This window comes from Mycobacterium sp., assembly GCF_035314665.1.
Classification (GTDB): Bacteria; Actinomycetota; Actinomycetes; order Mycobacteriales; family Mycobacteriaceae; genus Mycobacterium.
In genome coordinates, this window is the sequence record NZ_DATFZD010000282.1 from 1 (window position 1) to 41403 (window position 41403).

Below are 41403 nucleotides of genomic sequence, written 5' to 3' on the forward strand. Positions count from 1 at the left end.
GCCGGCGGTGAACTTCCCGCAAGCGCCTTTTCGGGCGCAATATCGACAATCGTTTCCGCGGGCCAGCTTGACTAGCCTCGCTCGCGGTGGAACCATTGCGAAAGCAAGCACCTCGCTAGGTGAGGCGTCTGCATGGATACAGGCCACTGACCTCGAACGTCGAAAGACGCCCAGGGTCAGGACAGCTCCTCCCGGGTTAAGGGTTGAGCCCAAGTGGCTTCCGGCTCAGCCGGATACGCCGTGTGGTGCCAAAGCTCTGTCGAGAGGGGTGCAGCGGCTGGTTTATGTGCCGGGTCCGCAACATCCCGTGTGCAACATATAGGCGCCCCTGTGCGCCCTGGCCGCGAGGAGGTGAGGCGAAATGAGTCCAAGTGACAGTCCGTATCCGAGACCGCTGACCATTTCGTTCGGATCCGGCCCCGGCACCATCTCCATTATCTGAATCGGCTTGCGCCGCTTCATTTAACACGCACGCGCCGTTTTTCCATGCGCGCGTGATCTTTTCGTGCTCCGACGCGACTAGTGCCGCGGCTTCACCGTGCCTTGCCAAAGGAGAATTCCGATGACTTTCGTGACCACACAGCCAGAAATGCTGACGTCAGCAGCCGGCCAGTTGCAGGGCGTCGGCTCAGCGATCACCGCCGGGAATGCGGCCGCCGCAGCCCCGACAACCGGAGTGGTCCCCGCCGCTGCTGACGAAGTATCTGCCTTGACGGCAACACAATTCGGCGCTCATGCAGCGATGTATCGGGCGGTGAGTGCCCAGGCCGCGGCCGTTCATGAGATGTTCGTCCACATCTTGGGCGTCAGCGCCGGTTCGTACGCGGCCACCGAGGCCGCTAACGCAATCGCAGCCATCTAGTTGGAGGCCACTTAATTAACGCCACTTAGTTGAGGCCAGTCTGTAAAGGGGTGCAGCATGCTGGATTTCGGAGCACTGCCACCAGAGATCAACTCCACTCGCATGTACACCGGCCCGGGCTCAGGGTCGATGATTACCGCCGCGGCGAGCTGGGAAGGTTTGGCAGCTGACCTGCGTTCGCAGGCGGCCGCCTACAGCTCGGTTATCGCGGGCCTGACGAGCGACGGATGGCGTGGTCCCGCGTCGACCTCGATGGCAACCGCCGCCGCGCCTTATGCGGCGTGGATGAACACGACCGCTGCACAGGCTGAGCAGACCGCGGACCAAGCCAAGGCCGCCGTGTCCGCGTATGAGGCTGCGTTTTCGGCCACGGTGCCGCCGCCGGTGGTCGCAGCCAACCGCACTCAGCTGGCATCGCTGGTCGCGACCAATTTCCTGGGGCAAAACACCTCGGCGATCGCGGCCACCGAGGCGGAGTACGGCGAAATGTGGGCCCAAGACGCCGCGGCGATGTACGGCTATGCGGGTTCGTCGGCGGCGGCCACCCAGCTCACGCCGTTCACCGGCCCGACGCAGAACACCAACGCGGGTGGGCTCGCCGGCCAGTCCGCCGCAGTAGCCCAGGCCACGGCCACCCAGGCAGGCACCAGCGGCCAGTCGCTGTCGCAGCTGGTCACCACCGTGCCAAACACGCTGCAGGGATTGGCTTCCCCCGCATCGTCGGCGTCGTCTTCGGTGACGTCATCGACCTCGGGGCTCAGTGGCATCTGGAATCTGCTGACTGGGGGATCATCCGGGAATCCCGCGCTGGACAACTTCTGGAGCGAGTGGGGACCCGACGCAAGCATCTGGAACACCATATTTTCTTCGGGGTTCTACACGCCGGGCAACACCTTGGGTGCCTTCATGAGCTTGGTCGGCGGCCAAGCAGCTGGCGCGGCCGGAGCGGCTGCGAACGACGGGCTCGGTGCCGCCTCCGGTGGGCTGGCCGGCTCGCTCGGAGGTCTGGGGAACCTCGGCGGGCTTGGGGGTCTCGGCAGCGGAGTGTCGGCCGGTTTGGGCAAGGCAGCCTCGCTCGGTCCATTGTCGGTACCGTCGAGTTGGACGGCGGTCGCTCCAACGGCGAGCCCTCTCGCTTCGGCATTGGGCGGGACTCCGCTGGCCAGCCCCCCGCCGGTCGCCGCGGGTGTGCCCGGCGTCCCACTGGCCGGTGTGACCGGGCGCGGAGCCGTCGGCGCCGTCAGTATGGACACCCGGTACTTGGAACGGCCCCCGATGGTGCCGCACTGGGCGGGGGTTGGGTGACGGAAAGAGAGGATCCGCAGGTCATTTCAGCCCGGACACTCGGATTGACCAGCACGATAACCATTTCGACTGAGGAGAGATTGATATGCCTACGCGTTTTATGACCGACCCGCACGAGATGCGGTCGATGGCGGGACGTTTCGATGTGCACGCTCAGACCGTGGAGGACGAGGCCCGCAAGATGTGGGCATCGAGCCAAAACATCGCCGGTGCGGGCTGGAGTGGGACGGCCCAGATGACGTCGTATGACACCATGGGCCAGATGAACCAGGCCTTCCGCAACATCGTCAACATGCTCCACGGTGTGCGCGACGGCTTGGTCCGCGACGCCAACAATTACGAAACCCAAGAGCAGGCCTCCCAGCAGATCCTGTCCAGCTAACCCCTACCCCCACAACATCTTTAGGTTTTAGGAGAACACTATGTCGATCAGCTACCAGTTCGGCGACGTGGATGCCCACGGCGCGCTGATCCGCGCCCAGGCCGCCTCCCTGGAAGCCGAGCACCAGTCCATCGTGCGCGATGTGCTGGCCGCCGGTGACTTCTGGGGCGGCTCGGGTTCGGTGGCCTGCCAGGAGTTCATCACCCAGTTGGGCCGCAACTTCCAGGTCATCTACGAACAAGCCAACCAACACGGCCAAAAGGTCCAGACCGCCGGCAACAACATGTCGTCCACCGACAGCGCCGTCGGCTCCAGCTGGGCCTAAAAGTCACCCAATGCAGCTCAATCCCGCCGGACTCGTCCAAACTGGTACTCAGCCCTGCGCAGAAGATAAGGAGAACTCGTCATGCAGACGCTGAGCATCGCTGAATTCCTGCTGCGCCTGGGCGTCGGGGTCGGCTGCGGTGCCCTGATCGGGATTGAGCGGCAGTGGCAGGCGCGGCGGGCCGGACTGCGCACCAATGCCCTCGTGGCTACGGGTGCGACGTTGTTCGTGCTCTATGCGGTCGTAACCAACGACTCCAGCCCCACCAGGGTGGCGTCGTACGTGGTGTCCGGGGTCGGCTTCCTCGGCGGTGGGGTGATCCTGCGCGAAGGGTTCAACGTGCACGGACTTAACACCGCCGCCACCCTGTGGTGCTCGGCCGCGGTCGGTGTGCTGGCGGCCGGCGGCCATTTGCTGTTCGCCCTGATCGCCACCGGCACCATTGTCGGAATTCACCTGCTGGGGCGACCATTGGGCCGCCTGATCGACCGCGGCGGCAACGTGGTGGAAGAGGACGACGATGACCAGCCGTACCAACTACAAGTGATCTGTCGACCCAAGCAGGAAAAATACGCGCGCGCCCAAATTGTCCAGCACACCAGCGGGGGCGACTTCGTGCTACGCGGCATCCACACCGGGCGCGCGGGGGAGGACAGTGTCGCGTTGACCGCGTATCTAATCAGCGATCGCCACGCGCCGACCCGACTGGAGGAGCTGGTGGCAGATCTGTCGCTGAAGGATGGCGTTCAGGCCGTGCATTGGTATGCCGGCGACCAGGACGAGCCAATGCCCCGCGCCCCGCACGCAGGCTAGCCCCCGGTCGGTCTCCAAGCACGGGTCATTGCCGTCGTAGGGTATGAGATGTGAACGCGATCGCGGATTTCTTATCCGTGCTGCCCGACCAGATGCGGGACCCGGTGCTATTCGCGATTCCGTTTTTCCTCGTCCTGTTGATCCTGGAGTGGACAGCCGCCCGCAAACTGGAACATCTCGAGCGGGAAGCCAACGCGAAAGCCGGCCCCGACGTTCAACATTCCGCCCGCCCGGGGTCGGGCGCTTACCTGACCGCCGATTCCTGGGCGAGCATCTGGATGGGGCTGGTCTCGGTGGCCACCACCGCGGGCTGGAAGTTCATCGCCCTGCTCGGCTATGCCGCGATCTACGCGTATCTGGCCCCATGGCATTTGTCCGCGACGCGTTGGTACACCTGGGTGATCGCGATCGTCGGCGTCGATCTGCTGTATTACTGCTATCACCGCATCGCGCATCGGGTTCGGCTGATCTGGGCGACCCACCAGGCCCACCACTCCAGCCAGTACTTCAATTTCGCCACCGCGTTGCGCCAGAAATGGAACAACAGCGGTGAGATTCTGATGTGGATCCCGTTGCCGCTGTTGGGAATTCCGCCCTGGATGGTTTTCGTCAGTTTCTCGATCAATCTGATCTACCAGTTCTGGGTGCACACCGAGCGGATCGACAGAATGTGGGCGCCGTTCGAGTTCGTCTTCAACACGCCGTCACATCACCGGGTGCACCACGGCATGGATCCGGAGTATCTCGACAAGAACTACGGCGGAATTTTCATCCTCTGGGACCGGCTCTTCGGCACCTTCCGGCAAGAGACATTCCGTCCGCACTACGGATTGACCAAACAGGTTGCCACGTTCAATATCTGGAGGCTGCAGACCCACGAATATTTGGCTATCGCGCGCGATTTCCGCTCAGCGGGACGCCTGCGCGACCGGTTGGGCTACGTCTTCGGTCCCCCGGGGTGGGAGCCTGCTGCGGCCGCCCGATCTGCGGTAGCCATCAGCGGTCGCCACGTCGGCGGTTAGAAGTCGTTCATCAAGCGTTTTTATTGCGGCGAGCCGAAAGCACCCATGGCAGAGCCAAGATCAGTAAGCTCCGCCTGGTCGTACAGTTGTATGCGACGCCCGGCATCGGCCCGAGGCGCGATGATGAGGAGGGAATGCAGTGGGAGACACGCTCACCGAAGGACAAAAACTTGTCAAGGGTGACTCGCTTACCTCAAGCAACGGGGCCTACACCCTGACGTTGCAAGACGACGGGAACCTGGTGCTGGCATCGCGCGGCCACGCGATCTGGGCGTCCGGGACCGGCGGCCAGGACGTGGTCCGCGCCGAGGTACAGAAGGACGGCAATTTCGTCGTCTACGCGGCCGACAAGCCGGTGTGGCACACCGACACCAAGGGCAAGAAGAATGTCCGCCTCGTCCTGCAGGACGACCGCAATCTAGTGCTCTACTCCGGCGACGGAACGGCGTGGTCAACGAAGACGGAAACCGACGCTCCGCCGCCACCGGAGCCGGAAGCCGAAGCCGCCCCGGCAGCCGAGGAAGCACACGCCGAGGAGGCCGGCGCATACGAGCCCGAGCCGGAACCGGCCGCGCGCACCTACACCGTCGAGTCCGGCGACACGTTGTGGGCCATCGCCGAGCGGTTCTACGGCGACGGCAGCAAGTACCAGATCATCGCCGATGCCAGCGGCATCGCCAACCCTGATCTGATCCACCCCGGAGAGGTTCTGACAATTCCCTGATCGCGATCGGGAGCGCGTCGGCCCAGGGCCGAATCCGGACCGGGCCGGCGCGCTCCCAACTGATCGGCTCTCCCGCGTTACCGAAGCGGCCTTCGGTCGGTAACGTGAAAGCCGGCCGGCGCCGCGCCGGCTCCTGAACGATCGGAGTCGACGGTGGGGCGTTCGGCATTCCGCGCATTCGCCGCGTTGGTTACCGCGGGGTTAGTGGCCGCCTGTTTTCCGGTGGCGGCCACCGCTGACCCAGTACTCGTCTTCCCTGGCATGGAAATCCACCAGGGCGGGCATCTGTGCACCTTGGGGTATGTCGATCCGGGACTGCGGGTGGCATTCGCCGCGGGGCATTGCCATGGCGATGGACCGGTCACCGACAAGGACAACCACGTCATCGGCAATCTGGCGACGTTCCGGGCCAACACCCCTAACGGCGCGATCGTAGGTACCGAGCAGGCGATCAACGACTACGAGTCGATCGTGCTGGCCGACGGCGTCACGGCGAACAACATCTTGCCCGGTGGACGTGTGCTGCAATCGGATCCCGGGCTTGTCGTAACGCAGGGTGAACCCGTCTGTCATTTCGGAGTCGTCACCGGCGAAACCTGCGGAACGGTCGAGGCGGTCAACAACGGCTGGTTCACGATGGGCAATGGCGCCGTCAGCCAGAAAGGCGATTCCGGCGGACCGGTGTACATCATCAACCCCGTCGGGCAGGCCGTGATCGTCGGGATACTCAACAGCGTCTGGGGCAATTCCCCGGCGGCGGTGTCGTGGCAGGCCACCTCGCAGCAGATCCGCGACGATGTGGGGGTGTCCAACCGCCCCGGCGGTCCGGCCACGTAGCAAATCAGCCGGAGCTTGCCAGCGCGAAAACGGGGATAGACGGCGCCGCAGCCCGTAACTCGTCGTCGCCGGAGTCGGGAGTCAGCCCCGCGATATGCCCTTTGACCTCCCAATACCACCTGTCCAGGTATCGCCGCAGCAGGTCCGCCTTCGCCGGATCGGCAATCTCGGTGGTGTGGATTGGGCGGCGATGCCAACGCGGCCCCACCTCGACGACGCCGGCTGCTCGAACATTGCGAACCCACTGGGTGGTGCCGCGCGGAGATACCAGATAGTCGACACCGTCCACGGTCAGCACGTTGACCACCACGCCGCGCAATTTGCCCGTTTTGCGGCCGCGCACCCGCAGCGACCTGCTGCCGGCGATGCTGATGCCCAGCTCAGCCAGCCAGCGGATCAGCGCATTGGCGGTCCGGGCCGCTCGATTGGGTTCGTCGTATCGCACTGACATCACACATCTCCTTGAGCCCTTGAATTGAGAGCGGCGCTCTCGTTAGGTATGACCGTGCCACACGCAGGGCAGAAATTCAAGAGCACCGATCTCTTTTGTGTCAGAATGGGCCGATGGGCAAGCGGCGCGACTCGCGCGAGCGCATCGAGGCGCAAATCGTCGAGCTCGGCCGGCGGCACTTGGTCGAACACGGCGCGGCCGGGCTGTCGCTGCGTGCCATCGCCCGCGACCTCGGCATGGTGTCGTCCGCCGTGTATCGGTATGTCTCCAGCCGCGACGAACTGCTGACGTTGTTGCTCATCGACGCCTATTCCGACCTTGCCGACGCAGTGGATCGCGCCCGCGAAGCGGTGCCCGACGTCTGGAGCGACGACGTCATCGCGATCGCGCACGCCGCCCGCAATTGGGCCACCGCCCACCCGGCCAGCTGGGCGCTGTTGTACGGCAGCCCGGTGCCCGGTTACCACGCACCGGCCGAGCGGACGGTCGGGCCGGGAACGCGGGTGGTCAGCGCGTTGTTCGACGCCGTCGCCGCCGGCATCGAGACCGGCGACATCATGTTGACCAATTCCCCTGCACCACAACCGATATCGTCGGACTTCGAACGGCTGCGCCAGGAGTTCGGTTTCCCTGGTGACGATCCGGTCATCGCGAAGTGTTTCGCGGTCTGGGCCGGCGTGGTGGGAGCGATCAGCCTGGAGGTGTTCGGGCAATATGGCACTGACATCCTGACCGACCCCGAAGCGGTGTTCGATACCCAGGTTCGGCTGTTGGTCGGTGTGCTGACCCAGCCCGACGTGGCTCCGATGCTATACCGGGCGTCGTCGCCGAATTAGAACGTGTTCGCCCGTTGGTTGCGGTGGGTGAAATGCCACGTGGTGGCAACGCCTTTTTGCCCCGGGGAGAGCTGGGCTATCCTGCGAGGCGATGAGCCTCTCCGTCGGATCACCGGTACAGATCGCCTGGGTGACGCACGACTTGGACGCCGCCGAAACGGCCCTCACCGGCCTGTTAGGCGTCAGAAAATGGGTGAGGTTGCCCGATGTGCACTTTGCGCCGGACACTTGCAGCTACCTCGGCAGACCGGCTGACTTCGTCGCCAGCATTTCGCTGAGCTATCTCGGCGACATGCAGCTGGAGCTGATTGCCCCGGTCCGCGGGCCTAATATCTATAGTGACTTTCTGCGCGACAGCGGGCCCGGTCTGCACCACATCTGCGTCGAGGCGGACAGCCTCGAGCAGTTCGCGCAAATCCTGGCCGCTGCCGGCGAGCATGGGGCGTCGGTGGTGCAGCAGGGCGTGATGCCCGGCGGCTTGAGCTTCGCCTATCTGTCTGCCCCGCAGGCCGGGGTGCCGTTCGTGGAAGTCGCGCATTTCTCTGCCGAGATGCGGCAGTTTTTCGACTACATCAAGCAGGAGCAGCGCCAGTGAGTCGCGCCGGCGACGATGCAGAGCGTAGCGATGAGGAGGAGCGGCGCCAATGAGTACTGAAATACCAGCAACTTTCAACGCTGACGACGTGTCGTCGTGGTCGGACGACGTCGACGTCGTGGTAATCGGCTTCGGTATCGGAGGCGGCTGTGCAGCCGTGAGTGCGGCCGCCGCCGGCGCACGGGTCCTGGTGCTGGAGCGGGCCGCTGCCGCCGGTGGCACCACCGCGCTCGCCGGAGGCCATTTTTACCTCGGCGGTGGCACCGCGGTCCAGCAGGCCACCGGGCATCCCGACTCACCCGACGAGATGTACAAGTATCTGGTCGCGGTGTCGCGCCAACCCGACCATGCGAAGATCCGCGCTTACTGCGACGGCAGCGTCGAGCACTTCAACTGGTTGGAGGACTTGGGCTTTCAGTTCGAACGTAGCTACTTCCCGGGAAAGGCGGTGATCCAGCCCAACACCGAGGGGCTGATGTACACCGGCAACGAGAAGGTCTGGCCGTTCCTCGAGCAGGCGGTGCCGGCCCCGCGCGGGCACAAGGTGCCGGTGCCGGGCGACACCGGCGGCGCCAGCATGGTCGTCGAGCTGCTGCTCAAGCGCGCGACCAGCCTGGGCGTGCAAATCCGCTACGAGACCGGCGCCACTGCGTTGATCACCGACGGGTCCGGGGCCGTCAGCGGCGTGATGTGGAAGCAGTTCTCCGACACCGGCGCGGTGCGAGCGAAGTCGGTGATCATCGCCGCCGGCGGGTTCGTGATGAATCCGGATATGGTCGCCGCCTACACCCCGAAGCTGGCCGAAAAGCCGTTCGTATTGGGGAACAGCTACGACGACGGGCTGGGCATCCGGATGGGCGTCTCGGCCGGCGGCGCGACCCAGCACATGGACCAGATCTTTATCACGGCACCGGCGTATCCGCCGTCGATTCTGCTGACCGGGATCATCGTCAACAAGCTCGGTCAGCGGTTCGTCGCCGAAGACTCCTACCATTCGCGCACTTCGGGTTTCGTGATGGACCAGCCCGACAGCGCCGCGTTTTTGATCGTCGACGAGGCGCACCTGAAGCCGCCGCAGGTACCACTGATCCCGCTGATCGACGGATGGGAGACGGTTGCCGAGATGGAGGCCGCGCTGGGTATCCCGACGGGCAATCTTGTTGCGACGCTAGACCGTTACAACACCAACGCCGCCCGCGGCGAGGATCCCGATTTCCATAAGCAACCGGATTACCTTGCGCCGCAAGATAAAGGACCGTGGGGGGCCTACGACCTGACCTTGGGTAAGGCGATGTATGCCGGGTTCACCGTCGGTGGGCTGGCCACCTCGGTCGAGGGCCAGGTGCTGCGCGAGGACGGCACGACCATCGCCGGCCTGTATGCGGTGGGTGCGTGCGCATCCAACATCGCTCAGGATGGCAAGGGATACGCCAGCGGCACGCAGCTCGGTGAGGGATCGTTCTTCGGCCGCCGCGCCGGAGCGCACGCGGCCGCTGCGGCCGGGGGCGCGCAGGCGCGCTAAGGCCCAGCCGGATTAGACTCCGGCAGGCTCCTTCTCGATGCGGCCGAGCTCCCATCGACCATTCCCCAACAGTTGGAGGCGTTGCTGGTGATACTGTTCGACGGTGCTGCGGTGACTGACGCTGACCAGGATGGTCTCCGGTAACTCGTTGCGCAGCAACTGATACATCGTCAACTCCAGCCCTTCGTCCATCGCCGAGGTGGCCTCGTCGGCGAAGACCGCTTTGGGTTTGGTCAACAGCACGCGGGCGAAGGCCACCCGCTGCTGCTCTCCGGGCGAGAGCACTTTGACCCAATCCCGTTCCTCGTCGAGCAGATCAACCAGATGCGGCAGCATGACTTTGACCAACATCTCACGGAGAGTGCTGTCGGGGATGTCACCTTCGGCCGACGGATAGCACACCACTGCTCGCAGATCGCCAAGCGGCACATAGGGCAACTGCGACAGGAACATGGTCTCGTTCGGCCCGTCGGGGCACCGCAACGTCCCCGATCCGTACGGCCACAACTGGGCAAGGCTGCGCAGCAGCGTCGTTTTGCCGCTGCCCGACGGACCGGTGATCACCATCGCGTCACCTTCGGACAGCTGCAGGTCGAGTGAGTCGATGAGCTGGTCGCCGTCCGGGGTGCGGACCTCGACGCCCTCGATCGCAACAGCGCCGTCGGCGCTCGGCATGACCAACAACTCGGGCAGCTCGCGGGCCTTCTCGTCGGCGACCACCAGGCCGTGCAGCCGGATGATCGCCGCGCGATAGCTGGCGAATTGGTCATAGGAGTTTCGGAAGAAGGACAGCCCGTCGAAGATACTGCTGAACGCTCTTTCGGTCTGCGTGACGGCACCGAACTTGATTTGACCGGCGAACAGCCGTGGCGCCTGCAGCACCCAGGGCAATGGGACAATTACCTGAGTCATCGAGATGTTGAACCCGAACCAGCCCACGGTCCGGTTCACGTATCGCAGATAGTTGTCGATGATCGGGCGGAACCGCCTGCTCAGCTGCACACGCTCGGCACGCTCGCCCCGATAGAAGCCCACTGCCTCGGCGGCATCACGCACCCGCACCAGTGCATAGCGGAAGGCAGCGTTGGTGAGCTCGTTGCGGAAGCTGAGTCCGATCAGCGGCCGTCCGAGCCAGAAGCCGACGATCGTCGCCACCAACACATAGACGAGCAGGATCCAGAACATTGCCTTGGGGATGCCGACTCCGAACAGCGTCAGAGTGCCCGACAGATTCCACAGAATGGCCGTAAACGAAACCACCGACAGCACCGATTGCACAGCACCGAATATCAGCACACTGCCGGTGCCGTTGGACGGCAGGTTGGGCGTGGATCCCACCCCGGCGGTCAAGACGTCGATGTCCTGCTGGATACGCTGGTCAGGGTTGTCGATGGTGCTGTCGATGAATCGGCCGCGATAGTAAGCCCGGCCTTCGAGCCAGTCGCCGGTCAGTCGGTCGGTGAGCCATACTCGCCAGGACACGATGAAGCGCTGGGTCAGGTAGATATCCAGCATGTAGCGGGCGATGAACAGCGCCGCCATGATGCTGAAGATCACGATAGACATCCAAAAGCCATGTACGCCAGACTGTTTCACGGCTTGATTGCCGGTGGCCAGGCCCTGCACGGCGGTCTGGACGGCCGAGCTCAGGTCGTTGGCTTGGAAGCTGAACAGCACAGTGAGGCGCACCGTGATGACGACGGACAACAGCAACACCCCGAGCATCAGCCAGACCCTGACGCTGTGCGCACCGGTGAAGTAGCCGCCGGTGATCCGCCAGAACTGGCGGCCCCACGGGGTGAGCAATCTCAGCAACGCGAGCACGCCGACCAGGCACACGGCGCTGATCACCCACGTCAGGGCTATCCAGGACAGGGAATCGGCCAGCGCGTGACTCCAGTTGATGGACGGTTCGAACAACTCCACGATGGGCCTACCTCCTTGGTCGCACTGACGTCGCTCGAACGCCCGCCTGACGTAAGACGCCGCAGTGATGCTTGTCTGCGCGCCGACAACCCACCGAAATCGAGGGCAGCGCGCAAAAGTTAGAGTGACCGTCCGGCTAGCGCAGATCTCGGCGCCGCTTAGATGGTCACCCCAGCAACCTGTGCAAGATTAAACCCTCGCCGGCTCCCGCTCGATCCGGCGCAGTTCCCATCTACCTTCGCCGAGCAGCTCGAGCAAATGATCATGGTGCTGTTCGACGGCGGGCCGATGACTGACGCTGACCACGACACACCCCGGCAATTCGGTGCGCAGCAGCTGGTAGAGCGCGAATTCCAACCCCTCGTCGAGCGCCGAAGTGGCCTCGTCAAGGAAGACCGCCTGCGGCTTGGTGAGCAGCACACGCGCGAAGGCGACCCGCTGTTGCTCGCCGGGCGACAACACCTTGGCCCAGTCACGCTCTTCATCGAGCCGGTCGCACAGCGGGGCCAACGCCACCTTGGTCAACGTGGCGCGCAGGGTGTCCTCCGGGACGTCGTCCGGCGATTTCGGATAACACACCACGCCACGCAGAGTTCCCAGCGGCACATACGGCAACTGCGACAAGAACATCGTCGCGTTATCGCCGGTCGGGCAGCAGAGAATTCCCGAGGCGTAGGGCCACAATTCGGCCAGGCTGCGCAACAACGTGGTCTTGCCGGACCCGGATCGGCCGGTAACCACCAGCGTGTCACCAGTTTCCAACTGCAGGTCCAACGAGTCGACCAGTTGGTCTCCGGCCGGCGTGCGCACCTCGATGTGGGCGAATTCGACGGCGCTGTCTTCACTGGGCTTGACCAGAACTGCCGGCAGCGCGCGGCCCCGAGCGTTGGCGTCGACCAGTCCATGCAGACGAATGATTGCCGCTCGGTAGGCGGCGAACGCGTGGTAGTGATTACGAAAGAACGACAGCGATTCATTGATGTTGCCAAAAGCTTGGGCCGTCTGGCTGACTCCGCCCAAGTGGATCTTGCCAGCGAACAATCGCGGAGCCTGGATCACCCAGGGCAGCGGCACGATCAGCTGGGTCATCGACCAGTTCCATCCGTTGAGCACGATGGTCCGGCGAACGAACCGGCGATAGTTGTCGATGATCGGCGTGAAGCGGTGCCATAGTTGTGCCCGTTCGATTCGCTCACCGCGGTAGAAGCCCACCGCCTCCGCGGCGTCGCGCAGCCGCACCAGCGCGTAACGAAAGGCGGCGTTGAGCTTTTCGTTCATGAAGCTGAGCCCGATCAGCGGACGGCCCAGCCAGAACGCGACCACCGTCGCCACAAAGACGTAGGCCAGCACGATCCAGAACATCGCACGCGGCAACTCGAAGCCGAGGATGTTGAGTCCACCGGACAGCTTCCACAGAATAGCGGTGAAGGAAATCACCGAGGCGATGGCGTGGACGGCCCCGAACAGCAGGGTGTTCTGCGTGCCGTGTTGTGGAACGTTCGGCGTGCCGTCGACGCCGGCGGTGAAGACGTCGACGTCTTGTTGGATCCGCTGGTCCGGGTTGTCGATGGTGTGGTCGATGAACAAGTCCCGGTAGTAGGCCTTATCGGCCAGCCAGTCATCGGTGAGGTGGCCGGTCAACCACACGCGCCAGGCGATGATGAATCGCTGCGTCAGGTAAATGTCCAGCAATATACGGGCGATGAAAATGGCGGCTAGCAACGCAAATATGGCCATTGACATCCAAAAGCCGTGGACCCCAGAGGATTTGACCTCGTCGCGATGTGACGCGATGCCCTCGAATGCCGTCTGCAGCGAGGTGAACAGGTCGTTGGTCTGATAGCTGAACAGCACGTTGAGCCGCACCGAGAAGAGGACCGACAGCAACAACAACCCGAGCATCACCCACACCCGGGCGGACTGTGCTCCGGCGAAGTAGGCGCCGGTGACGCGCCAGTACTGCCGGCCCCACGGCGTGAAAAACCTGAGCAGCGTCAGCACGATCAGCAGGGAGACCGCGCTGATCGCCCAAGCTTCGCCGAGCCAGCGCAAAGAATCCGTGGGTGCGGCCGCCCAGTCGATGGACGGCATAAATGGCTTGGGACCCAAGGTCGACGTCTCCTTGCTACCGAGCCATCCCGGAAGAGGCTCGTGGTGGACACTTCCCGGCGAAGTTACCCGAGGCCGGCGGATAGGCTGCCGTCATGAGCTCCAACGGCGCAGCTACTGAAGCCTTCCACGCCGGCCGGCTGGTCGCCCGGCGGCTTAAGGCGAGCGGGATCGACACCGTTTTCACGTTGTCCGGCGGGCACTTGTTCTCCATCTACGACGGGTGCCGCAGCGAGGGCATCCGGCTGATCGACACCCGTCATGAGCAGACCGCCGCGTTCGCCGCCGAAGGCTGGTCGAAGGTCACCCGCCAGCCGGGCGTCGCCGCGCTGACCGCCGGTCCGGGGGTGACCAACGGGATGAGCGCGATGGCCGCCGCGCAGCAGAACTCCTCGCCGTTGCTGGTTCTCGGCGGCCGGGCACCCGCGGCGCGCTGGGGCATGGGATCGCTGCAGGAGATCGACCACGTTCCGTTCGTGGCGCCGCTGACCCGATTCGCGGCCACCGCGCCGTCGGCCGAGGCCGTCAACGGGCTCGTCGACGAAGCGCTGCGGGCCACCGTCGGCGCGCCGTCGGGCGTCGCGTTCATCGACTTCCCCATGGACCACGTCTTTTCCGTCGCCGACGACGACGGACGCCCCGGCGCGCTGACCGACCTGGCGGCACTGCCACCGGCCGACGGCGACGCACTCGACCGGGCGGCCACTCTGTTGGCCGCCGCGCAACGTCCGGTGATCATGGCGGGCACCAACGTGTGGTGGGGTCACGCGGAGGCGGCGCTGCTGAGCTTGGCCGAGCAGCGTCGGATCCCGGTGCTGATGAACGGCATGGCCCGCGGCGCCGTGCCCGCCGACCACCCGCTCGCGTTCTCGCGGGCGCGCTCAAAAGCGTTGGGACAGGCTGATGTTGCCCTCGTCGTGGGAGTGCCGATGGACTTCCGGCTGGGCTTCGGCGGGGTGTTCGGCCCAGAAACTCAGCTGATCGTGGTCGATCGCGCCCAACCCGACCGTGACCATCCACGGCCGATCGCCGCCGGTCTCTACGGTGACCTGTCGGCGACGCTGACCGCGCTCGGCGAACCGACGGCGGCCGGTCACGACGACTGGGTCACTGATTTGCGGACGGCCGAGACCGCGGCCCGAGACCGCGAACATGTCGAACTGGCCGACGACCGCAGCCCGCTGCATCCGATGCGGGTCTACGCCGAACTGGCCCCGCTGCTGGACCGCGACGCGATCATCGTCGTCGACGCCGGCGATTTCGGCTCTTACGCGGGCCGGGTGATCGACAGCTACGTGCCAGGCGCATGGCTGGACAGCGGCCCGTTCGGTTGCCTCGGATCGGGTCCGGGCTACGCGCTGGCCGCCAAACTGGCCCGGCCCGACCGGCAGGTGGTCTTGCTGCAAGGCGACGGCGCGTTCGGATTCAGCGGCATGGAGTGGGACACGCTGGTCCGCCACAACGTGCCGGTGGTGTCGGTGATCGGCAACAACGGAATCTGGGCCCTGGAAAAACACCCCATGGAAGCGTTGTACGGCTATTCAGTGGTGGCCGAATTGCGGCCCGAGACCCGCTATGACGAGGTGGTGCGCGCGCTGGGTGGGCACGGCGAACTGGTGTCGACGCCCGCCGAGCTTCGGCCGGCGTTGAAACGCGCCCTCGGCAGCGGCCAACCCGCCGTCGTCAACGTGCTCACCGACCCCACGGTGGCCTATCCACGCCGGTCCAATCTGGCGTGACGCAGCTGACGTACCGTTGAGCTGTGCCAAAGACCACCAACGCCTCGTCGGGCCGCCTGAGTAGCCGATTCTGGCGACTGCTCGGCGCCAGCACCGAGATCAATCAAAGCCGCTCACTGGCCCAGGTGACCGCTTCGTCGGAGTATGACGAGAAAGCCGCGGGCCTCGACGACGAGCAATTGCGCAAAGCCGCCGGCCTCCTCGACCTCGACGACCTCGCCGAATCCGACGACATCCCGCAGTTCCTGGCCATCGCGCGGGAAGCGGCCGAACGCGCCACCGAGCTAAGGCCATTCGATGTGCAGCTCCTCGCCGCGCTACGCATGCTGGCCGGCGACGTGATCGAAATGGCAACCGGCGAGGGTAAAACCCTGGCCGGAGCCATCGCCGCCGCCGGGTACGCGTTGGGCGGCCGGCACGTTCACGTCGTCACCATCAACGACTACCTGGCCCGCCGTGACGCCGAGTGGATGGGCCCGCTGCTGGAGGCGCTGGGCCTGACGGTCGGCTGGGTCACCGCCGAGTCGACGGCTGACGAACGTCGTGAGGCCTACAAGTGCAATGTCACCTACGGCTCGGTCAACGAAATCGGCTTCGACGTGCTGCGTGATCAGCTGGTCACCGACGTCGCCGACCTGGTGTCGCCCAATCCGGACGTGGCCCTGATCGACGAGGCCGACTCGGTGCTGGTCGACGAGGCGTTGGTACCGCTGGTGCTGGCCGGAACCACCCATCGCGAGACGCCGCGGTTGGAGATCATCCGGCTGGTCGGCGCGCTGCAAGCCGGCGTGCATTACGACACCGACTCCGATAGCCGCAACGTCCACCTGACCGAGGCCGGGGCGGCCAGAGTCGAAAAGCAGCTCGGCGGAATCGATTTGTACTCCGAGGAGCATGTCGGCACCACGCTCACCGAGGTCAACGTCGCGCTGCACGCGCATGTCCTGCTGCACCGCGACGTCCACTACATCGTGCGCGACGACGCGGTTCACCTGATCAACGCCTCCCGCGGCCGCATCGCCCAGCTGCAACGCTGGCCGGACGGTCTTCAGGCGGCGGTCGAGGCCAAGGAAGGCATCGAGACCACCGAAACCGGTGAGGTGCTGGACACCATCACGGTGCAGGCACTGATCAACCGGTATCCGACGGTCTGCGGCATGACCGGCACCGCGCTGGCCGCCGGCGAACAGCTCCGCCAGTTCTACAAACTCGGCGTTTCGCCGATACCGCCGAACACCCCGAACATCCGCGAGGACGAGACCGACCGGGTCTACATCACCGCGGCGGCGAAGAGCGACGCGATCATCGCCCACATCATCGAGGTACACGAAACCGGACAGCCGGTGCTGGTCGGCACCCACGACGTGGCCGAATCCGAAGAGCTGCACGAACGGCTGCAGCGTCGCGGTGTGCCGGCGGTGGTGCTCAACGCCAAGAACGACGCCGAAGAGGCCGCGGTGATCGCCGAGGCCGGCAAGCTCGGTGCGGTCACCGTGTCGACGCAGATGGCCGGCCGCGGCACCGACATCCGGCTCGGCGGCTCCGACGAGGCCGACCACGAGAAGGTCGTCGAACTGGGTGGGCTGCACGTCATCGGCACCGGGCGGCACAACACCGAGCGGCTGGACAACCAGCTGCGCGGCCGCGCCGGCCGCCAGGGCGATCCGGGGTCATCGGTGTTCTTCTCCAGCTGGGAAGACGATGTGGCCGCGGCGAACCTGGAATCCAACAAGCTGCCGATGCAGACCGACGAGGACGGCCGCATCGTCAGCTCCAAGGTCGCCGGGCTGCTGGAGCACGCCCAGCGGGTCGCCGAGGGCCGGTTGCTCGACGTGCACGCCAACACCTGGCGTTACAACCAGTTGATCGCTCAGCAACGGGCGATCATCGTCGAGCGGCGCAACACGCTGCTGAGTACCGCCGCCGCCCGCGAGGAGCTCGCCGAGCTGGCGCCCGAGCGTTATGAGGAGCTCGCCGAGGATCTGTCGGAAGAGCGCCTGGAAACGATCTGCCGGCTGATCATGCTGTATCACCTCGACCGCGGCTGGGCCGACCATCTGGCCTACCTGGCCGACATCCGGGAAAGCATCCATCTGCGCGCCCTCGGTCGGCAGAACCCGCTGGACGAGTTCCACCGGATGGCCGTGGACGCGTTCGCGTCCCTGGCGGCTGATGCGATCGAAGCGTCCCAGCAGACGTTCGAAACCTCTCCGGCGATCGAGGAGGAGCCGGGTGTGGATCTGTCCAAGCTGGCCCGCCCGACGTCGACGTGGACCTACATGGTGCACGACAACCCGTTGTCCGACGACTCGCTTTCCGCACTGAGCCTGCCCGGGATCTTCCGCTGAGGCTGCCCGGCACCGTCCGATAAGGTCACGCCTCATGAACCGTCAGGAGCCCGCACCCAACCGGCTGCTGACGGTGCCCAATGTGCTGAGCGGGATCCGTCTGGTACTGATCCCGGTCTTCATCTACCTGCTGCTGGTTACCCATGCCGATGCGTGGGCGGTGGCCATCTTGATGTTCAGCGGCGCATCGGACTGGGCCGACGGGAAGATCGCCCGTCTGCTGAACCAGTCATCGAGACTGGGCGAATTGCTTGATCCAGCGGTCGACCGGCTGTACATGGTGACGACCCTGATCGCCTTCGGGGTGCGCGGCCTCGTGCCCTGGTGGATCATCGCCATCTTGCTGGTCCGCGACGTGCTGCTGGCCGCGGAGCTGCCGCTGCTGCGCACCCGCGGGTTCACCGCGTTGCCCGTGCTGTACATCGGCAAGGCCGCGACTTTCGCTTTGATGTCGGCCTTTCCGCTTATTTTGCTTGGCCACTACGACGCCACCTGGAGCCGCGTCGTGCTGGCCTGCGGTTGGGCCTTTTTGATCTGGGGCATGTACTTCTACTTGTGGTCGTTCGTGTTGTACGCGGTGCAGGTGGCGTTGGTGATGCGTCGGCTGCCCCCCGTACGCGTTCGGAGCCGAAAGCCGCTGGCGAGTAAGGCAGAGGCCGATGGGTAACCAAGCGCTCGGCGGCTACTACCCGTACGCGGGCCTCAGCGCTCACGAAGCGGGGCGACCGCAGCTGATTCCGGTGCCGTCGTTGCTACGTGCTCTGCTTTCCGACCACCTGGATCCCGGTTATGCCGCTGCGGCCGCCAAGCGGGACCACACCGGCGCGCCGCAGACCCGCCGGGCCCGTGTTGCGAACTGGGTCTGGCAAGCGTTGGCCGCATTGCTGGTGGCGACGGTGTTCGCCGCCGCCGTTGCCCAGGCTCGGCTGGTCGCGCCGGGGGTAAGCGCCGCCCAACGGGTGCTGGCAGGCAGCGTGCGTGCGGAGGAGACGACGACAACCGACTTGACCGCGCACCGGAATGCGCTTACGGCGCAACGTGATGACGTACAGCGGCGGGCGTTGGCCGAGGACGCCGAAGGTCGGCGGCTGCTCGCCAACCTCGACAGGCTCAGCCTGGCCGCCGGGAGCACCCCGGTCACCGGCCCGGGTCTGAGCGTGACGGTGACCGATCCCGGCCTGGGCCCGAATCTTTCCGACGTGTCCAAGCAGCGGGTGGCCGGCAGTCGGCAGATCATTCTCGACCGGGATCTGCAACTGGTGGTCAATTCGTTGTGGGCCAGCGGCGCCGAAGCGATCGCCGTCGGCGGGGTCCGGATCGGACCGAACGTGACGATCCGCCAGGCAGGCGGCGCGATTCTGGTCGACAATAACCCGATCAGCAGCCCATACACGGTGCTCGCGGTCGGGCCGCCGCATTCCATGCAGGATGTTTTCGACACCAGCCCCGGCCTGCGCCGGCTACGGCTTTTGGAGGCGTCCTACGGCGTCGGTGTCGACGTCAGCGCTCGCGACGGGCTCATGCTGCCCGCTGGCGCGGTCCGAGATGTCAAGTTCGCCAAAAAGATTGGGCCGTAGTGTTGAAATTCCTTGTGGCAAGACGTGCGACGTCGAAATCACCGGTGAGAGGAGCGGAGCACCGATGATCGGTATCGCGGCGCTGGTCGTCGGAATTGTGCTGGGCTTGGTGTTTCATCCCAGCGTGCCGGAAGTAATCCAGCCGTACTTGCCGATCGCCGTAGTCGCCGCGCTCGACGCGGTGTTCGGCGGGCTACGGGCCTACCTGGAGCGGATTTTCGACCCGAAAGTTTTTGTGGTGTCGTTCGTCTTCAACGTTTTGGTGGCCGCGCTGATCGTCTACGTCGGCGACCAGTTGGGCGTCGGCACACAATTGTCGACCGCGATCATCGTCGTGCTCGGCATCCGCATCTTCGGTAACGCCGCTGCCTTGCGGCGGCGGCTGTTCGGGGCTTAACGAGCGTGAGACCGAAATGAGCGACGCCAATCCCGAAGGGACACCGCAGGACAACGAGCCTGAGCCCAAGGCCGAGGAGACCCCGGCGCAGCAGCACGACGATGGCGCCGACGATGCTGCGCAGCGCGGCCGCCACGAATTACCGCCGCACCAGCCGCGTCCCGCGATCGGTGACCTGCGGCCACGCGGATTTCTCGGCATGCTGCGGCGCGGCCGCACGGCCTTCGGCACGCTGGCGGTGTTGCTGTGCCTGTTGCTCGGTGTCGCCATCGCGACCCAAGTCCGGCAGAACAATTCCGGTGACTCGCTGGATACCGCCCGTCCAGCGGATCTGCTGGTGCTGCTGGACTCGCTGCATCAACGTGAGGCGACGGTGAGCACCGAAGTGGCTGAGCTGCAGCGCACGTTGTCGGCGCTGCAGGCGTCGGGCAGCAGCGACCAGGCCGCCATCCAAAATGCCCAGGCTCGGCTCGCCGCGCTGTCGATCCTGATCGGCACCGTCGGGGCCACCGGCCCGGGCGTCACCGTGCGGATCGAGGACCCCGGACCAGGTGTGGCACCCGAGGCGATGCTCGACGTGATCAACGAGTTGAGGGCGGCCGGGGCCGAGGCCATCGAGATCGGCGACGATCATCAGGTGGTACGAGTAGGTGTCGACACCTGGATCGTCGGGACGCCCGGCGCGCTGACCGTCGACGGCAAAACGCTGATGCCACCGTATTCGGTTCTCGCCATTGGCGATCCACCGACGCTGGCGGCGGCGATGAACATTCCCGGCGGCGCGGTGGACAGCGTCAAACGGGTCGGTGGCGCCATGTCGGTCCAGCAGGGCGACAAAGTGGACATCACCGCCTTGCGACAACCAAAACCGCGCCAATACGCTCAGCCAGGAAAGTGATTACCCCTGATTGATCGAGTAGAACAGGAACACCGTGAGCGAAATTCCGCCCGATTTGCACTACACCGCCGAACACGAGTGGATTCGCCGTACCGGAGACAACACTGTTCGGGTGGGGATCACGGACTTCGCACAGTCGGCGCTTGGCGACGTCGTCTTTGTCCAGCTGCCCGATGTGGGTACCGAGGTCACCGCGGGCGAGTCCTTCGGCGAGGTGGAGTCGACCAAGTCGGTGTCGGATTTGTTCGCACCCGTTTCGGCGAAAGTCGTTGCCGTGAACAGCGATCTGGACGGCAACTCGCAGTTGGTCAACTCCGATCCTTACGGTGCCGGTTGGCTGATCGACCTCGAGGTCGACGCAGAGTCCTACGAGCAGGATTTCGCGGCGCTGCTCGACGCCGAGGCCTACCGCGCCACACTGGCCGAATGACCCTTGTTATCGTTGCCCGCGCGGCGACGATGCGCGCCGTGGAGGGTGACCGTCCGTTGCGGTGGGCAAATGCATCCGCCGATCCGGCGGGGGAGGGCACATCGGGGTCCCCTGCACGGTACGGTCGACACATCGACGGTCGAGGCGGGTGGGAAGCCGGTCGAGCGGGCCCAACCAGACAACGCAGCAGCGGCCAGTGAGGAGCAGCGGGTGACGGAGAAGGACAACGACCAGACCTCTGACGAAGTCACCGTGGAGACCACATCGGTCTTCCGCGCCGACTTCCTCAATGAACTGGACGCTCCCGCACAAGCGGGTACCGAGACCTCGGTTTCGGGCGTCGAGGGACTGCCGGTCGGTTCGGCGTTGCTGGTCGTCAAACGGGGACCCAACGCCGGGTCCCGCTTCCTACTCGACCAGCCGACCACCTCGGCCGGTCGCCATCCCGACAGCGACATCTTCCTCGACGACGTCACGGTCAGCCGGCGGCACGCGGAATTCCGGTTGGAATCCGACGAGTTTCAAGTCGTGGACGTCGGCAGCCTCAACGGCACCTACGTCAACCGGGAGCCGGTCGATTCGGCCGTCCTGGCAAACGGCGACGAAGTTCAGATCGGAAAATTCCGTCTGGTGTTCCTGACCGGCCCCAAGGGTGGCGACGACAACGGAGGGCCCGGAAGCTAGTGACCGCGCCCGAGACCCCCGGGCTGGCCGGGATGTCGATCGGAGCGGTCCTCGACCTGCTACGGCCAGACTTCCCGGACGTGACGATTTCCAAGATCCGTTTCTTGGAAGCCGAGGGTCTCGTCACGCCGCAGCGCGCGGCGTCGGGCTATCGTCGGTTCACCGCGTACGACTGTGCGCGACTGCGCTTCATCCTGACCGCCCAGCGCGACCAGTACCTGCCGCTGAAGGTGATCAAAGCGCAGCTAGACGCCCAGCCGGACGGTGAGTTGCCGCTCGCCGGATCGCCTTATGGTGTACCGCGATTGGTGTCGGTGCAGAACGGCGAACACGGTCAATCCGGCTCCGACCCGGCAGCGGTGGCGCCCACCCGCATCAGGCTGAGCCGTGAAGATCTGCTCGAGCGTTCAGGGGTGAACCCCGAGCTGTTGACGGCGCTGCTCAAGGCGGGGGTGATCACCACCGGCGTGGGGGGTTTCTTCGACGAGCACGCGGTGGTGATCTCGCAGTGCGCCCGGGCGCTCGCCGAGTACGGCGTCGAACCCCGTCACCTAAGGGCATTCCGCTCGGCGGCTGATCGGCAGTCCGATCTGATCGCCCAAATCGCCGGCCCGCTTGTCAAGGCCGGCAAGACCGGCGCCCGCGACCGCGCCGATGACCTGGCACGGGAAGTCGCCGCGCTGGCAATCACCTTGCACACGTCGTTGATCAAGTCGGCAGTGCGCGACGTTCTGCACCGTTGAAGGACTAGACTTCGGTCGACAGCTTGTGTTCGGCGGCTTGGTCTTCCACCGCGACGTCGGGCCAGGTCTGGTACGGACATGGCAGCACGTGCGGAGGGCAGACACAGATGGGTGAAGTTCGCGTCGTCGGCATTCGCGTCGAGCAGCCGCAGAACCAGCCGGTGCTGTTGCTGCGCGAGGCCAACGGTGACCGGTACCTGCCGATCTGGATCGGCCAATCCGAGGCTGCGGCGATCGCCCTGGAACAGCAAGGGGTCGAGCCGCCGCGCCCACTGACACATGACCTGATCCGGGATCTCATTGCCGCGCTTGGTCATTCGCTGAAAGAGGTGCGGATCGTCGACCTGCAGGAAGGCACGTTCTACGCCGACCTGGTCTTCGATCGCAACATCACCGTGTCGGCGCGGCCATCGGACTCGGTTGCCATCGCTTTGCGGGTCGGCGTGCCGATTTACGTCGAGGAGGCGGTTCTCGCGGAGGCGGGCCTGCTGATTCCCGACGAGAGCGACGACGAGCCCTCCACCGCCGTCCGAGAGGACGAGGTGGAGAAGTTCAAAGAATTTTTGGACAGCGTGTCGCCCGACGATTTCAAGGCCACCTGACGCCGGATAACGCGCGCCCGACGGGCGCCGTCGACGCACGTCAGCAACCTGATCGGGCTCATGTCAAGGGCCGTCGTGACGACCCCGGCAACATCACGGATCCGTCTCATCTGCGAGTTCGACCTCGACACGCCCTTTGGATAGCGTGGAGTCATTCGCTGCGACCGCCATAATTTGATCTCGACCTGGTTCTACGAACACCACAGCGTGTCGAAAAGCGTATGCTCACAAGCACTCGACTGAGCAATCGCGGCTACCGGCAGCCCGTAACGAGCGTGATCGGCGAGAGGAAGCATCGTGGGAGACCAACCACGTAACGACCAATTGGACCTCGAGTCCGTCACCGCGATCGATGACACTCCAGCAACGCGCCCCGAGCAGCCTGTGCAAGCCGGTTTGTTCCCCGACGACTCGGTGCCCGACGAACTGGTCGGCTATCGGGGCCCGAGTGCGTGCCAAATCGCCGGAATCACCTACCGCCAACTGGACTACTGGGCGCGCACGTCGCTGGTGGTGCCCTCGATTCGCAGCGCGGCGGGATCAGGCAGCCAGCGGCTGTATTCGTTCAAAGACATCCTGGTCCTCAAGATCGTCAAGCGGTTGCTCGACACCGGCATCTCGTTGCACAACATCCGTGTCGCAGTCGACCACCTGCGCCAGCGCGGTGTGCAGGACCTGGCCAACATCACGCTGTTCTCCGACGGCACCACGGTCTATGAGTGCACGTCAGCCGAAGAGGTCGTCGACCTGCTGCAGGGCGGGCAGGGCGTGTTCGGCATCGCCGTCTCCGGGGCGATGCGGGAGTTGACCGGCGCTATCGCGGACTTCCCGGGCGAACGTGCCGACGACGGCGAGTCGATCGCCGCGCCGGAAGACGAGCTGGCCTCGCGCCGCAAGCACCGCGACCGCAAGATCGGCTGACCCGGCGGTCGCCTCAGCCGGCGACGAACAGGTAAAATCGACACCGCATCGCACTTGCGCGGGAGAGTTCCGTGACTGCCAGCCACGGACGCCGAAGGAGCAACACCTCTCCGTCAACCTCTCAGGCACCCGGACCGCGCCGGACCCCGATGCCTCTGGAAAGCGGTGGCCCGTGAATTCGGGACACCCGCCCATGGGGAAAGACATCGCGTCGCCGCGGATGTCGAATCTCTCAGGCGCCCGGTTCGGGTGGACGACAGAGGGGGAGGAACGCACAGCACGTTCCGTCCCACGTCAGGAGTCCTGAGTGTCCGACTACACCAACCCTGTTTTCGCCGATCGGCACATCGGGCCGGACAGCGAGGCCATCGCGGCCATGCTGAAGGTCATCGGGGTCGACTCCCTGGAACAGTTGGCGCGCCACGCGGTGCCCACCGGCATTCTGGACAAGCTCACCGACACCGGCGTCGCGCCCGGCCTGGATCAGCTGCCCCCACCGGCCAGTGAGGCACAGGCGCTTGCCGAGCTACGGGCGCTGGCCGACGCCAACACCGTCGCGGTGTCGATGATCGGGCAGGGTTACTACGACACGCTCACCCCGCCGGTGCTGCTGCGCAACGTCATGGAGAACCCGGCCTGGTACACCGCTTACACGCCCTACCAGCCGGAGATCAGCCAGGGCCGGCTGGAAGCCCTGCTGAACTTCCAGACCATGGTGGCCGACCTGACCGGCCTCGAAGTGGCCAACGCATCGATGCTCGACGAGGGCACCGCGGCCGCCGAGGCGATGACGCTGATGCTTCGTGCGGTGCCACGGGCGGCAAAAGGCACTGCCAACCGGCTGGCCGTCGACGTCGACGTCTTCGCCCAGACAGCCGCGGTACTGGCCACCCGCGCCGAGCCGCTGGGCATCGAGATCGTCACCGCCGACCTGCGTGACGGCCTGCCGGAGGGCGAGTTCTTCGGTGTCATCGCGCAGCTGCCCGGTGCCAGCGGCCGGATCACCGACTGGTCAGCGTTGGTGTCGCAGGCGCACGACCGCGGGGCCTTGGTGGCCATCGGCGCCGACCTGTTGGCGCTGACGTTGCTCACCCCGCCCGGGGAGATCGGCGCCGACGCGGCGTTCGGCAACACCCAACGTTTCGGTGTGCCAATGGGATTCGGCGGCCCGCATGCCGGATACCTGGTGGTGCACACCAAGCACGCCCGCCAACTGCCCGGCCGACTGGTCGGTGTTTCGGTCGACGCCGACGGCTCACCCGCCTACCGGTTGGCGCTGCAGACCCGCGAACAGCACATCCGCCGCGACAAGGCGACCAGCAACATCTGCACCGCCCAGGTGCTGTTGGCGGTGATGGCCGCGATGTATGCCAGCTACCACGGCGCCGACGGGCTGGCCGGGATCGCCCGGCGGGTCCACGCTCATGCCGAGACGATCGCCGCGGCACTCGGCGACGCTGCGGTGCATGACAAGTACTTCGACACCGTGCTAGCCCGGGTGCCCGGACGCGCCGACGAGGTGATCGCCGCCGCCAAGGCCAACGGCGTCAACGTGTGGCGGGTGGACGACGACCACGTGTCGGTGGCGTGTGACGAGGCGACGACCGACGAGCACGTTGCCGCGGTCCTGGAGGCTTTCGGAGTATCGGCCGGCAAGCCGGTCACCGTCGACATCGCAACGCGCACATCGGAGTTCCTGACCCATCCGGCGTTCACCCGCTACCGCACCGAGACGTCGATGATGCGATACCTGCGTGGGCTGGCCGACAAGGATCTTGCCTTGGACCGCAGCATGATTCCGCTCGGCTCGTGCACGATGAAGCTCAACGCCGCCGCGGAGATGAAATCGGTCACCTGGCCGGAGTTCGTCCGCCAGCATCCGTTCGGCCCGCCATCCGACACCCCGGGTCTGCGGCGCCTGATCGCCGAGCTGGAGACCTGGCTGGTCGAGATGACCGGCTACGACGCGGTCTCGCTGCAGCCCAACGCGGGATCGCAGGGCGAGTACGCGGGCCTGCTGGCAATCCACGCCTATCACGCCAGCCGCGGCGAACCGCAGCGCGATGTCTGTCTGATCCCGTCGAGCGCACACGGCACCAACGCCGCGTCCGCGGCACTGGCCGGCATGCGGGTGGTCGTGGTGGCCTGCCGCGACAACGGCGACGTCGACCTCGACGATCTGCGCGCCAAGGTCAGCGAGCACGCCGAGAAGCTGTCGACGCTGATGATCACCTACCCGTCCACGCACGGCGTTTACGAGCAGGACATCGCCGAGATCTGCGCCGCCGTGCACGACGCCGGCGGCCAGGTCTACATCGACGGCGCCAACCTCAACGCTCTGGTGGGCCTGGCCCGGCCGGGCAACTTCGGCGGCGACGTCAGCCACCTGAACCTGCACAAGACGTTCTGCATCCCACACGGTGGCGGCGGCCCGGGCGTCGGTCCGGTGGCGGCGCGCTCCCATCTGGCGCCGTTCCTGCCCGGGCATCCGTATGCGCCCGAGCTGCCCGACGGTCACCCGGTGTCCGCCGCGCCGTACGGGTCGGCGTCGATCCTGCCGATCTCATGGGCCTACATCAGGATGATGGGCGCGGACGGCTTGCGAGCCGCGTCGCTGACGGCGATCGCGTCGGCCAACTACATCGCCCGCCGGCTCGACGAGTACTACCCGGTGCTCTACACCGGCAAGAACGGCATGGTCGCCCACGAGTGCATCCTGGATCTGCGGCCGATCACCAAGTCGACCGGCGTGACCGTCGACGACGTCGCAAAACGCTTGGCGGACTACGGCTTCCACGCACCGACGATGAGCTTCCCGGTGGCCGGCACGCTGATGGTGGAGCCCACCGAGAGCGAGAGCCTGGCCGAGATCGACGCGTTCTGCGAGGCCATGATCGCCATCCGCGCCGAGATCGACCGGGTCGGCGCCGGGGAGTGGCCGGTCGACGACAACCCGCTGCGCGGCGCGCCGCACACCGCCGAATGCCTGATGGTCGACAAGTGGGAGCACCCGTACACCCGCGAGGTCGCCGCCTACCCGCTCGGAAACGCGTTCCGGCCCAAGGTGTGGCCGCCGGTGCGCCGCATCGACGGCGCCTACGGCGACCGCAACCTGGTCTGCTCCTGCCCGCCCGTGGAGGCCTACGTCTGAGCCCTGCCCAAGCGGCGCCCGGCGATTACCTTGAAGTCTGCCGACGAAGCACAGGTTCTCACCGTGGTCGCAACATAATGCACCCGGCGATCTGAACCACCAACAGTCGACCGGTGGCTGATGGGGCCAAGCGGCCCCACCAGCCAGACGACCGCTTTATATGCCGGTGATAACGGGCAGGCCCAAAAACACACCGATATCGTTTACTGCGAGCCCCAGGAGCCCTATCTCGGTCGAAATATTCCCTAGATCGCCCGTGATAGTCCCTAGATCGCCCGTAATAATGGTAAGCGGATCACCCGTGCCGGTCAGGGCGCTGATCAAGTCAGTTGTGATCGTTGTGGGCAGGGTGGTCAGGTCGGTCTCACTCGTGGTAAGCGCACCATCCGTGCCGGTCAGGGCATTGACCACGTCATTTGCGATGTCGGTGGCTGTAGGAAGGTTACCCAGGTCGGTCAGCACGGTGCCCAGGTCGCTCAGCACGGTGCTCAGGTCGGGCAAGTTGCTCAGGTCGCTCAAAAGGCCGTCGAGGGTAGTGGTTACGCCGCTGAACAGGCTGGTTATGTCCAGCAACGGAAGAAGGTCGGTGGCGAGGGTGTCAGCCGTGGTGATATAGGGCGTCTCGCCTAGATCGATGACTTGATCAAGGGATACGGCGAGGTCACCAATGGAGTCGGTAGGCGCTGCGGTGATTCCGTTGCGAACGCGTCAGGGTCGAGAACATTCACCAACAACCGTAGGCGTCGGCCTCGGCAGCGGTGAGTTGGACCGCGGACGTCTGAATGTCCGGTAGCGCCGGCGGTGTTTATTACCGGGGTGGCAGCGATCACGCTGGCACCCAGCAGGGCGACTCCGGCGGTGGCATAGGGGCGAAGCGCTTTTTCCATGGCGGCGTCCTCCATATCGATTCCGTACTGTGGCGCATCTCACAGGTTTGGCCGGGACCTTTACCTGAGAATTGCCTAAAACAGCGAAAAATGGCCCATGCGCCCAATAAAACCGCTGATGTCCGGCTTACCGGACGATACTTCCGGGAAAGCGGATTAGGCCGGGGTTGCGGATCAACCCGACGTCTGGGCGAGGCACCGAATTGCACTTCGTCGACCTGCGGCGACTGGCATGGCGGAAACATGACACCGCCGAATGTGCGCGAGTGGCGCGACGGTGGCCGCTCGATAGGACGGCCGGCGGCAACCGACACATACTGTCGGCGCCGAGGCCGCTCAACTAAGGAAGTTGGTCACCGCGGTGGCGAGGTCCGGCGACGCCGACGTCGCCAGGTTCTGGTAGCTGCCACCCGACAGCTTGGCGACGGCTTCCCAGGTCTCCCGGTCGGAATCGGAGCCGAAGTCGATCACGTTGACAGCCACCGGCTTGGCCGGGTCGACGCTGTCCTTGATGAAGTCCTGCAACCCCTGGCCCCCGAGGCTCTGGTCGGTGTGCGGCCCAGCGGTGATCACTAACACCGAATTCGTTTGCCCGGGATGGTAATTGGCGAGCGCGTCCTTGTAGATCAGCCGCAGCGTGGTGAACGACACCGCGCCACCGGACGATGCATGTTGCTTGTCCAGTGCGGCGGTGAGCGCATCCGACCGGGGTTTGCCGTCGACATCGTCGCCCAGCGGGCCCGCCTTCACCTCCGACCGGCCCTCTTTGCCGTCGAACGTCCAGAGCCCGATCACGGAGTTGGGCGGTAGCGCCTTGATCCGGTTGTCAAGCGCCGCAACCACATTGGCCAGCCGGGTCTTGCCGCCTTCGTCGGTGGTCATCGACTGCTCGAGCATGATGATGGCCGCCGGGCCGCTCGACGGTGTGGTCACGGTATTCGCCAGTGTGGCACGCAGCGAGTCGTCACCTACCGACAGCGTGGACGGCAGGGCCGCGAAACTAGTGACGTCGCTGCTGGGCGGCTTGACCCCTTCGACGCGAAAACCGGCTTTGGCCAGCTCGGCGAGTTGGTCGGGCTTGTGCAAGAACTGGGCAAACCCGCTGGCCGCCGTCACCTGGTCCTGCGACAGCCACGACCCGCGCAGCTGCAGGGTCGGATAGTCGGCGACCGCCGCCGGCCCCGGCGGCAGCCAGGAACTCAGCGTGCTGCCGGCGTTGGGCAGCGATTCGCCACGCGCGAACAGTTGCTGCTCGGTGGTGACCACCGCGTGCACCGGCGCGCTCGCCGGATCACCGGGCCGCAGCAGCACATTCATCGCCTCGGCCAAGGTGTTGTCGGCCAGCTTGGGCTGGCCGGCAATCAGCGTGCGCACCGCGCCGCTGCCGTCGGTCGGCGGTGCGCCGGGCGGCGCGGAGTCCGCCGCCACCGCTTCGCCGGCGAGATAGGCGGCGTCGCTGTTGCCGCCAAGCGGCAGCGCCAGCCGCAGCGATCCCCACTTCGGCAGCTTCAACCCGGCCAACGCATCGGGTTTGGTCTGCAGGCCGGGCAGCGTCGCCCACTTCTGGGCACCGAGCTCACGCTGAAGTTCGGGCCGCACCGCGAGCACAACCGGCGAGGTGACCAGCGACCGGCTGTCGGTGATGGTCTCCTTGCCCGCAGCGGCCGTCAGCCGCGCCGCCGATACCGAGCTGCCCGGAATCCACAGCGCGGGTCGCTGGCCCAGGTCCGCGGGCCAGTTCCCGATGAAACCGTCGACCACGGCGTCAGAACCGGCAGATTTGACGCTGACAGCGACACAGTGGTCGCCGACTGGGGCGGCGAACCCGTTGTAACGCTCCGCGAACTGCTGGACGCGGTCAGCGATCGAAGGATCCGCGATGACCGCGACCGTTTCCTTGCTGCCGGAGCACGCGGCAGCGCTGTGCGATCGGTTGGACAAAGCGTCGCCGAAGAACCGCCACAGGATGACTCCGGCCACCAACACGACGACCGTGACCAGCGCCGCGATCACACCGATGCTGACACCGCGTCGTCCGCCGTCGCTGCGGTGACCACCCCGCCAGTCGCCGAGGCCGCGGTGGCCGCCGGTCGGCGGCGATGGCGGCGGAGCGGGCGGCTCCGGCCCGCGTCGCGGGAAGTCGGGGAAGTCGTCCGGCGTGTCGACGTCGGCGGGGTGCGGCTCGTGCTCGTGATGCTCGTCGTGATCGGAGGGATTGGTGTAGTCGAAATACCCTGAATCGCTGTGAAACTCGTCCGAATAGTCGTCGGCTGGATGATCCGTGTAGCTCGGACCGGGGAAGCCGCCCGGCTCCGGGGGTGCAGCGGGCGGAAAACCGTCGGGTTCCCGCTGGCCACCGGCATCGCCAAAATTCTGGGGTTCGGAATAGTCATCCGACGGTTCGCCGTCGGTGGGCTCGTCCGGATCCGGAGCTCTGTGCCTACCCATGCCGATGCTCTCCCGCGGGCCAGAAGTTCCTGCAGTATCTAGTCATTGGGATGGTAAGCGCGCCCCGGGCCGAAATCAGTCATCGGCGCGGGCCTTAAATTCGCGGCGGCGCCGATGCAGGATCGGCTCGGTATAGCCGTTGGGCTGTTGGGTACCGCTCAGAATCAGCTCCTGAGCCGCCAGGAACGCGACGCTGTCGTCGAAGTTGGGCGCCATCGGCAGATAGGCCGAGTCGCCGGCGTTCTGCCGGTCCACCATCGGAGCCATCCGCTCCAGGCTGGCCCGCACGTCCTCCTCGGTGATGACGCCGTGGCGCAGCCAGTTTGCCAGCAGCTGGCTCGAAATCCGCAGTGTGGCACGGTCTTCCATCAAGGCGACGTTGTGGATGTCCGGCACTTTCGAGCAGCCGACACCTTGGTCGATCCAGCGCACGACGTAGCCCAGAATCGACTGGCAGTTGTTGTCGACCTCTTCTTTGATCTCCTCGGGAGCCCAGGCCAGTTCCTTGGCCAGCGGAATCGTCAGCAACTCGTCGATGGTGGTACGGGTCTTGCCCTCGAGTTCCTTCTGCACAGCGAACACGTCGACGTAGTGGTAATGCATCGCGTGCAGGGTGGCCGCCGTCGGCGAAGGCACCCACGCCGTGGTCGCACCCGCCTTCGGTTGGCCGATCTTCTGTTCCACCATGTCGGCCATGAGTTCCGTCATCGCCCACATGCCCTTGCCGATCTGAGCCTTGCCCGAGAAGCCGGCGGCAAGACCGGTGTCGACGTTGGCGTCTTCGTAGGCCTTGATCCATGTGGTGCTCTTCATCGCACCCTTGCGGATCATCGGACCGGCCTCCATCGAGGTGTGGATTTCGTCGCCGGTGCGGTCCAGGAAACCCGTGTTGATGAACACCACCCGATCGGCTGCGGCTTTGATGGATGCCTTGAGATTGACGGTGGTGCGGCGCTCTTCGTCCATGATGCCGACCTTCAAGGTGCCTTGCGGCAATCCCAGAACGTCTTCGACGCGGCTGAAAAGCTCGCAGGTGAATGCGACCTCTTCGGGGCCGTGCATCTTGGGCTTGACGATGTAGATGGAACCGGTACGGCTATTCGCCAAGGGGCCGTTGGCCTCGCCTGTTTTGAGCCCGTGAATGGCGGTCACGCCAGTGAACAGCGCGTCGAGGATGCCCTCGGGCACCTCATTGCCTGCCCCGTCGACGACGGCGTCGTTGGTCATCAGGTGGCCGACGTTGCGGACAAACAGCAGGCTGCGACCGGGCAGCGTCAGTTCACCTCCATCTGGGGTGGTGTATGTGCGGTCCTCGTTGAGCACCCGGGTGAAGCTCTTGCCGCCCTTGTCGACCTCTTCGGCCAGGTCGCCCTTGTTGAGTCCGAGCCAGTTGCGGTAGCCGAGAACCTTGTCGTCGGCATCGACGGCCGCGACCGAGTCCTCGAAGTCGACAATCGTGGTGACCGCCGACTCCAGGATCACGTCCTTGATGCCGGCGGCTTCGGTCTTACCGATCGGCGATTCTGGGTCGATCAGGATCTCGATGTGCAGCCCGTGGTTGACCAGTAAGACGGACCAGCTCGGGCGCCCGAGCTCTCCGGTGTAGCCGGCGAACTGGCCGGGGTTGGCCAGCCCTCGAGACAGCTCTTCGCCCCGCTGACTGACCAGTAAGCGGCCGTCGTCGACGCTGAGTCCCGTCGCGTCGGCCCACGACCCTGATGACAACGGCACCGCGTCGTCGAGGAACTTGCGAGCGTAGGCGATCACCTTGTCGCCGCGGACCTTGTTGTAGCTGGTGCCCTGCTCGGCGCCATCGGTTTCCGGGATCACGTCGGTGCCGTACAGCGCGTCGTATAGGGAGCCCCACCGAGCGTTGGCCGCGTTCAGGGCGAACCGGGCGTTGGTCACCGGGACCACCAGCTGCGGGCCGGCCGTCGTGGTGATCTCGGGGTCGACGCCCGCCGTGGTGATGGTGAAATCGTCGGGCTCCGGTATGAGGTAGCCGATCTCGGTGAGGAACTGCCGATAGGTTTCCGGGTCTATCGGCTCGATGACGTGATGCCGGTGCCACTTGTCGATCTGCGCCTGCAACTGGTCGCGGCGGGCAAGCAGATCCTGGTTTTGCGGCGCCAAATCGGTGACGACCTTGTCGACGCCCGCCCAGAAGCTGTCGGGGTCGATGTCGGTGCCGGGCAAAGCCTCGGTGTTGATGAAGTCATACAGCACCTGGGCGACGCGCAGGTTCCCCACCGACACGCGGTCTGTCATCTTTCTCCTCCACTTTCCCTGAATGAAGTTGTGGTCAGCCTACCGGCCGGTAGCCCGAAAGCCGGTAACCAGTGCCCCCGCAGCAGTAGCTCACACCGGGGGGCAGCGCCGCACGTCGCGGCGCTGCTCGTGCGGCGATGGCCTACCGGCAAAGCACAGCCAGCGGCCTGCTCGACAGCGATCGGTGTATACCCGTATTCACGCAGCTCATACGGGCTGGCCCGGATGTCGGTCTCACGCGCGGCCGCGGCCCAACTCCAGGCAGTCCAGCAGCAGCTCGGAGTCGATCAGCGGGCTCAACTCTTAACACCAGTTGTACAGCTCATTGTATCTAGAAATACGACGGCGTTGACCCTTTCACCTGGCTGGCCGCGCTTTGCGCTGTCTGGGAACAGACCATAGCGCTGCGCGAACAGGGGCTGCCCAGCCGGTCGCGATGCTCGGGTTGTGATCAGAGCCCGAGCCCAAACCTTGAAGAAAGCGATTCTGGGCACCGCGCTGTGCAGCGCCGCAGTGGCGTTAGCCGGTGCAGCCAATGCCGACGACGGCGGCGACTTCCTCTCCGGCTCGACCGACGCAGGCGCTGACCGCCTCGGAAGGATTCGACTTCGGACCCAGCGTGACCCAGGACGAGAACGCCCTGGTCACCACGGTCGTCGATGACTATAAAGCCGGCGACATGGCCTGCAACGCGGCCGGCGTGTGCAGCGACCCGCTGACCATTTTCAGCTACTCACAAAGCAGCGGCAGCGGCAGCGACTCGCTCGCTGAGCAGCAACTGGGCCGACTACGCCAACGCCACATCAGACGGCCAACAACTCCACGACGCCTACCTCGGGTTGACGTCGGCGGAGATCGATTCGGCCACAAAGGTAGTCGACGCGATGACCACCTACTACGACATCCCGACACTTACCAGCCCGGAGCTGTTCGAGGCCCTCCTCGGCGCATTCAGCGCACTGTGACGGGTACTCAGATCCCAGATGTCAGGCGGCGTAGGCCAGCAGGTTCTCGCACCGCCTTTGCAGGGATGCCCTGATCGCCGCGGCTTGGCTCGCTATCGCCGCTTGCCGCCGCACATACTCAGCTCGGCCCGCGGATGACTCGACCGGAATCGCCTCGTAGCCGAACGCGCGCAGGTCGTACGGGCTCGCGCGCATATCGAGTTCCCTTGCCTCATAGGCCAACTCGAAGGCATCCATCAGCAGGTCGGAATCGACCAACGCGAGTAGCTTGCCGGCGAACTTGTAGAGGTCCATCGCGGCATGGACGCACCCTGGTTGCTCTACGCCGATCTGGTCGGCGCGAGAAAGCTGCACGGCGTTCCGCGGTCGGGCAACGTCGGTGAAAAACCGAAACGCGTCAAAGTGCGTGCACCGCAGCGGCATCGACTCCACGACCGCGTTGGTGCCGTCTTGTCCAAGCCGCAGCGGCACGCTGTGACGGCGCTGCTCGGGATCGGCCCTGTACACCATTGCCCACTCGTGCAGCCCGAAGCAGGCTAGCTGGGCAGGGCGGCTCGCGGTTGCCTCGAGCAGGCGAGCCACGAACGAAATGGTGTCCAGCCGGCTGCGCAGATAGGTCTCGCTGACCGTGACACCGGCGTCGTCAGCGGTATAGCCGCGGCGGCCGCCGTAGCGACGGATCGCTTCGCCGCCGGCGAGCAGCACGCCGTAACCCGGGTGCCAGCGGCGCAGCTGCCCGGGCCGCAGGCTGTAGTAGCTGAACAGGAAGTCCCATACCGGATGCGCCTCGCCGACCTGGGCCCGCTTGAGGTGCGGGGTGACGAATTTCTCGGCGCGTTCGGCGTACTCGTCGGCGCGCGCGATCCACTGCTCAGCGTCCAGCCGCCGCGCCCCGGCTGAATTGCCCGGCTCCTGCCCGGGCCGTTCCGGCCCGCATCGTCGCCGGGCGGGCTCAGACACGCTGCATCCCATCCCGTACGACGCCGACCAGGTCCCGGACCAGGTCTTCCAGCGCCACCATCGCGACCACCGTGCCGTTCTGCCCGGTGACCAGCGCCAGATGGCTCTTGCTGCGACGCATCCGCGACAACGCTTCGGGGACCGACAGCGATTCGGCAATTTGCGGCAGCGGCCGAACCCTCGCCAGGTCGACCACGGCATGGGGGTTAGCACTCAGTGGCAGCACATCTTTGATGTGCAGGTATCCGATGAACCGGCCGTTCACATCGGCGACCGGGAACCGCGAGTAACCGGTGGTGGCCAGCGCCTTTTCCACCGCCTCAACCGTCGGGCCGGAGCCCGGCCCGGCCGCCGGCACCGCACGGATCTGGCTGACCGGCACGGCCACGTCGGCGACCATCCGGTTACGGATCTGCAGCGCCCGGGTGAGCCTGGTGTGCTCTTCGGGATCCAGCAGGCCCTCCGACACCGATTCGGCGATCATCTCGCTGAGCTCGACGGTGGAAACCGTGACGTCGAGTTCGTCGCGGGGCCGCACCCGCAGCACTCGCAGGGTGACGTTGGTGCAGCGGTTGTAGAACGCGATGATCGGCCGGACCGTTCGCACGTAGATCAGGTAGGTCGGGATCAGCAGCATCGCCGTCCGCTCCGGGCCGGCCATGGCGATGTTCTTGGGGACCATTTCACCGAGCAGCAAATGCAGCGTCACCACAATGGCCAGCGCAACCGCGAATGACACGGTGTGCAGCAGGGCGGGGGAGACGCCGCCGACGAAATCGAACGGCCGCTCCAGCAGGTCGGCGACCGCGGGCTCACCGATCCGGCCGAGCAGGATCGATGACAGCGTGATACCCAACTGGGCCCCCGCGAACATCAGCGGCAGCTGTTCGCCGGCCCGAATCACGGTGACCGCGCTTGATCTGCCCTGCTCGGCCAATGCTTCCAGTCGGTCTCGACGGGCCGAGATCAGCGAGAATTCCGCGCCGACGAAAAACGCGTTGGTGGCTATCAGCAGAATGGTCGCCAACAGTTCCAGTAGGTCGCCCATCAGGAACCTCGTCCCGCGCCGGAATCACCGTGACCGTCGACGTGGGTCAGCTCGAGCAGGTCGATCCGGCGGCCATCCATCCGGATGACCCTGGCCTGCCAGCTGGCCGGGCCCTCCGGCACGCCGTCGGGTTCATAGCCGCTCAGCTGCACGGTGTCCCCGCTCACCGGAATGCGGCCGAGCTCTTGGAGCACCAGGCCGCCGATCGTCTCGTATTCACCCTCCGGTGCGTGATAGCCGGTGGCGGCCGCCACCTCATCGATGCGCAGCAGACCTGATACCCGCCAACCATCGCCGGATGCCACCACATCCGGTGTGGTGTCGTCGTGTTCGTCGCGGACGTCGCCGACGATTTCTTCGATCAGATCCTCGACGGTCACCATGCCCGCAATACCGCCGTACTCGTCGACGACCATCGCGGTCTGCAAGCCGTTGGCGCGGATCTCTCCCATCAGCGCGTCACCGTCCAGCGTGGAGGGCACCACCGCTACCGGCTGCGCGACGGCGGTCAGCAGGGTGTGCTCCCGGTCGGCGGGCGGGACTTGGAACACCTGCTTGACGTGCACCATGCCGACGGTCTCGTCGAGGTCGCCCTCGACAATCGGGAACCGGGAGAATCCGCTCTCGGTAGCGGTGGCGACCAGGTCGGCGACAGTGTTATCCGTCTGCAGCGCAACGATTTTCGATCGCGGCGTCATCAGCTCCTCGGCTGTCAGCGTGCCGAACTGCAGTGACCGGTGCAGCAACGCCGCGGTGGTGGGGTCCAACGAGCCGCTGCGGGCAGACGTGCGGACCAGCGAAACCAGCTCCTGGGTCGAGCGGGCCGACCGCAGCTCCTGGGCCGGCTCGATGCCCAGCTTGCGCAGGATCCAGTTCGCCGCACCGTTTGTCAGCCGAATCGCAGGGGTCATCACGAACGAGAACAACAGCTGCGGGCCGGCGACGGCGCGGGCGGTCGGCAGCGGCCGGGCCACGGCCAGATTCTTGGGCACCAGTTCACCGAAGACCATCGACACCGATGTGACGACCACCAAAGTCAGGAATGTGACGACGGCGTTGGCGATTCGGTCGGGCACCCCGAGCGCGTCCATGGCCGGGTGCGGGAGCTTCGCCACCAGCGGCTCGGTGAGGTAGCCGGTGACCAGCGTGGTTATCGAGATGCCCAACTGCGCTCCGGATAGCTGGAAAGCCAGGGTGTGATGGGCGCGGCGCACGTAGCGGTCGCGACGGCGACCATCGCGCGCGTTGGCCTCGACGGTGCTGCGCTCGAGGGTGGTCAATGAGAATTCGGCAGCGGTGAACAGCGCGTTTCCCGCGGTGAGCAGCACGATCGCCAGCAGGCTGAGCAGAATGACGACGAGATTCATCGATGCCGCCGCTGTTGCCGGCAATCAGACCGTGCGGGCCGCGGTGACCGCTCAGCCCGGAAGCCAACGGCCTCACCGGGTGCCTGCGGCACGGAGACCCTTTCCCTCGATTTGTCCATGGCTATGTGAGATTCCTATGGTAACGAAGGCCTAGCCCCGGCTCGCCCTCGTTCCAGCGATGACACGCCTCCAACCGGTCTCGAGCTACCAGCCGAACGGCAGCGGATGACCCTCAGCGAACCCCGCTGCGGATTGCACACCGACCACCGCCCGCGCATGCAGCTCGGCCAACGTCGACGCACCGACGTAGGTGCAGGTGCTGCGCACGCCGGAGGTGATGTGGTCGAGCAGGTCCTCGACACCGCCGCGGTTGGGGTCCAGCCCCATCCGCGAGGTCGAGATACCTTCCTCGAACACCGCTTTGCGGGCCCGCTCGAAGGCGCTGTCGGCGCCGGTACGGGCAACGACGGCCCGCTTGGACGCCATCCCGTAGCTCTCTTTGTACGGCTGGTCCTCGCGGTCTCGCATCAAGTCGCCGGGGGATTCGTAAGTGCCGGCGAACCACGACCCGATCATCACGTTGGACGCGCCGGCCGCCAACGCCAAGGCCACGTCGCGCGGGTGGCGCACTCCACCGTCGGCCCAGACGTGTGCGCCGAGTTCCCTTGCAGCCATAGCGCATTCGAGTACGGCGGAGAATTGGGGGCGGCCGACACCGGTCATCATCCGGGTGGTGCACATCGCGCCCGGGCCCACCCCGACCTTGACGATAGACGCCCCGGCGCCGATCAGGTCGCGGGTGCCGTCCGCCGACACCACGTTGCCTGCGATCAAGGGCACGCCCAGGTCCAGCGACGCAATCGACTTGATGGCGTCCAGCGCCTTCACCTGATGACCATGCGCGGTGTCGACGACGACCAGGTCGACGCCGGCCTCGGTCAACGCCTCGGCTTTGGCGGCCACATCGCCGTTGATGCCGACCGCCGCACCGATGCGCAGCCGGCCTTTCGCGTCGGTCGCAGGGGTGTAGAGGCCGGCACGGATCGCCCCGGTGCGCGTCAGCACGCCGGCCAGTGTGCCGTCGGGGCCGGTCAGCACCGCGACGTCGACGAGGGCCGGCTCGAGACGATCGAACACCTCGCGCGGATCGGTGCCCACCGGCGCGTTGACGAAGTCGGTGATCGCGATGTCGCGCACTCGCGCGAAACGATCCACACCGTCGCAGCACGATTCGGTGACCAGCCCGATGGGGCGGCCCTCGAAAGCCACCACCGCGGCGCCGTGGGCGCGTTTGTGGATCAGCGCCATCGCGTCCGACACCGAATCGTCGGGCGCCAGTATCACGGGGGTGTCGACAACCAGGTCACGGCTTTTGACGAAGTCCACCGTGCGCTGCACGGCGGTGATCGGAAGGTCTTGCGGCAGCACCACAATCCCGCCGCGGCGGGCCACCGTCTCGGCCATCCGCCGTCCCGCGACCGCGGTCATGTTGGCCACCACCACCGGGATGGTGGTGCCCGAGCCGTCGTCGGTGGCCAAGTCGACGTCGAAGCGCGACGCCACGTCCGAACGGTTCGGCACGATGAAGACGTCTTCGTAGGTCAGGTCGTAAGCGGGACGGTGCCCGTCCAGAAACCTCATCGGTGTTGGTGTACCCCTTATTTGGCCCTGCTAGGCCGGCACTTCGGTGCGATCCCCGCTCCACAACGTGTGGAACTTCTTGCTTGGGTCCTCATCGATGCGCCCGTAGGTGTGTGCGCCGAAGAAGTCCCGCAGGCCCTGGGTCAACGCGGCCGGCAGCCGCTCGGTGCGCAGCGCGTCGTAGTAGGACAGCGCCGAGGCGAAGCCCGGGATCGGGATGCCGAGCTGGGTGGCGGCCACCACGACGCGACGCCAGCTGTCGATGGCCGCCTCGATGGCGCTACGGAAATACGGCGCGACGATCAGCGTCGCCAGGTCGGGGTCGTCGTCGAACGCCTCTTTGATGCGATTGAGGAACTTCGCCCGGATGATGCAGCCGCCCCGCCAGATCGTGGCCAGGTCGCCCGGCGTGATGCCCCAGTTGTATTCGGCGCTGCCGGCTTGGATCTGGTTGAACCCCTGCGCGTAGGCGATGATCTTCGACGCGTACAACGCCTGACGGACGTCTTCAATGAATTGCTTTGCATCGCTTGGCTTTTCGCCTAAGTGACCGGACGCCAGGCCGGTGGTCGCCTTTCGCTGGGTGACCGAACCCGACAGCGCGCGAGCAAACACCGCCTCGGCGATACCGGTGACGGGAACCCCGAGATCCAGGGCCGACTTCACCGTCCAGCGGCCGGTGCCCTTCTGCTCGGCCTCGTCGAGGATGACGTCCACCAGCGGCTTGCCGGTCTTCGCGTCGGTCTGGCGCAGCACCTCCGCGGTGATCTCGATCAGGTAGCTGTCCAGGTCGCCCTTGTTCCAATCGGCGAAGACATCGGCGATCTCGGGGGCGGTCTTGCCGAGCCCGTCGCGCAGCAGCTGGTAGGCCTCGCCGATCAGCTGCATATCGGAGTACTCGATGCCGTTGTGCACCATCTTGACGAAGTGGCCGGAGCCGTCGGGGCCGATGTGCGTGCAGCACGGCACGCCGTCGACGTGTGCGGAGATCTCTTCGAGCAGCGGGCCCAGCGATTTGTAGGACTCGGCCGGGCCGCCCGGCATGATCGACGGCCCGTTCAGCGCCCCCTCCTCGCCGCCGGAGATGCCGGCGCCGACGAAGTGCAGCCCGCGCTCACGGATGGCCTTCTCGCGCCGGATGGTGTCGGTGTAGAGGGCGTTGCCGCCGTCGATGATGATGTCGCCCTGTTCCATGGCGTCGGCCAGTTCGTTGATGACCGCGTCGGTCGGGTCGCCGGCCTTGACCATGATGATCACACGCCGCGGCTTCTCCAGCGCGTCCAGGAATTCTTCGATGGTCTCCGACCGGACGAACTTGCCCTCGTCACCGTGCTCTTTCAGCAGGGCGTCTGTTTTGGCGATGGACCGGTTGTGCAGCGCCACCGTGTAGCCGTGGTGGGCGAAATTCCTGGCGATGTTCGAACCCATCACAGCCAGCCCGGTCACTCCGATTTGTGCGGTACCGGTCTTCGAATCCGACGAGCTCATCGATTCGCCTCTCAGGGTCGGGACTATCTGCAAAGCCTTGCACCGAACACTGTGGCACAGGCAGTTTCGGCCATCTGCAAAGTATCGCCAAAGCGCGGTCGTTTCCGCAGTCGTAGGTTAGGCCGTGGTGAACAGACGTTGCAGTTCAGTAAGCCACGGAATGGCCAGCGCAACGGTCGGGACCACCAGGATCGCCGCCGCGGCGAGGTAGGCGGCCGTGGAGAACATCAGGCTGTTGCCGCTCCCGGAAAGCCGGCGCACCCGCAGCAGCGTGTGGGCCCCACCGGCGGCCAACGCGCCCACCGGCGTGCGGCCCGACGCGCAGGTCACCAGGGCGCGGGCCAGGGGAGCGCGGCCGGCCACCCGGACCGCGGCGTCGTCAGCCAGCAGTTCGACGAGCAGCTGCACCGCCTGCAAAGCGTTCGCGCTGCGGACAAACCGCGGAAACGCGGCATGTGCAGCGGTGAATGCCTCGAGGACGAGATCGTGACGGGCGCGCAGATGAGCACGCTCGTGGCTCAGGATCGCGGCAACCTCGGTCTCGCTGAGAGAGTCCAGCGCGCCCTCGCTGACCACCACCCGGCTGCGGACCCCGGGCAGGCAGTAGGCCAGTGGCTGCGCGACTTCGAGGACACGCAAATCACGCTCCCGGACGCAGGCCCGCGCGGGAACCGCGTCCGGTGCCACACCAAGCAGGTCGACGAGCATCCGGTGGTGGGCCCGGCGTCGGCGCGTGATGATGGCCACCCGGACCACGGCCATCGCCAGCCTGGCGCCGACCAGCAGCGTGAGAGCTAAAGCCGCGAAATCCAGGGTCCACAGCGGCCAGCCGAGGCGGCCGATGTCAGCGACCGGAGTGACGGTAGGCCGTCCGTCCGGGCCAGGGCGAAACAGCCGGCTGGCGATCGCGATCCCGGCGCTGAACGCCGAGAGCACCGCGGCCACGGCGATCGCCTGCCAGAGCACCATTGCCGCGCGCGGGGCACGCAATGGCCACTTTGCCCGCGACAGCAAGCCCGGTACCGGGCCGACCAGCAACACCGCAAGGACGGTGAAGGCCAGCCCCGACATAGTTCCAGTCTCCCTCAGTCCTCCGACAGAGCGCCAGCCGACGGGGCGTGGCGATGAACGG

At 65.8% G+C, this 41403-nt stretch carries 36 protein-coding genes and 3 riboswitches; of the genes, 24 read left to right on the forward strand and 12 right to left on the reverse strand.

The genetic code is table 11. The annotated features are described in order from the left end of the window. Positions 1-104: 104 nt before the first annotated feature. A riboswitch (M-box (ykoK) riboswitch) is annotated at positions 105-275 on the forward strand. 287 nt (positions 276-562) lie between these two features. The 8 genes from VKI00_RS19930 (at position 563) to VKI00_RS19965 (ending at position 6270) form a co-directional block, all read left to right on the forward strand. Beyond that, the gene (locus tag VKI00_RS19930) at positions 563-862 is read left to right on the forward strand and encodes a PE family protein (RefSeq protein WP_324440443.1); all 300 of its coding nucleotides are present in this window, start codon (positions 563-565) and stop codon (positions 860-862) included. A gap of 57 nt (positions 863-919) precedes the next feature. Further along, a complete protein-coding gene (locus VKI00_RS19935; protein WP_324440445.1) occupies positions 920-2167 on the forward strand; it encodes a PPE family protein in 1248 nt (415 codons plus the stop codon). Between the two features lie 85 nt (positions 2168-2252). Next, positions 2253-2549, forward strand: coding sequence for a WXG100 family type VII secretion target (locus VKI00_RS19940; RefSeq protein WP_324440447.1), 297 nt, complete (start codon positions 2253-2255; stop codon positions 2547-2549). 40 nt (positions 2550-2589) lie between these two features. Continuing rightward, a complete protein-coding gene (locus VKI00_RS19945) occupies positions 2590-2874 on the forward strand; it encodes a WXG100 family type VII secretion target (RefSeq protein WP_219070429.1) in 285 nt (94 codons plus the stop codon). 81 nt (positions 2875-2955) lie between these two features. Then, positions 2956-3687, forward strand: coding sequence for an MgtC/SapB family protein (locus VKI00_RS19950; RefSeq protein WP_324440452.1), 732 nt, complete (start codon positions 2956-2958; stop codon positions 3685-3687). Between the two features lie 50 nt (positions 3688-3737). Then, positions 3738-4709, forward strand: a complete 972-nt coding sequence (locus tag VKI00_RS19955; RefSeq protein WP_324440454.1) for a sterol desaturase family protein — start codon at positions 3738-3740, stop codon at positions 4707-4709. A gap of 139 nt (positions 4710-4848) precedes the next feature. Next, a complete protein-coding gene (locus VKI00_RS19960; protein WP_324440456.1) occupies positions 4849-5433 on the forward strand; it encodes a LysM peptidoglycan-binding domain-containing protein in 585 nt (194 codons plus the stop codon). Positions 5434-5586: 153 nt separating this feature from the next. Then, entirely contained in the window at positions 5587-6270 is a 684-nt protein-coding gene (locus VKI00_RS19965) for a hypothetical protein (RefSeq protein ID WP_324440458.1), read from the forward strand. Positions 6271-6274: 4 nt separating this feature from the next. Here VKI00_RS19965 and VKI00_RS19970 read toward each other — a convergent pair whose 3' ends face one another. Beyond that, positions 6275-6721, reverse strand: coding sequence for a nitroreductase/quinone reductase family protein (locus tag VKI00_RS19970; protein WP_324440461.1), 447 nt, complete (start codon positions 6719-6721; stop codon positions 6275-6277). Between the two features lie 113 nt (positions 6722-6834). Between VKI00_RS19970 and VKI00_RS19975 the strand changes: the two genes are divergently transcribed. From VKI00_RS19975 to VKI00_RS19985, 3 genes are all read left to right on the forward strand, one after another. Then, positions 6835-7557: a TetR/AcrR family transcriptional regulator gene (locus VKI00_RS19975; protein ID WP_324440463.1), complete on the forward strand. Its 723-nt coding sequence runs from the start codon at positions 6835-6837 to the stop codon at positions 7555-7557. A 91-nt stretch (positions 7558-7648) separates the two neighbouring features. Then, on the forward strand, positions 7649-8152 hold the full coding sequence (locus tag VKI00_RS19980) for a VOC family protein (protein ID WP_324440465.1): 504 nt from the start codon (positions 7649-7651) through the stop codon (positions 8150-8152). A gap of 49 nt (positions 8153-8201) precedes the next feature. After that, a complete protein-coding gene (locus VKI00_RS19985; RefSeq protein ID WP_324440467.1) occupies positions 8202-9674 on the forward strand; it encodes an FAD-binding protein in 1473 nt (490 codons plus the stop codon). 12 nt (positions 9675-9686) lie between these two features. Here VKI00_RS19985 and VKI00_RS19990 read toward each other — a convergent pair whose 3' ends face one another. Together VKI00_RS19990 and VKI00_RS19995 are read right to left on the reverse strand one after the other, a co-directional pair. Beyond that, entirely contained in the window at positions 9687-11600 is a 1914-nt protein-coding gene (locus tag VKI00_RS19990) for an ABC transporter ATP-binding protein/permease (RefSeq protein WP_324440469.1), read from the reverse strand. 189 nt (positions 11601-11789) lie between these two features. Continuing rightward, positions 11790-13709: an ABC transporter ATP-binding protein/permease gene (locus VKI00_RS19995; RefSeq protein WP_324440471.1), complete on the reverse strand. Its 1920-nt coding sequence runs from the start codon at positions 13707-13709 to the stop codon at positions 11790-11792. Between the two features lie 95 nt (positions 13710-13804). Here VKI00_RS19995 and VKI00_RS20000 point away from each other — a divergent pair, with 95 nt between their 5' ends. The 12 genes from VKI00_RS20000 (at position 13805) to gcvP (ending at position 27199) form a co-directional block, all read left to right on the forward strand. Continuing rightward, complete coding sequence (locus tag VKI00_RS20000) at positions 13805-15448, forward strand: acetolactate synthase (RefSeq protein WP_324440473.1); 1644 nt, start codon at positions 13805-13807, stop codon at positions 15446-15448. Positions 15449-15471: 23 nt separating this feature from the next. Then, positions 15472-17796, forward strand: coding sequence for an accessory Sec system translocase SecA2 (gene secA2 / locus VKI00_RS20005; RefSeq protein ID WP_324440475.1), 2325 nt, complete (start codon positions 15472-15474; stop codon positions 17794-17796). Positions 17797-17830: 34 nt separating this feature from the next. Continuing rightward, on the forward strand, positions 17831-18463 hold the full coding sequence (locus tag VKI00_RS20010) for a CDP-alcohol phosphatidyltransferase family protein (protein ID WP_324440477.1): 633 nt from the start codon (positions 17831-17833) through the stop codon (positions 18461-18463). Continuing rightward, the gene (locus VKI00_RS20015) at positions 18456-19373 is read left to right on the forward strand and encodes a DUF881 domain-containing protein (protein WP_324440479.1); all 918 of its coding nucleotides are present in this window, start codon (positions 18456-18458) and stop codon (positions 19371-19373) included. The genes VKI00_RS20010 and VKI00_RS20015 overlap by 8 nt, the downstream gene beginning before the upstream one ends. Positions 19374-19437: 64 nt before the next feature. Continuing rightward, complete coding sequence (locus VKI00_RS20020) at positions 19438-19770, forward strand: small basic family protein (protein ID WP_324440481.1); 333 nt, start codon at positions 19438-19440, stop codon at positions 19768-19770. Between the two features lie 16 nt (positions 19771-19786). Further along, positions 19787-20668, forward strand: a complete 882-nt coding sequence (locus VKI00_RS20025; RefSeq protein ID WP_324440483.1) for a DUF881 domain-containing protein — start codon at positions 19787-19789, stop codon at positions 20666-20668. Between the two features lie 34 nt (positions 20669-20702). Further along, complete coding sequence (gcvH, locus tag VKI00_RS20030) at positions 20703-21098, forward strand: glycine cleavage system protein GcvH (RefSeq protein ID WP_324440485.1); 396 nt, start codon at positions 20703-20705, stop codon at positions 21096-21098. A 210-nt stretch (positions 21099-21308) separates the two neighbouring features. Further along, positions 21309-21782, forward strand: coding sequence for a glycogen accumulation regulator GarA (gene garA, locus VKI00_RS20035; protein ID WP_324440487.1), 474 nt, complete (start codon positions 21309-21311; stop codon positions 21780-21782). Continuing rightward, positions 21782-22525: a MerR family transcriptional regulator gene (locus VKI00_RS20040; RefSeq protein ID WP_324440489.1), complete on the forward strand. Its 744-nt coding sequence runs from the start codon at positions 21782-21784 to the stop codon at positions 22523-22525. Before garA ends, VKI00_RS20040 begins: the two co-directional genes overlap by 1 nt. A 107-nt stretch (positions 22526-22632) precedes the next feature. Next, complete coding sequence (locus VKI00_RS20045) at positions 22633-23127, forward strand: bifunctional nuclease family protein (protein WP_324440491.1); 495 nt, start codon at positions 22633-22635, stop codon at positions 23125-23127. Positions 23128-23424: 297 nt separating this feature from the next. Further along, entirely contained in the window at positions 23425-24048 is a 624-nt protein-coding gene (locus tag VKI00_RS20050) for a MerR family transcriptional regulator (protein WP_414687244.1), read from the forward strand. 49 nt (positions 24049-24097) lie between these two features. Then, positions 24098-24195: riboswitch (glycine riboswitch) on the forward strand. Then, positions 24196-24318, forward strand: a riboswitch (glycine riboswitch). Between the two features lie 37 nt (positions 24319-24355). Further along, complete coding sequence (gene gcvP / locus VKI00_RS20055; RefSeq protein WP_324440493.1) at positions 24356-27199, forward strand: aminomethyl-transferring glycine dehydrogenase; 2844 nt, start codon at positions 24356-24358, stop codon at positions 27197-27199. Positions 27200-27355: 156 nt separating this feature from the next. On the opposite strand, the gene VKI00_RS20060 is transcribed toward gcvP, so the two are convergent. The 3 genes from VKI00_RS20060 to VKI00_RS20070 all read right to left on the reverse strand — a co-directional run bounded on the left by VKI00_RS20060 (position 27356) and on the right by VKI00_RS20070 (position 32802). After that, positions 27356-27772 carry a hypothetical protein gene (locus VKI00_RS20060; protein ID WP_324440495.1) on the reverse strand — a complete coding sequence of 139 codons (417 nt, stop codon included), beginning with the start codon at positions 27770-27772 and terminating at the stop codon, positions 27356-27358. A gap of 650 nt (positions 27773-28422) precedes the next feature. Further along, complete coding sequence (locus VKI00_RS20065; RefSeq protein ID WP_324440497.1) at positions 28423-30534, reverse strand: substrate-binding domain-containing protein; 2112 nt, start codon at positions 30532-30534, stop codon at positions 28423-28425. Positions 30535-30609: 75 nt separating this feature from the next. After that, on the reverse strand, positions 30610-32802 hold the full coding sequence (locus VKI00_RS20070; protein ID WP_324440499.1) for a malate synthase G: 2193 nt from the start codon (positions 32800-32802) through the stop codon (positions 30610-30612). A gap of 839 nt (positions 32803-33641) precedes the next feature. Here VKI00_RS20070 and VKI00_RS20075 point away from each other — a divergent pair. Next, complete coding sequence (locus VKI00_RS20075) at positions 33642-33767, forward strand: hypothetical protein (RefSeq protein WP_324440501.1); 126 nt, start codon at positions 33642-33644, stop codon at positions 33765-33767. Positions 33768-33788: 21 nt separating this feature from the next. Here the strand turns inward: VKI00_RS20075 and VKI00_RS20080 are convergent, their stop codons facing one another. The 6 genes from VKI00_RS20080 to VKI00_RS20105 form a co-directional block, all read right to left on the reverse strand. Then, positions 33789-34649, reverse strand: coding sequence for a 3-methyladenine DNA glycosylase (locus tag VKI00_RS20080; RefSeq protein WP_324440513.1), 861 nt, complete (start codon positions 34647-34649; stop codon positions 33789-33791). A 70-nt stretch (positions 34650-34719) separates the two neighbouring features. Next, a complete protein-coding gene (locus VKI00_RS20085; protein ID WP_324440503.1) occupies positions 34720-35775 on the reverse strand; it encodes a hemolysin family protein in 1056 nt (351 codons plus the stop codon). After that, positions 35775-37142 carry a hemolysin family protein gene (locus tag VKI00_RS20090; protein WP_324440505.1) on the reverse strand — a complete coding sequence of 456 codons (1368 nt, stop codon included), beginning with the start codon at positions 37140-37142 and terminating at the stop codon, positions 35775-35777. Before VKI00_RS20090 ends, VKI00_RS20085 begins: the two co-directional genes overlap by 1 nt. A 204-nt stretch (positions 37143-37346) precedes the next feature. Continuing rightward, entirely contained in the window at positions 37347-38783 is a 1437-nt protein-coding gene (locus VKI00_RS20095; RefSeq protein ID WP_324440507.1) for a GuaB1 family IMP dehydrogenase-related protein, read from the reverse strand. A gap of 30 nt (positions 38784-38813) precedes the next feature. Beyond that, positions 38814-40271 (reverse strand): NADP-dependent phosphogluconate dehydrogenase, encoded by a 1458-nt coding sequence (gene gndA, locus VKI00_RS20100; protein WP_324440509.1) that lies wholly within the window; start codon positions 40269-40271, stop codon positions 38814-38816. 117 nt (positions 40272-40388) lie between these two features. Continuing rightward, positions 40389-41342, reverse strand: coding sequence for a M56 family metallopeptidase (locus VKI00_RS20105; RefSeq protein ID WP_324440515.1), 954 nt, complete (start codon positions 41340-41342; stop codon positions 40389-40391). Between the last annotated feature and the right edge of the window lie 61 nt (positions 41343-41403).

Bases quoted from the DNA above. Each gene is read 5' to 3' on its own strand.
- VKI00_RS19935 (WP_324440445.1), top strand. From the start codon at position 920: ATGCTGGATTTCGGAGCACTGCCACCAGAGATCAACTCCACTCGCATG.
- VKI00_RS20010 (WP_324440477.1), top strand. From the start codon at position 17,831: ATGAACCGTCAGGAGCCCGCACCCAACCGGCTGCTGACGGTGCCCAAT.
- VKI00_RS20070 (WP_324440499.1), bottom strand. From the start codon at position 32,802: ATGACAGACCGCGTGTCGGTGGGGAACCTGCGCGTCGCCCAGGTGCTG.
- VKI00_RS20025 (WP_324440483.1), top strand. From the start codon at position 19,787: ATGAGCGACGCCAATCCCGAAGGGACACCGCAGGACAACGAGCCTGAG.
- VKI00_RS19945 (WP_219070429.1), top strand. From the start codon at position 2,590: ATGTCGATCAGCTACCAGTTCGGCGACGTGGATGCCCACGGCGCGCTG.
- VKI00_RS20085 (WP_324440503.1), bottom strand. From the start codon at position 35,775: ATGGGCGACCTACTGGAACTGTTGGCGACCATTCTGCTGATAGCCACC.
- VKI00_RS20065 (WP_324440497.1), bottom strand. From the start codon at position 30,534: ATGGGTAGGCACAGAGCTCCGGATCCGGACGAGCCCACCGACGGCGAA.
- VKI00_RS19930 (WP_324440443.1), top strand. From the start codon at position 563: ATGACTTTCGTGACCACACAGCCAGAAATGCTGACGTCAGCAGCCGGC.
- VKI00_RS19950 (WP_324440452.1), top strand. From the start codon at position 2,956: ATGCAGACGCTGAGCATCGCTGAATTCCTGCTGCGCCTGGGCGTCGGG.
- VKI00_RS20000 (WP_324440473.1), top strand. From the start codon at position 13,805: ATGAGCTCCAACGGCGCAGCTACTGAAGCCTTCCACGCCGGCCGGCTG.
- VKI00_RS19975 (WP_324440463.1), top strand. From the start codon at position 6,835: ATGGGCAAGCGGCGCGACTCGCGCGAGCGCATCGAGGCGCAAATCGTC.
- VKI00_RS20105 (WP_324440515.1), bottom strand. From the start codon at position 41,342: ATGTCGGGGCTGGCCTTCACCGTCCTTGCGGTGTTGCTGGTCGGCCCG.
- VKI00_RS19980 (WP_324440465.1), top strand. From the start codon at position 7,649: ATGAGCCTCTCCGTCGGATCACCGGTACAGATCGCCTGGGTGACGCAC.
- VKI00_RS20095 (WP_324440507.1), bottom strand. From the start codon at position 38,783: ATGAGGTTTCTGGACGGGCACCGTCCCGCTTACGACCTGACCTACGAA.
- VKI00_RS20020 (WP_324440481.1), top strand. From the start codon at position 19,438: ATGATCGGTATCGCGGCGCTGGTCGTCGGAATTGTGCTGGGCTTGGTG.
- VKI00_RS20090 (WP_324440505.1), bottom strand. From the start codon at position 37,142: ATGAATCTCGTCGTCATTCTGCTCAGCCTGCTGGCGATCGTGCTGCTC.
- gndA (WP_324440509.1), bottom strand. From the start codon at position 40,271: ATGAGCTCGTCGGATTCGAAGACCGGTACCGCACAAATCGGAGTGACC.
- VKI00_RS20045 (WP_324440491.1), top strand. From the start codon at position 22,633: ATGGGTGAAGTTCGCGTCGTCGGCATTCGCGTCGAGCAGCCGCAGAAC.
- VKI00_RS20015 (WP_324440479.1), top strand. From the start codon at position 18,456: ATGGGTAACCAAGCGCTCGGCGGCTACTACCCGTACGCGGGCCTCAGC.
- VKI00_RS19970 (WP_324440461.1), bottom strand. From the start codon at position 6,721: ATGTCAGTGCGATACGACGAACCCAATCGAGCGGCCCGGACCGCCAAT.
- VKI00_RS19985 (WP_324440467.1), top strand. From the start codon at position 8,202: ATGAGTACTGAAATACCAGCAACTTTCAACGCTGACGACGTGTCGTCG.
- VKI00_RS19940 (WP_324440447.1), top strand. From the start codon at position 2,253: ATGCCTACGCGTTTTATGACCGACCCGCACGAGATGCGGTCGATGGCG.